Origin of the sequence: Treponema sp. OMZ 803 (assembly GCF_024181165.1) — a bacterium.
Taxonomy (GTDB): Bacteria; Spirochaetota; Spirochaetia; order Treponematales; family Treponemataceae; genus Treponema.
On sequence record NZ_CP051195.1, the window covers coordinates 1,038,086 to 1,095,756 of the forward strand.

The following is a 57,671-nucleotide window of genomic DNA, read 5'->3' on the forward strand; positions in this document are numbered from 1 at the left end:
TTCTCTCAGTGTTACGGTAGCGTTTGCAGATATTAGAAATGCCGTCTGCATTGTAAGACCGAACTACAGCGAAAAAACCATTGCTTTTATGGAAGATACGTCCGATCAACTGAAAACTGCTGGGTATTCGGATTTGGCTGATCTTTTTAAAGATGCAAAAGAAGGTGTTTTCGGGTCAGGCTTTTTTATTAAAGGTCAAAATAAAAAAGACTATGTGCTGACTAACTACCATGTTGCCGCTTATGCGACATCTCTTACGTTGGAAATTGAAAACACTAACGGTGAAACGACAAAAATCGAAAACTGTAAAGTTATTGCCGTTGATGAAGAATTGGATCTTGCCATTGCTGAAGTTCCAAGCGGTAAAGTTGATTCGTATTTGACGTTTGCATCAAAAACTCCCGTCGACGGAATTGATGTGTGGTCTGCCGGTTATCCGGGGTTGGCGGGAAAACCGATGTGGCAGCTCGGGAAAGGAACCGTGACAAATGCTCGCGCGCGGCTGCCCGATGATATCGATCCGAAAATATCTACCTTTATTCAGCATTCTGCCCCTATCGACTCCGGAAATTCCGGCGGTCCTCTTCTTGTAAAAGCGGCAAATGCTCCTTCGGGATATGAAATTATCGGTATTAACTCTGCAAAGGCTATTTTCAGACAGGCAACTAATTTTGCAATCCCTGCTTCCACAATAACTAACTTTATGGATGAAAGAGCTTTCGCCGGGAATAAAAAAATCGAACGCAATTTAACTGCCTCTTTGAATGTGTTTGCCGAAAGCTGTAAACATTTTAAAATCGATAAAGAGAGTGATAAAAATAAAGAGATTGTAAAGCGAATCCGGAAATTAGCCATTTATATTTCCGAAGATTATGCAATCCGAAACGGGCTTGATGTATACATGAAAGCGCTGCGAAAAGCGCCTAAACTTTTTAGGAATGAAATATTAGCCGCATCGATTTTTGGAAATCCGATAAACGGAATCAGAACAGCTCTTGCTTATGATATCTATACTACCATTGATCCGGAAGAAAATACCTATTTACCCGATACGGGGACGGATATCAACAGCTTGAAAAAGACGGACAACGGTTATGAATTTGTGTTGTATGATGAAGTTCAGAAGTCGAAATTCTTTACCGTTTGGAAAAAATCCTATAATTCATGGCAGATGGACGGTGCCAGTCTGAATGAATCTCCTCAAAGCGGCACGGCTTCGAAAGACCAAAATAAAAAGAGTGCAAAGAAAGATAAGAAAGCTGCAGGAAAATCTTCGATTTTTATCGAAGAAATCCCTACAACAATGAGAATACCTTTATCGTATATCGGTTTTAATAGAGATACCGGTTGGAAATCTGCTTTTTCTTTCGGTTTCTTTTACAGCTTTAAATATGTGGAAGTCGGCATATCGGCTATTATCGATAAACCTCGCGATGCTAATGCTCGTGGTGATAAGTCTTCATTCGGTTTCTCGGGAAAAGGTTCCTTCAACTTTGCATTTGGGCTCAGCCCTGAGCTGAAGGGGCAGATACCGATCAACATCAATAATGTCCTATACATTGCACCGCAAGCATTTGTCGGAGTGGGGCTATTTATCCCTCCGGTCGATACTTTTGTACACTATGGTGCCGGAGTGGAATTTGTACCGGTTAATTTTACAACGTTATCTTTCGGTGCTGATTTTATTGCACGAACGTATTTAAAGGGAACGAAAACGACAAATCTCGGAGTTCGTATAAACGCATCAATACGATTTTAATTATATTGGAAGGAGATAACAGAACATGAAAACAGAAATCATTAAGAAGGGCGCGGTGCTTATCTGTTTGTTAAGCGTAATGTCAGCGTTTACTTCGTGTATCTTATTCAGCAACCTGAAAATGGCGGCCGAGGAGGGTAAAGCGAGTGTAAACGGTAAACAGGTTACAGCAGAATCGCTGGGAGATCCGAAAACAGACTGTCTGGCTTATGGGTACGTGAACGTAAAGGGTGTACACATGTATGTGCAAATGGATTCTTCTCAGGAGGCGCTTTATGTAACGCCTTTATTGATGGGAAGCGGTTCTTTTTGCTTTCCCCCTCTTGCAAAGAATCTCAGTTTTCAACTTGTGCGGCTTCGCTATGATAACTGGTTTACAAACTCCATTACGTACTACACTCCCGGTTTAGGAAAACAAGGTGCTATTGCATTTACTACGCAAAAAGCGGGTTTGCAGTTTATAGGTGCTTATGATTTTATCGTTAAAGGGACGGCATTTAAAGGCTATTCGGCAACATTGTCTCCTTATCCCCGCAGCGAACAATCTGAATATGAACTGAAAACGTTAAGTAAGATGAAAGCACAATTTAAAAACACGGAATGGGAAACACTGATCGATAAAAGAATAGAGGAGATTCAAAATGAGAAAAAATAAATACGCTATTATCTCGTTTGTTATTGCCATTACCCTTTTTATTACCGGTATAGAACTCTTTGCCGCCGATAAAAAAACTCCGAAGGCTCCTACAAGGAATGAAGTCGTTATCGTATTTTCTTTAAAGATTCAACCGTTGCCTGATGTGGAATTTTTTGCAAACTATTCACATATGCGTTTTTCAAAACTGGACATAGGTCATTATTACAGCACAACGGATAAAATAGCCATCAGTGCTTCTAATGTCAGAATACCTTTGGCGGGAATGCCGGAAGAAGATGCACGGGATATCGATTTCGCTATGATAACCCTTCCTTTTGCTTATGGGAAACGATATATTAATCTTCATAGTCTGCGGTATCATTTTGCCGGTTCAGAAGTAATATTTGTGAATCTTCCGTTACAGGCAAAAATCGAAGTACCGTCCGATGTACAGTACGTATATATCGGTGATTTTACCTGCAAGTGCAGTAAGCCGTTTTATGATATAACCGATGTAAAACGAACTGATAATTTTGATGCCGCTGCAAGGGCTGTCAAGGAAGTATACGGTAAAGATGCCGAACTTGAACGGGTGCCGTTGATTTCTTTGAATCAGGAAGATTAACAAGGTTTTGTATGGAATTTGAAAAGATTATTCCCGCCTCAGATCTTGCAGTGGCGCAGTGCGGAAATGAATTACCGGTTAACGGCAGCGTACTCGCTGTCTTTGCAGAGCAAGCGTTTAAACGATTGTCCTTTACTTTTCCTCAAGAGCATTTGGAAAGTTTGCTGAATGTTGCGTGCGATCCCGCATCTTCGGAGAATGACCGGCTCGTTGCAGTAAAATTGCTGGAAAATGCCGTCATTGCGGCGAAAGGTACGCTGCCGCTCTGTCAGGATACGGGCGTTGCACAAGTTTTTGCATGGAAGGATTCCTCTGTGTATTCGGTCTTAAACGCTGTGAATCGAACAATGCCTTTCACTTCCGATACGGAAGCGCTTACGGCTGGTGTCGGGAAGGCGTATAAAGAGAATAATCTGCGGTTTTCTATCAACATTCCTTCTTCGCTTTTTGATGAAAAAAACTCGGCTACCAATTTACCGGCTCAAGTCGATGTATTCAGTACAAACGAAAGCGGCGAGCCTTCGTACCGTTTCTTGTTTTGCGCGAAAGGCGGTGGTTCCTCCAATAAAACGGATTTTACCTGCGCAACAAAGGCGCTGTTAAACCCGCAATCCTTTGAACGCTTTTTGCAAACGAAAATCGCCGCTCTTGGAACGGCTGCCTGTCCCCCGTACACGATTGCCGTTGTTATCGGCGGCTTAAGCCCCGAACAAAACTTACAGACGCTTAAGCTGGCAACGACCGGCTATTGGGATGCGGTAGAGGCGTTAAACGAAGCCGGCGGCGCTATTCGCTGGACGGATACGGTCGGCGGAGTGCGCCCCCTGCGGTGTAAGGATTGGGAAGAGCGGGTATTACAGATCGCAGCGGAAACAGGATTGGGCGCCCAGTTCGGCGGTTCCCACCTTGCGGCGCATGCCCGTGTGTTCCGATTGCCGCGGCACGGGGCAAGCTGCTTTGCCTCTATAGGCGTATCTTGTAATGCGCACCGGAACCTCGTCGGTTATATCAGCCGCGAAGGTGCTTTTTTACAAAAAAACGTTTCCGATCCGCGGCCGTTCTTTGAAAAAGCGACGGCATATACAGCCTGTAGCGATGCGCATCATAGAGAGCCGGTTAAAGTTGATCTCAGCTCCATCGAGGCCGCACGCGCCAAGCTTTCCGACTATCCGGTAGGACAGGCGTTCCTCTTTTCGGGAGAGATTTTAGTTGCGCGTGATGCGGCGCATGCCCGCTGGAAGGCTTTGCTGGAAAGCGGTAAGCCGCTGCCCGATTACACGCTGCACTATCCGATCCTGTATGCAGGGCCGGCGGAAACACCGAAAGGCGCCGTTATCGGCAGCTTCGGGCCGACAACTGCGAACCGTATGGATCCCTATGCAGACGATTTGATGAGCAGAGGTGCTGCGTTGATTACCATTGCCAAGGGGAATCGGTCTGAACTGTGGCGTACCGCGTGTAAAAAATACGGCGCCTTTTATCTCGGCACCATCGGAGGCGCTGCTGCGTTGATTGCGGAAAAGCATATTACCGCGCGTAAAGTCCTCGACTATCCCGATTTGGGAATGGAAGCCGTACAGCTGATTTCGGTGAAGGATTTGCCGGTATTCTTGATTACAGATGATAAAGGGAACGATTTTTACGCTTCCCTACAAAAGAGCCTTCGGTAGGAAATGCGCATCCGGCGAGAAAAGAGAGCGTTTTTCTAAATGGTCTAACACTCATGTGCCGTTTAGTAACCATGGTTCTTTTTACGAAAATTTATTGACCGCGAAAATAAAAACTTCTATCATGACAAACACTATACCGTAACGCGGTACAGTGTGGGAGGTGTTACCGATGACTACTGTAGTTTCAAAGCCGCCAAAGTCTATTTTTGTCTTGAATCTTTTCATATACAGCGGTGTTTTTATTTTTATTTTCTTATATGCATGGTATACAAGAGTAGTTCCCAGAGAGGCGCTCTTTAAAATTTTTATGGCGCCTTCTACATTGTTGGCCGCCTGTATTACAATTCTTTTTCCTATTGTTCTCTATAAAAGAACTATGAATATCGTTCTCAACTGGGAAACGGAAGAAGACGGCGTAAATAAGGCGAATAGAGCGCTGAATATATATTCAAAGCTCAGTATCGTGGTTCCGATTGTATTATCGACTGTAACTCCGGTTGTATCACTATTATGGGTAGGTATGAATTCTACCGCACAGTTTACTGCAGCAATTTTTGCATCGGCTGGATGCTTGTTTTTTATCGCACTCTTTTTTTATGTGATTTGGATTCAGGCGCTTGAACAATATGTAAAATTTTTACCGCTTGAAAGAGAACATATTGCTATGTCTTATACAACGCGCGGTATGCTTGTCGGTTTTTTCCTTTTTATGGGTATCATTTTTCTCTGTGTATCTCCGTTTTTAGCAAGCCTCTATAACGGTATGACGATCGTCGGTACGATAACGCATTCAATTATTCCGATATCGTTGGTGGTGTTGGTGGGTGCCCTTTTTGTCACTTATACGCTTTACAAAGGTATTAATAACGAGATCGAAACTATTGTGTCGTTTACCGATAAGTTAGCGGTTGGAGATTTTACTCCGAGTCACTTAGAATTACGGCGCCGTGATATTTTCGGGCTTTTGGGGACAAGATTGAACGTATTCCATAAAAATACAGTCTCTTTACTTGCCGGCGTAAAAAACAATACCCAAGCAATGAAAGACGCTATCGGAGTGCTTTCCGTGAACACGGCGCGAACAGCGGATTCGGCTCATCAAATAAATACCAATGCCGAAGGAGTGAAACAACAGACTATCGCACAGGCTACAAGTGTTATGGAAACATCCGCTGCAGTCGAAGAGATAATCAACACGATCAAACAACTGAATGCGAGTATTGAAGTACAAGTGGAAAGTGTCGCTCAGTCTTCATCATCGATAGAACAAATGGCAGCGAATATCGCTTCTATTACGCAAACGCTGGAAAAAACCGATGAGGCAATCAAACGGCTTGCCGATGCGACTGCCGACGGGAAAACAACAATAGTGAATTCCAATGCCGTAACAAAAAAGATAGCTGAGGAATCAGGCGGATTGATAGAGGCAAGCAATGTTATCCAAAATATTGCAAGTCAAACAAATCTCCTTGCAATGAACGCTGCAATCGAAGCTGCTCACGCAGGAGAAGCTGGCAAGGGATTCGCAGTTGTTGCAGACGAAATACGGAAGTTGGCGGAAGAATCTTCCGTACAAGGCAAAACTATCACGATGACATTGAAAATGCTCGGCTCCGAAATCGCGAGTTTATCTACGTCATCAAAAACCGTCGAAGAAAAATTTGCCAGTATTTTCGAACTTTCCGAGCATGTAAAAGCAATGAGCACCAATCTTATGAAAGCAATGGGTGAACAAGAAAACGGTAACCGAGAAATCTTGGGGGCAATCTCGAATATAAAAACAGTAACATCGGATGTCAAAAGCGGGTCGGAGCAAATGCTCAAAGATGGAACACACGTTACCGGCGAGATACGGAAACTTGACAACCTAACAAAAATCATCACCGATAATATGAACGCAATGGCGCACGAAGCTGTTCAGATAAATAATGCCGTACAGGAAGTAAATGCTATTACGCAGCAGAATAAAGACACAATCGAAAGCTTGTCTGCAGAAGTCGGTAAGTTTAAGGTATAAATTGGCGCTCGACCGACCGGAATTATTCGTGTAGAGAGTTTAGTTCCTTCTCACTAAATTCACCTTGAAGGAATCGGTCCCCTCTACACGAATTAACCGATTTTTTTGATCTATTTTATTTTTTAGCTTGTATCTTATCCTTTTCCTTTCGTACTTTTTGATCCAAAATATCCATCAATTTATTGACCCCTGCGTTAAAGTCATAATCTTCGGTGGAAACGTGTGCGGTTCCACCCTTAAAATTGACGGTACATTCGTAGGTGAACTTTTTGTCGAATTTTATCGTGCAGAGGACATCGACAATTAAATCTTCCGCATACTTAATCCGTTCAAATTTCTTGTGTACGAAGGTTTTTTGATCTTCGTCCAGTGTAAATTTTACCGCCTGTAAATTGATGTTCATACGAGACCTCCTATACGGTATCAGGTGTGTGAAGGTGCCGCAAAAGTAGCTGCCTTTTGAAGCCTCCTTCTTTCAGGTCATTCTAAAAAGGTTGATCACGTTTTTAGAAACCTTCTTTATTAAGTATACGTAATAAAATGCAAAAAGTCGAGGAGAATCCGCACACTTTCGCGGGAACTAATGGATAAGGGAAGGAAAATTCATAATTATGAATTATTTTTCCCTTGCACCTTTCCCTTTTTACTCCTATACTATTTCTATGCTGAGTTTCAGAACTGGATTACCACAGTATCCTCAATCTCTCCACAAAGCGCAAAACTCGCGTAAGGCACTTGACAGAGCGATGATGGGCATTACAATCACTCAGCAACTCAGCAACTCAGCAACTCAGCAACTCAGCAACTCAGCAACTCAGCAACTCAGCAACTCAGCAACTCAGCAACTCAGCAACTCAGGCGTAAAGTCTGTCTGCGCCCTGAAAAACGGGCAGCTTTTTTTTCATAACCATCTTTCTTTTTTCTCATTAGCGATGTTTCGGGGTATGTAATGTATTGCGATCAATGTGTTGAATAGCCCGTTTAAATTAAGCGGTAAGATACATTCGATTTATCAGATACGGGAAAGGGAAGAACAAACACTTTTGGATGAACTTTTAGAAATCCATTTTCTCGACTTAACAAAGCTGCAAAAAGATAATTTGACAAGTCTAGAAAAATGGCTTATGTTTATCAAAACAGACAGTAAAGAGGAGAGAGCCATGCTAGCACAAGGAAATCCGATGATGACCAAGGCATCCAAAGTGATGGATATATTTTATCTTGATGAGCAAGAACGGAAGCGGTATGAGGCAGCGTGGGAGTATGAAAGCGACCGGCTCTCGATGATAAGCGAGTCTGAGCAGAAAGGACTTGAGCGAGGTAAATCGCTTGGGTCCCGCCAAGCAAAGCTTGAAACGGCAAAGACAATGCTGACTATGCACTATCCGTTTGAGGATATTTGTAAGATTTCAGGACTTTCGCCGGAGGAAGTACGGTCGATTAGTAATTTGTAATGCAGGTATTAGGCAGGAAAACTGCGAAAAAGTAGCTGCCTTTTAAGGCCTGTCCAGCCTCTCTTTTTCTGCGTGGGAGTAAAAAAACAGCCCGGTGCGTTTACCCTGTCTTAACCCTACAAGACGATTCGGTCATTCTCCTGCCGCTTTACCTTGCCGTTTTTTTCCAGAACATTGAGCAGCGGGATGACATATTTGCGCGAAAGATTGGTCGCGGTACGGGCATCTGCAATGGTGATGACGTCCCCTGCTTTTTTCCCTTTTAAGATAGCGGCAATCGCTTTGTCGTATATCTCGCGGTGGTAGTGCAAAAAGTTTTCCAATACAACGAGTTTGCCGAGCTTTACCAAATCGCGGGCGTCTTTCCGCACCTGCGGCAGCTGGATTTTATCTATTTCGATACCGTCAAACCCTGCTTTAAGCGCCAACTGCAGCAGCTGCTGTGCCGTTTTCGACAAGGTATCTCCGCTGCCTGCCAGCTTATACACACTGCCTTCATTGACCAGTTTGTTTTCCGCACACAGTTTTTTCAGGATTTCCTGCCGCACCTTTACCGGCACAGCCGTATCGATTTCCTCTGCCGTAAAACCTGCCTGACTTTTCTTTGCGGTCTCTAAAATCTTTGCTTCCCATTCGGCGAGCTTTTTGGTAAAGATGAGCTGTTTGCCGTAGGCCGTAACGTCTTTTGCGTCAGCCGAAAGCTCCTTGGGCTCCGCACGCTCTTTTTCTATAAAACCGTTGATAAAAAAGCCGCAGCTTTTCCACGACGGTAATTCCCGTCCGGCATACACCGAAAAAAACTGTTTAAAGACGGCCGCGCGGTAGGAGTCAAATGCCGCAAGTATTCTACACGAGGCAAGAATGGAACTTCCGCCGTGCCTGATAAGGACGGCCGGTTGGTTCCATCGTCCGGCGATAGGTTCCTGCAAGGACACCCGCGCCAGCGTAGGATCGGTTTTGTTAAAGTGAATCGCGCCGATAGCATTGGTACTGCCGGTGGCAAGTTCCAGTTCGATATGATTTTTCATACCGGTGCCGGTTTCCTGTTTGTTAAAATATTCATCGACGCGGACGAGCAGTTCGGAGCCTTGCAGCACGGGACTTTCACCCATGCCTGCAAGCAGCATCCCGCGTTCTACCTTTTCCTTTTCGGATATTTTCAGGTTGAGTGCCGTCCGCATTCCCGATTCGGAAGAAGATACGTCGGCGTGGTGATTTTGAATGTTTTTAATCTTGCATTCGGTTCCGCCGGGATAGAGTGCAAGCTGATCGCCGACGGCAACGCTTTTACCGCGGAGCGTACCGGTTACCGTGATGCCGATTCCTTTCAGCGTAAAGGCGCGGTCGATATACAGGAACGGCTTATCCAACGGAGCGGTACGGACGGCGCTCAATAATTCCGTAATTTTTTTCTTGAGTTCGTCGATACCCGCGCCGGTATGTGCGGAAACAGCCACCGAGGGTAATTCCCGTCCGAGGATTTCGCGGCAATGTCGGTTTGCATCTTCCCGTATCAGCTCGATCATATCGGGATCGGCCAAGTCGGATTTGGTTATGACCAACAGGATGGAGTTGATATGCATCGCTTTAAGTACCCGCAGGTGATCCGACGACATCTGCATCCATCCGTCGTCTGCTGCGACAATCAGCATTGCTGCGTCAAGTCCCCACGTGCCTGCTACCATGTTACGGATAAACCGTTCGTGTCCGGGAACATCGACGATGCCGACCGTTCCGTGTACGGGATCTTCCAAGGCGGCAAAACCCAGCTCAATGGTCATACCCCGCTTCTTTTCTTCGGGGATGTGGCTGGTTTCCACTCCGGTTAAGCATTTTACCAATGCGGTTTTGCCGTGATCGACGTGTCCGGCGGTTCCTAAAATATATGCCATAGTCAACGTACCTCTATAATTTTTTAGAGATTTCCTGTAATTCTTGGATAATATAGATATCATCGGCAGGATTTACGGCGGCAAGGTGTAGCAGCAGCCTGTCCTCCGAAATAATAGCGATAATCGGAATGCTGCAAAACCGCAGCGCTGCCTTTACCGCTTCCGGTTTATGCGTGTGCAGCATAATTGCCCATGACGGGAAGGCTTCGTCGGGGGTGCTGCCGCCGCCGAGCGAGAAAGGGTAGGGGACAACACATGCGGTTCCGGACGGCAGTTTTCTCACAAGTTTTTCGCTCCGTTTTTTTATCACGGCAGGGTCAAGCAGCAACGCTTCGGCCGCGGCGCTCTTTCCGTTATTCAGGTAGTGCACGAGGGTCTCTTCCATTAGAGCGGCGACGGCGCGGCCTACCCGATAGGTGCGCATCAGCGGATGGCGGGCAATGAGGGCGATTAAATCTTTTTTGCCGGTAATCCATCCGCACTGCGGGCCGCCGAATACCTTATCCCCCGAAAAACAAACGAGGTCGGCGCCTTCTTTTAATAAGGCCGGTACGGTCGGCTCGTCTTGTAGGTTAAGCGAAACAACGCCTGACCCTTGATCCACCGCAAGAATAACCTCAGGCGGTAAGGCCTTGCGGATGGCGCTCAGGGAGGGTTGCTCCGTAAAGCCGCGGATTTTATAGTTTGAGGTATGCACCCATAGCACCATTGCCGTCTGTTCGGTAACGGCAGCGGTAATGTCTTCAAGGGTGGTGATGTTGGTAGTGCCGACTTCTACGAGCGTGCAGCCTGCCTCCCGCAGAATATCGGGGATGCGGAAGCCGCCGCCTATTTGCACCTGCTGGCCGCGCGCAACGATAACCTCTTTCCCGCTTGCAAGCGCTTTAAGTAACAGAAACACGGCGGCGGCGTTGTTGTTCAGCATCAGCGCCGCTTCCGCACGGACAAGCGTACTCATCGCTTCGACGGCAAAGGGGAACCGCTGTCCCCGTTTGCCGTCCTCCAAATCCATCTCGATAGCCGAGTATGATTGGGCGGCTTCCTTTGCCGCATCCCAAATACCGTGCGGAAGCGGGCTTCGTCCGAGGTTGGTGTGCAAGATAATGCCCGTCGCGTTGATAATCTTCGAAATCCGCTTCCGTATATGCTGTGTGCACCGCTGCCGGATGTCCGCTATACACGTATCAAAAGACGGAACGGCGGCTCCTTTTAAAGCCGCAGCCCGTATCTGCTTGATATGCTCCGATACGATAGAGGCTACAATCGGTCTGCCGAGCTTTTCGATGCAGTCGGAAAGATCATGATGTGACAGAAGTTTTTCGACTTGCGGTATCTGTGCCAGTGAACCGTGCATGGCGGTTACTCCTTTTTTTCGTTTGTGATGGTGAGCGCCGACACCCATTTTGTCCGTAGAATCAGGATGATTGCAATCAGTGCAGTCGCCATATTTGAAAAGAGGTTTCCCCAAAAGATTGCGTAGTATTGTAGGATGTGTTCCGTCGCCAGTACAAAGATGTAACGCAGCAGCCATATACGGAGCACACCGAGCACAAGCGGCATCTTCGTTTTGCCGAGTCCGATAAACGCACCCTGAATGGTCATACAAATACCGAAGCCGATAATCGAATAGGTGTAGATGTTGAGCGCATTGTTTGCAATACCGATAATTTCCGGCTCCCGCCTGAACAAGATAGTCAGATAAGGCGAAAGCGGAATCATAATCGAAATCATTATAATAGCGATGATGATACTGGTGATGCAGCCGAGAAGACAATCCCGCTTTGCCTTTTGCGGGTATCCTGCACCGATGTGCATACTGACCATCGTCGTAATTGCCGCGCTAAAAGCCGCAGGCAGGTTGAAGCACAGCGCATTGATATTGCTTGCGATTCCCTGTGCCGCGACCACAATAGCTCCGTATTTTTCAATCTCTTTATTGATAAGGAAAAAACCTAAGTACAAAAAGGAATAGTTGAACATTGCCGGAAAACCGACTTTCAGAACCTCTTTGATGATTTTTGAATCGAACTTGAAGTTTTTAACATCGAGTTTGTCCGGGCTGTTGTGGATGAATAATTCGTATACCATCCAGATTGTAATGCATACGTTTGCCAAAAGCGAGGCCAGTACGCAGCCGATAATTTCGAGCCGCAACATATAGAGAAAGAGAAAATTCCCGACAACCTTTAAGATAAAGAGAATAGTCATTCGGGTAAAAGCCGCTTCGGGTTTCCCGTTTGCGTTTTTGATACCGTTATACACGGCCTCTAAAAAGCTGAACGGTAAGACGATGCTGTACCACGAAATATATTGGCGGACATACGGAGCAATATCGCTCTGTAATCCCCGCGAAATCGTGATACTGATGATAAGGAGCAGCGGCGCACTGATGATTCCGAGCATGACCGCAAACAAAAATATTTGCGCAGCAACCCTTTTTCCTTCTGCGATTGCGCCTTTTCCATTCAGCTGACCGATAATTGCCATTGCGGCTACGCTTAACCCCTGCGACAGTCCTAACACCATCGAGATAATCGGCTGAGAAAAAGTTACCGCCCCCGTTACGGCATAACCGGTCAGGTTATTGATAAAAAGCCCGTCGGTAAACGGCATCATCGCCTGCACGGTATTCATCAGTAACGAGGGGAGAGAGAGGATAAGCAATGTCTTGACGGGGTTTGCGGTAAGGATGAGTTCGCGCCGCGCTTCCGTCGATTGCTTCAGGAATGTCTTCATACGGCAGAAAGCCTATATGCCGCTATTCCACGGAAATAACCGAAGCAGTCCGGCCATCGGCCATGTAAACGTGCTTGTGGTTTGTCGTATCGGGAATTTGCTTGCCATCTGTAAAGTAAGCGTAATACCAAACGCCATTCGGTAGCGGAAGGTATAATTCATATCGACCGGGCATCACTTCTTCTAAGTTGTACATAAAGGGATCCCAGTTATTGAACGTGCCCGCAAGGTATATCCGTTTGCCCGATTCTCCTTGATAGACAAAACGAGTTCTGCCGTTGTTTTCAACAGCGGTTTTGTATTCTTTTTGATACGGAATCTTTAAAACCGAAAGAGACATCCCGGCGGAATAGTCGAATATTTCATCGGGATTGAGCGGGTCTGTAGACCAGAGACCGTTAATAACCAGCCGATAGCGCAGCTCTCTCATTTCTTCAGGTATCTGCATGATATAGAAGAGGATTGATTTTTTAGTTTCGGTACTATCATCGCTTCGATACAAGCGCTGGAAAGAATGAATCGATTGAAAGTTTTCATGTTCAAAGGCGATACCGACATGGCGTGCGGATCCTGCTGCCGTAAAAATGATATATTTTCCGGTGATAAGCGGCGCATCCGTCCGTGCAATTGTTTCAACAAGTTCGCCGTAGGTGTATGTGTCGATGGCAGTTTGTTCCGCCGCCTGCGCCGCGATCAGTATGCACAAGAAAAAAAAGACTGCCGCGGCCTTTTGCCGCATTGCATTGCACATGATATCCTCCCGAATATTTTAACCGTATATATGGAAATGCCGATTACAATGACTGGAGTTAACCGGCTGTTATCTTTGGGCATCTCTAAAAACTCGGTTAGATTTTAGAGATGCCCGACGAGTTTTGTTTAAGTCTTTATTTCATAATGACTTAAACAAAACATCGCAAATAAGCTTAAGGAAAACCTCTCAAAACTGAAGTTTTTAGAGGTTCCCTTTTCTAATAATAACATACTTCTATTTAATAAGCATCGGAAAATAAACCGAAAACTTTAAATTTGGATCATTTTATCCTCAGGAACCTGTTCAAAGTAGGTATGCAGTACGCGCTCCATTTCTTCTTGGCTCTGTGCCCGCAGCAGTCGTGTTCTGCAATAGTGTGCAAACGAAAGATTGTCGCAATAAAACTGAAAGAACCGCTGCGCCCGTGTAAGGAAGAATTCCGGCGGCTGTTCGGTTTCAAGGTATTGCAAAAACGATAACGCCGTTTGTTCAAGGTCGATACGGTACAGTACGGAACTCGAATCGCCGGCGCGGGCTTCGTCCGTTTCGGCCGCATGGGTTACGCCTGATCTCGATTCGCTGCCGTGCTTGCGGCGTATTGCTTCAAAAACCCACGGCATTTGTACCGCAGCGCGCCCGATCATCCACCCCGCGCAAGGATAGTGCTGCGCGGCGGTTTGCAGTTTCTCTGCCGAATTGATGTCTCCGTTGCCGTATACCGGGATAGGCAAATCCTTTGCGAGCGCTGCCGTGTATTCGTGGAGAGCCGGACGCGCATAGCTTTGCCGCTGCAGGCGCGGGTGGATTGTGATAAGCTGCACGCCTTCATCAATCAGCATCGTACAAAAGCGTAAAAGATACGCATAATCGATAGTAGCGCCGAGCCTCAGCTTTACGCTCAGTCTAAACGACTTGCCTTGTTTCGTAGAATATGCCTCAAGCGCTTGTTTAACCGAGCGCACCGCCTCGGCTGTCGTGTTAAGTGGCTTGAGCATCCAAGCAACGCCCGCCCCTGTTCGTACAATCGGCGGAGCGGAACAGCCCATATTCAAGTCAACACCGATGCCGCCGTGCTGCAGTACAACCGGTATCGCCTGTGCGAATGCTTCCGCCTTAGGCGAAGTGAGCTGCCACACCAGCTTTTCCGGTACGGGATTTGCCCGCAAGTACCACTGCTCAAACGGCCCGCCTGCAAGCAGCGACGGCGCATGAATCATCTCGGTAAAATATTCGTCGGGATCGCCGAAAGTGTGGATAAGCATTCTCAATCCCGAATGGCTGATATTTGCCAGCGGCGCCAGTATGAGCTTCATCGCCGCTCACTGTAACAAAAACTCCGTGATTTTGCAATGATGCGCATTGCGACAACAGGGTAAACGCATCAGGCAAAGAATGTTTGATAGGTGAAACTCGTATCCCAATTATCAATTAAACTACACAGTACCAAAAGCCTTTTGAAAATAGCCTGTCCTGAAGTGTACACGGATGTACGCTTTTAATGATAGATGCCCCTACCTTCAGCGTTTTTGAAAATAGGCGATGCAGATGCTAGGAGCGTACAAAAAACACCCGCAGGCACGGTATAAAATGTACATCCCTGTACATTTTATACCTACGTGTTTGCAGGACAAACACGCTGCTGCGTGGAACCACCGCCGTCCTGGCGGTATTGATACGTTGAGCATTTATTTCAGAAGCGGCACGGATGCCGCTCGTATTAAACAGAAATAAGTTTGACGCTGGTCAAACTTGTGTTCAGCGAAGTACACGGATGTACTTCGCTGAACGAGCAACGCAGTAGATGCACCGTATATTTTCAAAAGTAAGGTCTTGACTTTATTTGTAATCTTAGATATAGTAGTACATCACTGTTACAAATGCGGCGGTGGTGGAATTGGTAGACACGTCAGCTTGAGGTGCTGATGCCGCGAGGTGTGCTGGTTCAAGTCCAGTTCGCCGCATGAAGGCTTCTTTTGGATTTCAAAAGAAGCCTTTTTTTATGCACGAGGAATATCAGTTTCCGGAATTTTGTTTTGAAGCTGTCGTTTTTGTGTCTTTTTCTGTAAAGCTGATCGAAGTCTTTGCCGCTCCTCCCGAAAAGATGATACGGCGCTTTGCTTTCGCGCTGCCGTATTCTCCCGGGCTTTTGGTAAGCTCATTACCGGCAATGGTGAGCGCCCCTCCGTTTTGGACGTAATCGATATGATATTCGGCCTCTTCCGAAGGGAAGGTTATGGCGGCGGTTGCATCGGTTACGGTGAAAGCGCAGGATTTTACAATTTGCGTTTTATCATAGGATAGCGATCCCCGCGCAAGATTGATTACGGCATTTTTAAAGACACATTCGGACGTTGTTACCGAGCCCATATTCAGCATTGCAAGAATATGTACCGCCTGAATTCCTTCGAGTCGGATATCCGCCCTGCTTATCCGTATGCTGCAATTTTCAAGCAACATCTTTTTCGGTATAAAGACATACAGCGTGCCCTGTGAAGGAGTCATTTGACGTATCCGCAGTGTTTTTTGCGTTTCTATGCAGGAAAGTTTTTTGCCTTCCGCAAGTTCAAATCGGTACGCGATGCGTTCTTCATCAAACGCTTCGGCAATCAAATGTACCTGAGAAAGCTCAATATCGAGGCCGTTGGTTTTCGGCCGCGCGTAGGTAAGCTCCTCGCCGAAAGCGGCTAATGCGGATAACAAGAATACAACTGCAAGCAAAATCTTTTTTTTCATCATCTCTCTATCATCATTATGAAGGGTTTTGTTCATTCCAGTAGTAAGTATCGGGGTACTGACGTTCGCCGAATACCGCCGTACCGATGCGCAGCATTGTCGAACCTTCTTCAATGGCGATTTCCAGGTCGCCCGACATCCCCATCGAAAGAATATCCATAGAAATATTGGGAAGTGCCAGTGCCGCAACGCGCTTTTGTACCTGTTTAAGGCAGCGGAAGCATGCCCGAACCTTGTCTTCTTCTCCGGAGAATAATCCGATGGTCATAAACCCGCGAATAGTGACGTGGGGCAGGGTAGCGATGGCTTTTACCAAAGATTCCGCTTCTTCCGGCACACAGCCAAACTTGCTCTCCTCCGCCGAAGTGTTTACCTGTACTAAAATGTCGAGGTTACGGCCTTCCTGTGCAAGCCGCTGTTCCAATTTTTGCGCCGTATCGAGGTTATCGATTGATTGGATACATTGCGCATACTGGATCACCTCTTTAATCTTATTCGATTGCAAATGCCCGATAAAATGCGCCGCATGCGGCACTGCGGATAGCGCCTCGTATTTATCGCGCAGCTCCTGTACCTTGTTTTCGCCGATTAAAGTGCAGCCGCAGGCAAAAGCCTGTAGAATCCGCTCCGGCTCGACGGTTTTAGTTGCAAGCAGCAGCTGAACTTCTTTGGGATTGCGCCCGGCTCTTTTACAGGCAGCCTTAATCCGTTCCTTAATATGCAGGATGTTTTTTTGAATAATGTGTTCCATAAAAATGTGTTGTGATGCTCCTGATGCCCTAAAGGCAACCTGTCCGACACGCCAGTTATCGAACAGATCCAGTATATAATCCCTTTGGTATTTATGCAAGGATTGCAGGAAATCTGTCTGTTTGATGTTAACATTTGATGCTAACAAAACCCTTGACTATTTTCAGGTTCACGTATAATATTGTATATCTTTTTGTAATGTAATTTATGAATATGGAGGTTACCTTATGGCAGTGCCAAGAGCTAAAACATCAAAAGCACGCACACGCCGCCGCCGAGGAATCAATATGCGGTTAAATGCGCCTCATCTTGTGGAGTGTGCAAATTGTGGAAATTTAATTTTATCTCACCACGTATGTTCCAAATGCGGTTTCTATCGCGGACATCAAGTTGTTGATCCCGATACATTAAATTAAGAGAGGTTTTTCTTTATGGACGAATTGTTTGCTCAAATTCAAAAGCTGATTGCAGAAAAATTGGAAATCGATGCAGATAAAATTACACTCGATTCTTCTTTCCGACAAGATCTCGGCGCAGATAGCCTTGATACCTATGAACTGGTATATGCAATCGAAGAGGAGATGGGAATCAAGATACCCGACGGGAAAGTAAGTGAATTCGAAACCGTGAGGGATGCGTACGATTTTATTAAATCTCAGTCGAAATAATCCGGCAAAGGATGTGGTTCTTGTTTCCTTTTAAACATGGTTTAGAAAAACAGCGGAAGCAAGAACTGCTTGCTTTTCAAAAAAAAGCAGGATGCAAATTTAAAAATATTAGTTTACTGGATATAGCCTTCCATCATCGCTCGTTCTCTAATGAACATAGCGATTCTCCTATTAATAATGAGCGGCTTGAATTTTTGGGCGATTCCGTACTTGGTATGATTGTTGCAACGGAGCTGTATCTTGCTCATCCCGATAAACCTGAAGGGGATCTTGCAAAAATTAAAGCTGCGGTCGTTTCCGAAGACTCTCTTTTTCCTATTGCACTGAATCTCAATATCGATACATATCTAATGCTGGGGCATGGTGAAGAAGTGTCGGGCGGAAGAAAAAAGAAAGCCCTGCTCGCCGATGCGGTGGAAGCTCTTATCGGTGCACTCTATTTAGATTCGGGCTTCAAGGTCGCTCAACAGTTTGTATTGAAAATTATTGAACCGCAGCTGCAGTTGGTGGAACAAAATAAACATCGATATAGAGATTATAAATCTTTGCTTCAAGAGTATGTGCAAAAAAAGTACCGAATTATCCCTAAATATGTGCTGGTAGAGACATCCGGACCGGATCACGATAGGGTTTTTCAAGTAAAGGTTGTCATCAAAGAGAGGGAATATAATCCTGCTTTAGGAAAAAGTAAAAAAGAAGCGGAACAGGCGGCTGCAGAGGTTGCCTGGAAAGCCTTGTGCCTGTAAATAAGGAGGAAAAATATGTTTTCGTTTGTAAAAAAAGATTCTGAAGCCGGAAAGGATACAGTAGTACCTATAACAAGTGGTATCGTACTCCAGATAAAAGAAGTAGAAGCTTTGATGTCCGCTGCAGAAGATATCGCGTTAAATATCAGAAGCAGGATAACCGGTGCATCACAAGTGCTTTTTAAAAACCTCAAACAAGAACATCAATTTGAAGCGTTCACCGATAGTATCCATTCAATCCTGGATTCCATTATGTCGATTCAGGAGCAGTTGCAAGAAGTGCATAGCTGTACTACTGCGCTGGAAGATACGGCTGGAAAAGCAAGTTCTTCGGTAGAACAAATAACCGATTCGGTAAATCGCGTTGCAAACATCGTTACCGATAGAATTTCGGTTACTTCTCAGTTAACGGATGCCGTCGCAAAAGGCTCATTAAAGGTAAAAGACTTATTTGCGGTTATCGACAGCCTTAATCAAAACATTGATGCGGTTAAAGATATTATCGGATCGATAAATGATGTCAGCGCTCAGACGAACCTACTTGCGATGAACGCTGCCATAGAGTCGGCACATGCAGGGAAGGCTGGTCTCGGATTTGCAGTTGTTGCCGGTGAAATTAGAAAGCTTTCTGAAGCGACGGCGCTCAATGCTGCCGATGCTTCTAAGACCCTCAAAAATATGGTCGAAGCACTTGAGGTCGCACGGGATACCGCCGACGAAACGCGTACTGCGATGACGCTTATCGGTAATTCGGTAAATGAGACGACTGCGTCTTTTGTAGAAATTTCTTCCGAAATGAATATGCTTGCGGGAACGAGCACATCGGTACGCGACGCTGTTATGCTGGTGCCGGAGTCTGCGGCAGACTTGAATAATCGTGCGGATACCGCTATTGAATATATCAATAAAATAGCTGATCAAGCGGATAAAGGGAAAAATATGTTGTTTACTTTGCAGACAACTGCGAATGAAGTAAGCGATTTAATGAGTAGTGCCCTGTTTAATATGAACAATATTATTGATAGTACCGTTGTGGTCGATGCTGCAGTAGAAAAAGGTATTGATCTGGTAAACGGAAAGACAGTAGCGGATGAGTATGCTATGCCATTTGCGCGTATTGTATTGAAACATCTCGGTTGGGTTACTAAGGTGCGTGCCTTGATCGATGGGCGGCTTGATGTAAACACAATAGAATTGGGTGATCATAAAAAATGTGATTTAGGGCGATGGATTGAAAAAGAAGCTCCGCTGTATGAAGGTTTAATGCAGCATCCCGAGTTTAAAAAGCTTATGGTACAGCATGAGCAGCTCCATAACGAGACGAAAGCCATTGTCGGCCAGCTTAAAACGTCATCGAGAACTGAATTGGAAGCTTCTTATTCAAAATTGTTGGATTATTCCGCATCGGTTATCGAAAGTTTGAGTATATTGCGTCAATTTATCGAAAGCAAAAACCATACGAAAAAATAATCAAAACTTAGACCAAGGGTGCTGTCCAAAAATTGCGGTTTTTGAACAGGCCCGCCGCTAATATCTTCGCAAGATGTGCCGGTTTTATAGTTCGGCAAGCGGAATAGTGTACACACTGGAGCAATTCCGGCAGACAATCTCAAGCGGGTCGTCTGCGGTCTCTTTTAAGTTTTCCAGTTCCGCTTGCGGCAATTTCCGCATCGCTTCTAGATAGTACTCCTTTGAGCATGGACAATCAAAGGTAATGTTCCGTGCTGCAACCGCTTGAGGGTTAAACTCCCGCAGTAGACCGAAGATGATATCTTCGCAGTTGCCGCCTTCAGCAAACCAATCACCGAGCGGGGGACAGGCGGTAAAAGCCCGTTCCATATTGGTGACGGCATCTTCAATTTCTTCTTCCGTTTTCGATTGCCTGCCTCGGCGTGTTCCCCCTGCTGCGGGCATCCGCTGGATAAAAAAGCCGCCGGCACCGACGACTCTACCGATACTGTCAAACCTGATACTTGTATTAAAAGCGGTATAGAGCTGTTCCGATTGCTGAAAATACCATGCAAGGTCTTTTGCAATATTCCGATACTTGATTTCGACGATGCTTCGCTGCGGCTCCCGCCCCGCTGCATGATCCGCTTCCGGAAAACGGGTAACGGAGAGTGTACCGTTACCGAAGAACGGAGCAAGATCCCAACTTTCAAGCGGGGCATCAATCGGGATGGGGTTTTGCAAAAGGTAGCCGCGCACAAAGCCCCGTGAATCTGCCTCTACGGAAAAACCGGTTGCGGGGCCGTCCGTTTCATAGCGCAGTTGGAGCGTTTCGCGTCCTTTCATCGTTTGAATCATCAGTGCGGCACAGAGGCCTGCCTGCCCGAGGACAAGGGTTTCGAGGATTCCAAGCCGGTGCTGTGCGCGTATTCGGTTTACGAACCGCGTACCGTGGAAAAGTCCTCCGCGGAAAAGGCCGTCGTCGGCAGTAAAGATATGGAGTTCATCTTTTTCAAGTTTATCAAGGTGCTGTTGCAGCGCCGTATCTTCAATAGGTGCGTATATCATATTCGTATGTTAATAAAATGAACTATTAAAAACAAGGGGCGGCAGGGTAAACGCATCAGGCCGTTTTTTACCGACCCCGCAGAAAAAGTGATACTATTCGACCAGAGTTGAACCTCTGCGCGGTTCAAATGGTCTCACAGTCTCAATTTTTCCGCGGTTTTTATCTACTCTACCTGATGCGTTTACCCGCCTGTTGAAAAAACATGCGAAATTTTAAGCAAAAATTTCGCATGGAAGGAAGGCAACCGCTAAAATATTTTTAATGCGGTTGCCCTGCATTATGCGCCCTTTCGATTCTGCCGATCGGGATGTTCGCCGTATGGTGCATTTGCCAACAGGAGCTTGAGGCGGTTGAGCTGGTTTACCTCGCTTGCTCCGGGGTCAAAGTCGATGGCGGATATTTGCGCATCAGGGTATCGGCGGCGCAGTTCCTTAATCATCCCTTTGCCGGTAACGTGATTGGGGAGACAGGCAAACGGCTGTAGACAGGCGATACTGACAACCCCTGACTTAATAAGTTCAACCATTTCGGCGGTTAGGAACCAACCCTCGCCGGCAACGTTACCTAAGTCCAAAACCCCGTGAACGCCTTTTGCAAGATTGTAAATCGATTCGGGCGCGGTAAAGCGGCGACTTTTATTCAGAGCTTTTTTCATTCCGCTGCGGTACCGCTCGATATACCAGATCATTGCGTGGTACTTAAACCGGTTAAAGGCGTTCGATTCCAGTGATGTTTCATAGTAGAGGCCGTCGAACAAGGAATAGAAAAAGAAGTCCATCAAGTCGGGCATAACGCATTCGGCGCCTTCCCGCTCAATGGTACCGACAATATCGTTGTTGGCTGTCGGATGAAATTTTACCAAAATTTCACCGACTACGCCGATGCGGGGTTTTTCCATTTGAATAAGCGGCAGCGTATCAAAATCATGGACAATATCGCGTACTATGTTACGATAACTCCGTCCTGTCATGTGTTTCAATTCGGCTTTTATTCGGTCTGCGTAGCGGCGGTAGAGTGCATTTGCCGCACCTTTTTCCTGCTCGTAGGGGCGGGTGCGGTACAGCACGCGCATCAGCAAATCGCCGAGGCAGAGCGCCTTTAGTGCGCGGTCTGCTAAACCGAACGTCGGCTTAAAGCCGGAATTCTTTTCAATCTGCTGCGCGCTTAACCCGATTACAGGGATATACCCCAAGCCGGCATCCTCTAACGCTCGCCTGATAAAACCGATGTAGTTTGTTGCACGGCACCCGCCCCCTGTTTGCGTGATGATGAGCGCCGTCGCATTGAGGTCGTATTTACCCGACTGCAGCGCTGCAATCATCTGCCCTGCAACGATAATCGCCGGATAGCAGGCATCGTTGTTCACATACCGTAATCCGCAGTCGATTGCCTGAGGGTCGGTATCGGGCAATATGACGAGATTAAAGCCGGAGTGCCGGAAGGCTGCTTCCAATAAGTCAAAATGGATGGGAGCCATCTGCGGCGCGAGAACGGTATACCGCTTACTCATCTCTTCGGTAAATTCAACTCGTTTAAAGCCGCGATATCCCGGCGCTTTGACGGGCGCTCCCTTGCTGCGCTCGCGGATAGCGGCGAGTAAGCTGCGGATACGGATACGTACGGCGCCGAGGTTTGAACCTTCATCGATTTTAAGCAAGGTATACATTTTTCCCTGCGCTTCGGTAATTTCCTGCACTTGGTCGGCGGTTACCGCATCCAGACCGCAGCCGAAGCTGGTCAGCTGAATAAGTGCGAGGTTATCTTGCCGTGCGGCAAATTCGGCGGCGCGGTATAGCCGGTTGTGATACACCCATTGGTCTACAACCCGAAGCGGCCGAGGAAGTTTGCCTAAATGCGCAACGGAATCCTCCGTCAATACGGCAAGTCCTAAGCCTGTCAGCAATTCGGGAATTCCATGGTTGATTTCCGGGTCAAGATGATACGGACGCCCTGCAAGCACAACGCCGATGAGTCCCTGTTCTTTCATACGCCGAAGCGCCGCCTCGCCTTGGAACTGGGTCTCTTTTTTTACCGCCTCTGCTTCTGCTCTTGCCTTCCGTACTGCTGCACGGATTTCAGCAAGCGGTATATTCCAGTATTTATTGAGTTCTTCGTGGAGCCGCTCTCCGAGGCGTTTGTCATTATAGAGCGGTAAAAACGGATTGAGAAAACGGATATGCTCGTCCTGCCTCAGCGCGTCGATGTTGTTTTTGAGGACTTCGGGATAGCTCGTTACGACGGGGCAGTTAAAATGGTTGTTCGCTTTCGGGTCTTCCTTCGTTTCATACGGGATACAGGGATAGAAAATCGTTGTAACGCCCGCTTTTAAGAGCGCTTCGATATGCCCGTGAGAAATTTTGCCGGGATAACACACCGATTCCGACGGGATAGATTCCAATCCCAATTCATAGAGTTTGCGGGAAGAGCGGGGCGACAATTTTACCGAAAATTTCAGTTCAGTTAAAAGCGTAAACCAGAACGGATAGTTTTCGTAGAGGTTGAGCACACGCGGAATCCCGATAACACCTCGTGCGGCTTCGGCTTCCGGCAGCGACTTATACGAAAACATACGTTTATACTTCCAATCGAAGAGATTGGGAATACCGTTATCCTGTTTCTTCTTGCCGGTCTTGAGGAGTGATTCTTTTGACTGCGCATTTGCCGCTTCCGCAATCTCGGCGCCGCGTTCGCAGCGGTTTCCCGTAATAAAGATGCGGGTACCTGCCGCGGGTGTATTAAACCGGTTGACGGTTAAAAGGCAGTTGTTGGCGCATTTACCGCAGCGGGAAAGCTCCAGCTTAACGGTGAGTGCATCAAGCCCTTCTGCCGGTAAGATATTCGACCGGATATGTGCATCCGCTCCTTGGTTTTTCCATTGGTCGCGGGCGAGGAGTGCAGCGCCGAAGGCTCCCATCAGGCCGCTGATGTCGGGGCGCACCGCTTCTTTGCCGGTAATCAGCTCGAAGGCGCGCAGCACCGCATCGTTGTGAAAAGTACCGCCCTGCACAATCACTTTTTCGCCGATAGCGGCAGTATTTCTCAGTTTGATAACTTTAAAGAGGGCGTTTTTAATCACCGAATATGAAAGCCCCGCTGAAATGTCGCCGACGGAGGCTCCTTCTTTTTGTGCCTGTTTAACGCGGCTATTCATAAAGACCGTACAACGGCTGCCGAGATCGATCGGTTTGGGGGCGAGGAGAGCTCGTGCGGAAAAATCTTTAACCGCCATACCGAGCGAGCGGGCAAAGTTATCCAAAAAACTGCCGCAGCCTGAAGAACATGCCTCGTTCAGTTGAATGGAGCTGATACAGTTATTCTTCATGCGGATACATTTCATATCCTGCCCGCCGATGTCGAGCAAAAATTCGACGCCGGGAAGGAAGAATTCGGCTGCGCGGTGGTGCGCGATGGTTTCCACTTCTCCTGCGTCCACGCCGAAAGCCGCTTGAAAGAGCCCTTCACCGTAGCCGGTAGATAAAGAGCGGGCAATATGTGCAGCACTCGGGATCTGTTTATAGAGGGATTGCAGCATGGTTACCGCAAGATTGACCGGATTGCCTGCATTCGATTCGTAAAACTGCCAGAGGATTCTTCCCTCTTGGTCGATGAGTACGGCCTTTGTTGTGGTGGAACCGGCGTCCATACCGAGGAACACCGGGCCGGAAGCGGTTTCAAGCGGAGCGGTTTCCGCCCGTTCCCGTCCATGCCGTTCGCGGAAAGCCGCAAGCGCCGCTTCGTTTTCAAAGAGGGGCGGAAGCCGCTGCACTTCCTGCATTTCCGCATCGGCAAGGGAGCCGAGCTTATCCCGCAGTATTTCCACGGTCAAGGCTGCGGGATTGGTAAATACCGTTGTATCGGTGATTTCCGGCATCGGACTCGGCTGAGTACGGAAGCCCGTTCGCAGCAGTTGTGTCTGCGTTGGCGCCGTACAGGCAATATTCGCTGTTTCCGCGCCGTTGTTGACAGTCCGGTGGGATGATGCTCTCAGCGATTGATTGGAACCGGCGCTGAGCGCTGCACCGAGTGCAACAAAGAGTTCCGATTTTTCCGGCACGATGATTTCGTCATCCGTAAGGTGCAGGGTTTCGATAAACCGCTGCCGTAGTTGGTCAAGAAAGTGTAAGGGGCCGCCTAAAAAGGCGCAGCGTCCGCGGATGGGCTTTCCGCATGCAAGGCCGGAGATCGTCTGGCTGACAACCGCCTGAAAGATACTCGCGGCAATATCTTCCCGCCGCGCTCCTTCGTTGATGAGGGGCTGTACGTCGGTCTTTGCAAAGACCCCGCAGCGGGCGGCGATGGGATAAATCGTTGTCGCATTTTTGGCAAGCTCATTTAACCCCGTCGCATCGGTTTCGAGGAGCGCCGCCATTTGGTCGATAAAGGCGCCCGTACCGCCCGCACAGGTGCCGTTCATACGCTGCTCAACCGAACGGCCGAAGTAGGTTATCTTAGCATCTTCGCCGCCCAACTCGATAGCAACATCGGTTTGCGGAATCTTTGCCTGTACGGCGACGGCCGCGGCGACAACCTCCTGCACGAAAGGCACGGAGAGCCACTTTGAAACAGCCAAACCGCCGGATCCGGTTACCCGCACTTGTAACTGAGCGCGGCTGCCGTACATCTTTGCCACCTCATCCAAGGCTTCCGTTACCACCAGAATAATTGTCTTGCGGATATCGGCGCGGTGCCGTTCATATCTGCTATATACGATGGAATTATCAGCGGAAAGAATCACCGTTTTTACGGTTGTCGATCCGACATCAATTCCCATGCGAAGTGTATCGGTCAAAATCATGTGAATTATAGTGCCACATTGCACAAAAAATGACAAGGAGATTGCCTGCTTGAGGTAAAACTCATTGTTGTTAAAAAAATGCCGATACTGAGAAAGTAGAATGGGAGGATCTCTATGCTTAAAAATACCGCATTTCATGACAATCTCTATCAGCTTGCAAAAATAGTCAGTATTACCACCGAAGGACTTTCGCTTGAACTGTCGGAGACTATGTTTTTGGATAAAACAGTCGCTGACATATCTTTCATATCCGATGCATTGGAGTCGTTATTTACCGAAATACAGAATCTTTCGCACTTACCTGAATATCTCCCGATTATGCAGAGCCTCTATTCGTGTGAGACAGATTATATATTGCTTTTAAAAGCATTTGCCGCTAAAACAATCGAAAAACAGATTACTTTGCCTGTTTCTTGCCCCGATCTGAGTGCGTATTATAAGCTGCATAGCGATATGAAAAACCGAATAGAGAAACGGATCCAAGAAAGCGATAAAAATCTCGATGCGTATCAGATTGTCTCTCAAAACGAGCTGAGCCAACTCCTTTGTATTTAATCGAACCGGTATGCGCATAACAGGTGGAACGCTGAAAAATCGACAAGTTCAATGCCCTAAAGGTATTATCAGACCGGCAATGGATAGGATGCGGGAATCCCTTTTTGCGATTTTAGGTGATTTGGAAGGAAAGTCTTTTTTAGATCTTTTTACCGGATCCGGTATGTGCGGACTTGAAGCCTATTCGCGGGGAGCGTACCCAGTCGTTTTGGTGGAAAAAGACAAGGATAAATTCCCTATTTTGTTAAAAAATGCGGCACTGGCGGATAAAAAGCTTGAGTGTAAATGTATGCCGGTGGAACTTTATCTCCAGCGCTCTAAAAATATCTTTGATATTATCTATCTTGATCCTCCGTTTCCGTATCAGTTCCATTATGATCTATTACATACAATCGCAGAAAAGCCGATTCTTGCCGCGGGAGGGCTTGCGCTGATACACCGTCCTAAAGAAAAAGAGCTGCCGGATCAAATTTTATCGTTAACTCGCATCGATCAACGCGCTTATGGGCGTTCGATAGTGGATTTTTATCGAAAGGCAACCTCCTTTTGAAATATACGATGCATCTCCTTCGTTGCTGCGAAAAAATTAATCCTCAACGTATCAAAGATACGCCTCCGGTTAATTTTTTCTCGCGCCTCGGATCTACACCGTCTATTTCAAAAGGCTTACGGAAAGGTTTTATAGTATATGCCGCTTCTGAAAATACTCAACGTATCAGAACGGACAGGGATGTCCGTGGTTCCAAGCAGCAGTAAGTTTTTCGTTAGAAAAACTTATCGTTGACCAGTGTACACGGACGCACACTGGTCAACAGCGCCACGGATGGCGGTGTTTACATGCAGTAACAAGTTTGCTTGCAAACTTGTAGCCCACAAATGTGCAAGGATGTACATTTGTGGGCGAGGATGGCGGTATTTCGTTGATTTGCCTAATGCGGTTGTCTTTCTTCTAAAACAAAAGGCACGAAATTTTCAGAAAATTTCGTGCGAAATGATGGCAATCGTATCGGATATTTTCGATACGATTGCCTAAACGCCGTATGTCGGCTTTGTGTATTTATCTTCTTTCCCGTGCGAAATGGATGCCGGAGACATCAAGCTGCGGCACACCTTCCGGTAAGGAAATATCCGTCGCATTCATAGAATCGGCGATGGCTTGAGCCATGGAGTCGAGTTCATAGCCCTTATCGGGGCTCATCGTCGAAGCAATGGTGATACGTTCATTGATAATTTCCATATCATCCATATTCTTTTCAATGAATTCCTGAATGAGGTCACCCGACCGTACCGCCCATGAACCGTTTTCCACAATAGCAATCTTTCTATTCTGCAAGTTCAAAAGCCGCATGTGATCCAAGAATTCATGGATCGGCGGGAAAATGTTCAGATTGTATGTCGGCGAGCAGATCACGATGTGGCTGAACTTGAATGCCTCGGAGATAAGATACGACACATGGGTACTCGACGCATCGTACACCGACACATTCGTAATGCCTTTTTCAACAATCTTTGAAGCAAGTGCAAAGGCCGCCGATTCGGTATTGCCGTAAATGGAGCCGTACACCAGTAACACGCCTTTTTCTTCCGGCGTATACGTCGCCCAGTGCAGGTATTTATCGAGGATGTAGGGGAAGTTGTCCGCCTCCCATACCAAACCGTGCAGTGCACAGATGTATTTAATCTTAGGGAGCAGGTCGAGCTTGAGTACCTTTCCGACAAGATGCATAACTTCGGGGCCGTATTTGCCGACGATATTCGTCAGATAGCGCCGTGCTTCATCAATCCAGTCGCGCGGGTAGTTTACTTCTTTTGCAAAGAGCTTTCCGTCAAGCGCAATAAACGAACCGAATGCATCTGCAGAGAACAATACCCCATTGGTTACATCAAGCGTAACCATAACCTCAGGCCAGTGCACCATCGGCGCTTCAACAAAGGCGATAGTGTGATCTTCAAAGGTGCGGGTGTCTCCTTCTTTGACGGTGTCTGTTTTGTAATCGTCAGGATTATAGGCGAACTGACGCATCAGCATAAAGCCTTTTTCCGTAGAGATAATCGTCGGCGCCCATTTGTCCAGCACAGTGGTAACGGAGGAGGAGTGATCGCACTCCATGTGGTTTACAACCAAGTAGTCAACCTTATCGCGTCCGTACTTTCCCAGCAAATAGGTGATATTTTCCATCAGCTGCGGGCAGGATGTCCATTCCGCCGTATCAAAAAGAATGGTACTCTTCTTATCAAACAGAAGATAGGCGTTATAGCTCACTCCGAGGGGTATCGGATGCATATTTTCAAATAGTGTTAAGCGGTGATCGTGTCCACCGACCCACCATACATCTTTTGTAATTTCACGTACATTGTACATAGTAAACTCCTATAAAAACTTTTGCAGGATGTTTGAACATCCGAAATAGTACTTGGCTATTAGTTGTTGCGGAACGTCAGCTTAATAAAGCGATCTTTTGCTTCACCGCAATCGGGACAGGTAAATTCGGGATCGAGATGCTCGAACAAAGTCTCCGGCGGGATATCCGCATCCTTATTTCCTTCTTCCGGTACATACTTATAGCCGCAGCCCAGACAGACATACTGCGGTCCGATCCGGGACGGACGGGGAACAGGAGCTTTTTTAATTTTCGGATAGGGGAAGGTCAGTTCTTCTTTTGAAAGCGCGTTTAACTCTTCAATTAAGAGCGGAACAACTTCTTCCAAATCGCCGACAATACCGTAGTCGCAGTGTGAAAAAATCGGCGCTTTCTTGTTCTTGTTGATGGCGATAATGCGGGAAGCATCCTTAATGCCTTTTAGGTGCTGAATAGCTCCGGAAATACCGATGGCAAAATATAAGTTCCCTTTAAACTTTTGGCCGGACATACCGACATAGCGCTGTACCGGAACGTACTTCAAGGTTTCCGCTGCGGGGCGGGAAGAACCGATTGATGCCCCTGCTGCCTTTGCCAAATCTTCAATGAGATGCCACGTTTCTTTGTCCTTTACTCCGCGGCCGCCTGAAACACCGATCGGCGCCATCGCCATCAGTGAATTGATATCCACATCTTTGTAGAACTTAAAGCGTTCAACTTCAACCAACTGTTGAATTACCTTGTGGACTTTTTCTTTCATCGTATCGCCGTCGGGGAAGATACGTTTGCGCATGCCGGTAATACCGATTCTCGGATCACCTTTTAATCGAGCTACTGCCATTTCATACTCCTATAAAAACTTTATCATTTCGTGCGTGGAACGCGCACATATCATCTGCAAGTTTGCGCAAAGCAAACTTGCCCGTGTTTTTCAGCCGCGCCATTTTAGCGGCTGAAAATAAACCTTCTTTAAAATGCAACAGTCGAACAAAATATCAATTTTGGAGACTGTTGCATTCGTGCGCGGAACGCGCACATATCATCTGCAAGTTTGCACAAAGCAAACTTGACGTGTTTTTCAGCCGCGTCATTTTAGCGGCTGAAAATAAACCTTCTTTAAAATTGTGTGTTGTTATTTTACCGGTTTGCTTTACCGAGTTTTCCCAATATCTTCGACGCAATAACGAGCCGCTGGATTTCGTTGGTACCTTCATAGATGGTGGTAATCTTGGCATCGCGGTACATCTTTTCTACCGGAATCCCTTTGATAAAGCCTGAACCGCCGTGGATTTGGAGTGCATTATTTACCACTTCAAGCGCGATATCCGATGCATACATCTTTGCCATTGCGGAATCGAGGCCGTAGTCCTCGTGGTTTTCTTTCTTTTCCGCAGCTTTGTAGATGAGGAGACGAGCTGCTTCGATCTTTGTCAGCATATCGGCCAACTTAAAGCCTAAATTCTGCTGGGCTCCGATCGGTTTACCGAACTGTTCGCGGGTGCGTGCATATTTTACCGCTTCTTCATACGCGCCCTGTGCGATACCGAGCGCCTGCGCCGCAATACCGATACGGCCGCCGTCGAGGGTCTTCATAGCGATTTTGAATCCTTCACCTTCCTTGCCGAGCAAGCGGTCATGCGGGATCGTTACTTCGTTGAAGATGAGCTCCGCAGTTGCGGAAGTACGGATACCGAGCTTGTCGTAGTGTTCGCCGAACTCAAAGCCTTCATCTCCTTTTTCTACGATAAAGGCGCTAATACCTTTGGTACCGGGAACGTCGGGATTCGCTGCAAATACAACATAGGTGTCAGCCTTAGGCGCATTTGTAATGAATATCTTTGAACCGTTCAGAATATAATTGGTTCCGTCATCGATATATTCGGTTTCGGTGCCGCCGGCGTCGCTGCCTGCATTGGGTTCTGTCAAACCGAATGCACCGATTTTTTCGCCCTTCGCAAGGGGAATCAAATATTTCTGCTTTTGCGCTTCCGTACCGAACTCCGCGATCGGATATGCGCCTAACGACGTATGAGCTGAACAGATTACGCCGATACCGCCGTCCACGCGGGAAAGTTCTTCAACAACAATCGCATAGCTGATAACATCGAGTCCTGCTCCGCCGTAGTCCTTTGAATAGGGAACTCCAAGCCATCCGTGAGCAGCCATTTGCTTTACCTGATCTTCCATCCACGCCTCTTCAACCGGGCCGCGGTCTTTTTCGAGCACGATCGGTTTTACTTCTTTTTCCGCCCATTCACGAACTTGCTTTCGCAAGGTTTCGTGTGCTTCTGTCGTTTTGAATAACATAATACCTCCTGATTAGGGGCAAACGCATCAGATACTTTCTGAATAACCAAGCAGAATAATAGGTCGGTCAACCAGAGTTGAACCTCTCCGCGGTTTAAATGGTCTCCCAACCTATTATTCTGCGATTTGCTTCTACACTATCTGGTGCGTTTGCCCCTTTTTTACAATAAAGTGCATGAAATTTGTGAAAACTTTATGCAATGCATTATGAAGTTGCACTTCATTCTTATTTTAAAGCAGGTATAAAAGATTTGTCAAGTAAAAATTAAGAATTGTTCTTATTTTTTAAATCCTCGGTGTTATTCGTGCGCTTTAATTCTCCGATGATCTGCGCTGTGGTTGGTGATTTAAAAATATCGGATGGGGCAATTTTTTGGTGTTTGTTGATATGAACTACGAGTATAGGTTTTGGTTTTTTCTATGTTCGCGGGCATTTACGATGTACTCACCTCCTGTTTGTTCCAGTTCTTCAGAGAAGGTCGCTCGAAAGCGATCGTAAACGGTACGAACTTGTTGACAGATATGGTATGTGCCTTCTAAGATTGAAAGAAATAGAAGAATTATAATCCGGCAGCACACAGAAATGCGGGAAAGGATTCGGGTAATATGATGGAAATGGAATTTTACAAAATTATTTTTGAAGAAGTGCTTCGCCTCTCGGACGACGGCTTTATCGTGGTGGATAAGCATGCAATCGTCACGGACATCAACGATCGCTACAGCGCCTTTTTAGGAAAACCTAAGGAGGAAATCATCGGCAGGCCGATCACAGACGTGATTCCCAACAGCAAGATGGCGGATATCATGCGGAACGAGTACAGGGAGGAGCTGGCCATGCACAAATATATACCGGGCTATGTGCGGGATGCAACCAACGACTTTGTACTGGTAAGCCGTACTTATGTGAAAGATTCGGCGGGCGACACGATCGGCGGTGTAGCGCAGGTCCATTTCCGTGAGCAGGCGATACAATCTGCAAGACGGATGCTCAAAGAGTATAACGAACTTGAATTCCTGCGCGAGCAGTATAAGCAGTTCAATGGATTCCAGTTGGGATTCAAAGACATCATCGGCAAAAGTGCTGCGATTCAAAGTAAGAAGCGGGAGGCAATGCGGGCGTCTAAAACAAACTTCTCTGTGCTGATCACTGGAGAAAGCGGCACCGGAAAAGAAGTGTTTGCAAAAGCGATCCACTACGCCAGCCGTCGTTGCCGTCGGCCGTTTGTAAGCGTAAACTGTGCAGCCATACCAGGGGAGCTTTTGGAAGCCGAGCTATTCGGCTATGAGGAGGGGTCGTTCACAGGGGCTAAGAAAGGCGGCCGCAAGGGCAAGTTCATCCAAGCAGACGGCGGAACCATCTTTCTGGATGAAATAGGGGATATGCCGCTCGTGATGCAAGCGAAAATATTGCGTGTCCTACAGGAACGCGAAGTGGACATGGTGGGAGGAACAAAACCTATCCCAGTGGATATTCGCGTGATTTCGGCAACAAGGAAAAATTTGGAGAACATGATCCGCGAGGGAACATTCCGCGAGGATTTATACTACCGGTTGAATGTAATCAATATTCATTTGCCGCCGCTGCGAGAGAGAACCGAGGACATCCCCTGTCTGGTTCAATATTATATGGACAAACTGAACAGAGAATACAAGCGGAATGTGAGAATATCCAAGAAGGTGATCGAAGCCTTCTACCGCCACAGTTGGAACGGAAATGTGCGAGAGCTTGATAATGTCATCAAAGGGGCTTATGCCGTTTGCGATGATTTGGAAATCCTTCCTTCCGATCTTCCGACTAAATTTGAGTTCAAAGATGAAAATGAACCAGAGAAAAAGATACCCCAGACAGCGCCTCCACCGGAACGGACAGGAAAGCCAAGAGAGGGAACGCTGGAAGCTGTTCGTATTGCAGGATCTATGAAGGAATTTTTGAAAAGTCAGGAAAAGGAAATGATCTTAGCCGCCTATGAAAAATTTCATACCGTGCGCAAAGCCTCGGCCTATCTAGGCATGAGTATGCCAACCTATGTCAGAAAGAGGCGGGAATATTTGAGCGAAGAGGAAATGACTGTCTAGGCATCTTTAGCAAGAAAAGAATCAATACCCCCGCACGAATAGATCGCTCCATTTTTAAAGCGCTTCAAATTTGATTGCTTTAAAAATGGAGCGTTTTTTTTGTTTTGCACATCTTTTACACCTTTATCAAAAAAAATAACAGGGATTATTCATTGAAATGCACGATTTTCAAGCTCCGGCAAAGAAAAGAAGTTGGTATAACAATTGCTATCTATAATTTAATAGCGAGTCACGGGCGCAAAGTATCCGGAGCTTGCGGAAATCCGTGACGCAGGACATGTCTGGCAAAATCAATGCCGCCCGGCCAGGCGGCATCAAAACGGAGCGTAGAAAATGAAGTTTACAGAAGCGGCAAAAACAACAGAGTTTGTGAAAGCGGAACTGGAGGGAAAGCTCGCGGTACTGACAATGAACAGGCCAAAGGCTTTGAATGCACTGAATGACCAGACGCTTGACGAGTTGGAGAGGCTGTTTACAGCGATCGAAAAAGACCGTGAGGTACTTGGCGTCATCCTAACTGGCGAAGGGCGTGCCTTTGTTGCAGGTGCGGATATCTCGCAGATGTCCGGCTATGGCGTGGAAGAAGGTCGTCTTTACTCAGATAGAGCGCAGAAGCTTTTCAACAAAATCGAGATTTTGGAAAAGCCGGTAATCGCAGCGGTGAACGGGTTTGCACTGGGCGGAGGCTGCGAGTTGGCTATGAGCTGCGATATTCGCATCGCTTCCGAGCAAGCGATTTTCGGGCAACCGGAAGCCAATTTGGGACTTATGCCCTGTTTTGGCGGAACTCAGCGTCTTCCCCGACTGGTTGGTACTGGCATTGCCAAGGAACTTATCTACACCTGTCGCCAGGTGAAGGCGCAGGAGGCAAAGGAAATCGGTCTTGTCAACAAAGTAGTGCCAGCCGAATCTCTGCTGGGGGAGGCAAAGACCATGATGGCGATGATCCTTTCCAAATCTCCCATTGCGATCGGCTATTGTAAGGCGGCCATCAACCGCGGGGCAGATACAGACCTTCGTAATGGCCTTGAAATCGAAAAAGAATGTTGGACGATCGTGTTTGGTACCAAGGATAAGGAGGAAGGTATCAGTGCCTTCTTGGAAAAACGCATGCCCCAGTTCCCAAATCAATACTGAGAGAACAAAATGATTTCGTCCTTTCGGGCGAATGAAAAAGGAGATCTTATATGAACGCAATAAATATATTGGGGATAGTGGGGATTATAGCGGCATTTATTTTGCTAACGATTCTCATCATGAAAGGCCTCAACATTTTTCTGACTGTATTTATCTGTACTCTTGTGGTTGCAGTTACAACACGTATGCCTATTTATGGAGCCTTCAAAACAAATTTTATGGTTGGTTTTAGTAGCTTTTTCCAGAATTATTTCCTGTTGTTCTTAACAGGCACGCTACTGGCGAAGGCCATGGATATTACCGGTGCCGCCAAGTCGATCGCAAAAGCGATCATTAAGCTCATGGGCGTCGATTTGGCTTTTGTATCTGTGCCCCTTGCATGCGGTGTGTTGGCATACGGCGGTGTTACCGCCCATGTGTGCGCTTTCTGTGTGTTTTCGATTGCGCTGCAGGTGTTTCGGGCGGCGGATATTCCTCGAAGGATAATTCCCGGTGCCCTCTGCTTTGGATGCTCTACCTTCGCTATGATCTCGCCAGGTGCCGTACAAATCCACAACGCAGTACCTGCCAATAACTTGGGCACACCGTACACGGCAGGGTTTGTGAACGGCTGGATTTCATGTTTATTCATGCTGGTTATGGGGCTTATCTGGTTGAGCATGTACATCAAAAAGGCAAAGGCAAACGGTGAGCACTTTGCCCCCATTGCAGGAGATGATATCTCCGATGATCCCAATGAGAGACTGCCCGCCCCTCTTCTCGCTTTGCTTCCCCTCATCGTTACCATCATACTTGTGAATATTAAAAACGGAAAGGGGGCTGCGTTGATTCCGGTGGAAGTTGCGGTATTGGCTGGAACCGTTTTTGCAGTTGTAGTGATGTACCCGTTTGTAAAAAAAGGAAGCCTCGGCAAAACTTTTACGGATGGTGTTCAGATGTGCTTAGTCTCAGTAACAGCCACCAGCGCGGTGGTGGGCTTTGGTTATGTCGTTTCCCATTCGGCTCAGTTCTCGCTTATTACAAACGCTATGATCAACGTCCCCGGTCCGAAATTGCTGTCACTCTTTATAGGAACGACAGTTATTGCGGGCGTCTGCGGAAGCGCTTCCGGTGGCTTGGGCATTGCGGTACCGATTCTTGGGCCGGTTTACACGAAGTTGGGGCTTTCTGCCGCGTCGGTTCACCGCGTGATGGCCTTGTCCTCCTCGGCGCTGGATTCTCTGCCGCACAACGGCTATATCGTCACTGTAACAAACGGTCTATGCCGCGAAACGCACAAGGCTTCTTACGGACTTACCTTCCGACTGACGGTGGTCGTTCCGTTTCTTGGCTCGCTGCTCGGCGTGCTGCTGTTTACGCTATTCCCCAATCTGCCGTAACCTAAAAGGGGAAAATATTCAAGTGCCGGCTGTAAGCCGGCCACATCGAAAGGAGAAAAATCATGTTTAAACCATTGACGGGTATAAAAGTTATCGATCTGACCTATTTCATTGCAGGACCCGGTGCTGCCAAGATTCTTGCGGACTGGGGCGCTGACGTTATCAAAGTAGAGCCGGTGTTCGGCGATCCGGGGCGCACAACGGGTAAGCCTATGTGCATGCCTACTGAGGACGATTGCAATATCCTTTATAACATCTACAACGCGAATAAGAGAGGACTTTCCTTGAACCTAAAGGCAGAGGATGGAAAAGCTGTTTTGGAAAAAATTCTGGAAACGGCGGACGTCTTTGTAACCAGCTACAGAACGGGTGCACTTAAACGTCTTGGACTGGATTACGAGGCTATGCACGCCAGGTATCCGCATATCGTATGGGGGCAAATCAACGGCTATGGAGATTTCGGTCCCATCAAGGATAACCCCGGTTTTGATACGGTTGCTTTCTGGGCTAGAAGCGGAGCCATGATGGATCTTGTCGAGAAAGGAACTTCTCCGGTTAATCCGCTGATCGGCTTTGGCGACGCTACAACATCCTGCTCTCTAGCGGCCGGTATCTGCGGTGCGCTGTACAATAAAGTAAAGACCGGCGAGGGCTGTAAGGTCATGGTGTCACTGTTCGGACAGGCGATCTGGAGCGGGAGCGCAGGCGTTGCATCGACGCAGTATGGCGACAGCTACCCCAAAACCCGACATATCCCCGGAACCCCCGTTATGAACACCTACAAGAGCTCAGACGACATTTGGTTCTACATGAGCATTCTGGAGCCGGATCGGTACAATCCTTTGCTTCTCAAAGGGCTGGGCAGGGAGGAATTGATCGCGGATCCCGCCTATGGAACGGCCGCCTGCAAGGAAAATGCAAGGAATATGACAAAGATGCTCTCGGAGGCGTTTACCGAATACACTTATGCCGAGATCGATAAAATGCTGACGGATGAGGACATCGCGCATGAAAAAGTACAGGGCTTCCATGATATTGCTACCGATCCGCAGGCAGTCGCAAACCTGTTTGTTGCGCCGGTGAAAGAGTGGAACGGCACGGAAACTCAAATGGCTATGACCCCTGTTCGCTTTACACAAGTTGAACCAAAAACCGTACAGGATATTGCACCAACTGTGGAACGCACTGCGCCTAAGGTGGGAATGCATTCCGTGGAGATTCTAAAAGAATATGGCTATACGCAGGCTCAGATCGATGCTCTTTTGGCATCGGGCGCAGTAGCTGTGAATATCCAGAAAAAGTAAGGAGGATAAATATGTATAATTTTGAACTGACAGACTACCAGAAAGAGATTCGGCGGCGTGCCGAAACATTTGCGCAGAAGGAACTGCTTCCCGGTGTGATCGAGCGAGATAAAACGGAAACGTACGATATGAGTATTGTAAAAAAACTGGGGGAGGCAGGGCTGATCGGCCTGCAATTTGATCCCAAGTACGGCGGTCACGGTAACGATTACCTTGCGTTTCTAATCGTGGTAGAAGAATTGTGTAAGGTGGATTCGGCCTTCGGCATTTCCTATGCAATCTCATCTACTTTTACAACGGGCATCGACTCCTTCGGCAACGAAGAACAAAAGATGCATTGTATGCCGCGTCTCTTTGCCGGAGATGCAATCGGCTGCTTTGCACTGACGGAGCCGGACGCAGGTTCCGATGCGGGTTCTGCTAAAACGCAAGCGATTCGTGATGGAGATAACTTTATTTTGAACGGCAAAAAGCACTATATTACCAATAGTGCCGTTGCCGACTACTGTATGCTGATTGCAAACACAGATCTTTCTAAGGGCTCAAAGGGTTTGACTGCCTTCCTAGTAGACATGAAGAATACGCCAGGTATTAGCATCGGACATATTGAAAGTAAGTGTGGTATCCGTTCGGCCAAGGTTGCGGAGATCAACATTGAAAACGCAGTGATTCCTGCAAGCCGCATGATCGGCACGGAGGGGAAGGGATTCCGCTATGCACTAAGCGCGCTCAATGCCGGCAGGCTCGGTGTAGCAGCGCAGGGGCTAGGCATTGCGCAGAGCTCCTTTGATATCTGCAAAGATTACATGAAGGAGCGCATGCAGTTTGGTAAACCAATCTATAAGAACCAGTATCTGGCTTTTAAGATGGCCGAACTGCAAACGGAGATCGATATGTGTCGTCTTTTGCTTTATAAGGGAGCATGGGAACAGCAGCAGGGAATGGATTTCTCCATATCGGCCTGTAAAGCAAAGCTTGCCTGCTCAAATCTGGCCATGAAGGTCACCACGGAGTGTATCCAAAATATGGGCGGGGCCGGATATATGCGCGAAAATCATGTAGAACGAATGTTCCGCGATGCGAAGATAACCCAGGTCTACGAAGGAACGAATGAGATACAAAGGCTGATCATCAGCGGCGCTATCTTTGGCTGATCGTAGTAGTAGTACGGTAATACCAACCGTACAAAGCGCAGGGCTGACGGTTTTTCACCCCAGCCTTGCGGGAAATCCGCATACAGCCGCCGTTGTGCTGGCTGCCGGCAGGGGGCTGAAAACCACCGCCTGTTTTGAAAAAATGCTTACTCTGGCAGACGCTTTGCAGGGACAGGTGGTGGGCACCAGAGGGGCGGTGGATATGGGCTGGATTCCCGCCTCTAGGGAGGTCGGGCTCAGCGGCCTCCGCCTTGCGCCGCGGATCTATTTTGCGCTTGGTGTTTCGGGAGCCAATTTCCACACAATCGGAATGTATCGCTCTAAGCTGATCGTTGCCGTGAACATTGAGGAGAATGCCCGGATTTTTTATATGGCGGATTACTGTATTTGTGCAGAGGCGGAAACGATTTTAGATGGACTATTGGCAGCTTTGCCCGGTAGGACGTTTCAAGGGACGGACAAGATCGAAACCTTTCTCTTGACGCAGCTGCAAGCCTACCCGTTCCGGTATAATCCAGTGCGTAAAAACGAATGACGTGTCGTATCCATGCAAGGAAAATCAACAACCCCGACGCTTGCGTCGGGGTTGTTGATTTAAAAATATCGGATATATCGGTTTTTTTGATGTATTTTGATATGAACTAAGAGTATAAGTTTTGGCTTTTTCTATATTCGCGGGCATTGACGATGTCGTCGAGAATCGCATCCTGCTGTTTCAGCCCCTCAGCTTTCCATTCGACTTCTTTCCGTTCCCGCAGCTTCGTTACGATGAGCCGCTCCTGATGTGCTTTGATATAGATTTTCCGCATTTTTTCGATGACGAGTTCCGCCTCTACCAGCGCTTTTTCCTGTTTTTCCCGGTCGATACGGAGCCGTTCCAAGTAGTTTTCGTGCAAGGTGAGCTCAGCAGGGGTTTTAAGGCTTACCCCGAGCGATCGACGAGTTTTTATTTCTTCCTGTGCGATTTCGGTAAGGCGCAACACAATCGCTTCGCGGGCGGCAACGGCACGTCCGAGGTTGGTTTCCGCTTCTTTTTCGCGGAAGGTTCGGATATCCAAGAGCTTTTGAAGCGAAAACTGAAATTTCTTCATAGGGGATTATTCTTCCGCGTAATCTTCAGGCGGCTTTTCAATTTCGGCTTTGTACAGGTCGGCGGCTTCCGACGGCATCAGGTATTTTTTTGCCGCACCTGCCCCCGCTTGGAAGCTTTCTTCATTTGGTATGTCGATGTGGGTAATGGCGCTGAGTTGTTCCAGCGTTTTTTCGATGGGCGCGGGATCGTTTACCTCTTGCTGTAAAAAGGTTTCGATTTTATCATGGTGTGCAATCGCCTCGTCGATGGCAGGATTACTGCCTTTTTGGTATGCGCCGACCTGAATCATATCTTCGGCATCGGCATAGACTGCCATCAATTTACGCATATACTGTGCTGCTTTTTTACTGCATTCTCCTGAAACGCGATTTGCCAAACGGGAAATACTGCCGAGTACGTCGATGGCAGGGTAGTGCCCGCGCTGTGCTAGTTTTCGGTTAAGTACAATGTGCCCGTCCAAAATACCGCGTACCGCATCGGAAATCGGCTCGTCCATGTCGTCGCCGTCAACGAGTACGGTATAAAACCCGGTAATCGAACCTTTTGCAGAAGTTCCGCTCCGCTCGAGCAGTTTAGGCAGCACCTCAAAAACGCTCGGAGTGTAGCCGCGGGTTGCCGGTGGTTCCCCAATTGCGAGGCTGATTTCGCGCTGCGCCTTGGCAAAGCGGGTAACCGAATCGAAAAGGAGCATCACATCCTTTCCTTGGTCACGGAAATACTCGGCGATTGCCGTTGCCGTATATGCGCCGCGGATACGGGCGAGCGGGCTGGTATCCGATGTAGCGGTTACTACAACCGAATGCTTTAAACCTTCCGGCCCGAGGTCGTGTTCCAAGAAATCGTTTACCTCGCGGCCGCGTTCGCCGATAAGCGCAATGACGTTGACGTCGGCGCTCGTGTTTCGCGCAATCATGCCCATCAAGGTTGATTTACCGATACCCGAACCGGCAAAGATACCGATACGCTGCCCTCTGCCGACGGCAAGGAGCGCGTCGATAGCGCGGATACCGGTTACGATTCGTTCTTTAATGGGACGCCGTTCCAGTGGGTCAGGTGGCGAAGCAAGGATAGGGTAGTGAAGGGGAGAGTAGGGTTCCTGTTTGCCGTCCGCCGCCCTTCCGAGTGAATCAACGACACGGCCGAGCAGTACCGAACCGACTGGTACGGAAAGCATCGTTCCGCTCGCGATAACATCACAGCCGATTTCCACTCCCTGTATATCTTCGTAGGCCATCAACTGTACGGTTGAACCGTTTAAACCGATAACCTCGGCGATGATACTCTCTGTGTTATCTTTCAGATTGATTCTGCATAATTCCCCGACGGAGGCTTGCGGGCCGCGACTTTCGATAAGGAGCCCCTGCACCCGGCTAACAACACCGGTGCGCTTAATGGGTTCCGTTTCGGAAACTGCGTCAAGGTATTTATCAAAAGGCGACGTCATAAGCTACTTTCGATTTGAAGATCCGTCGGAGGAAGCCGCCCGCGTCCGTATCGGAGATATTTCGAGGATGCGTTGTTCAAGTTCATGCAGCTGGGAGGCGATACGTGCATCTACCGAACCGAAGTCGGTTTCGATAATACAACCGCCCGCATCGACCGATAGGTCTTCCACAACGGTGATGTTTTTGATATTCTCTGCCGCTGCCAAGAAGTCCTTGGTATGCTCGCTCGTTAAGCCGACATCGGCGAGGTTTACCCGTATAATGACATCGGCGCGTCCCTTTACCTTACGTAGCGCATGGATAATATTCGATGTTACGACATTCCGCTGATTTTCGGAGATTACTTTTACAATCTTGCGGGTCATCAACAGCACGAGGTCAACAATCTGCTGTTCCGTCTGCGCTAAAATCTCCTCGCGTTTATCCATCGTACGTTCGATCATCGTATGGAGACGTTCTATCAAACGGGTTACTTCGACTTTTCCTTCTTTGAATCCCGCTTCCCGTCCGGCATCGAAACCTTCGGTAAAAGCTTTTTTCTGCGTAGCCGCTTCGGTTTGTTCGGCCTTGTCGACAATGTCTGCGGCTTTTTTTTCCGCTTCGCTGACGAGTTCTTGTGCTTGATCGCGAGCTTTTTGCGCATCAATCTGAGACACGTCCATCTGTCGCTTTGCTTCTTCAAAAGCGGTTTTCTTTGCGTTTTCGATAATTTCATCGGCTTCGCGGTGAGCGTCGGCTATGAGCTGCTCTTTTTCAATTTCCCACTGACGTTTAAATTCTTCCGCTTCGTTTTTGAGATCTTCAAGTGTCGGCCCCTCGGGAACCGGAACGGCTTCTACCACCTCGGTAGTAGTTTCCGGTTCAAAGGTTTTCTCTAAGGTGAGTACCATGTCTCCGCTGAGTTTTTTAACTTCAAAATCGTGAAAAATATTTTTAGCCACTTTCAGAATCTCCTTTTGCCGATTTGATTATGCTGTTTTGGTTAGACAATCATCTCGTCTTCGTCGGAACGTGCAATAACAATATCGCCGTTGTCCTCCAAGTGCCGGATAATCGAAACAATCTTCTGCTGCGCTTCTTCGACGTCCTTCAAACGAGTCGGCCCCATGTATTCCATTTCTTCTTTTAACATGCTTGCCGCACGTTTGGACATATTTCTGAATATCTTATCCTGTACTTCGGTATCGACAATCTTAAGCGCTTTTGCAAGCTCTTCACTGTTAACCTCACGCAGCACCTTCTGAATGGAACGGTCGTCGAGCATAACAATATCTTCGAACACGAACATTCGCTTCTTGATCTCTTCCGCCAGGTCGGGGTCTTGATCTTCAAGCGATTCGATAATCGACTTTTCGGAAGACCGGTCGACAAGGTTGAGGATTTCAACGATGCTTTCGACACCGCCCGCTGCCGTATAATCTTCGCTGGAGAGGGTAGAAAGCTTCTTTTCGAGTACCCGTTCAACCTCGCGCAAAACATCGGGCGAGGTTCTATCCATCGTTGCGATACGGCGGGCTACGTCGCTCTGAATTTCATCGGGCAGGTTTTGCAAAATGACTGATGCTTTCTGCGGTTCCAGATACGCAAGGATCAGCGCAATGGTTTGCGGATGTTCCTGCTGGATAAAGTTTAAAAGATGCGCCGGATCGGTACGCCGGATAAAGTCGAAGGGACGTACTTGTAGCGAGCTGGTGAGCCTATTGATGACCTCAATTGCCTTTTGGCTCCCTAAAGATTTCTCCAATAATCCGCGCGCATAGTCGATACCGCCGGTCGTAATGAAGTTTTGAGCTGCCATGAGCTCTTGGAACTCTTGTAATACCGCTTCTTTCAGCTCGGATTCAACCGTTTCGGTACGGGCGATTTCGAACACGAGTTTTTCGATTTCGTCCTCGCGCATCTGTTCCATGATTTTGGCGGAGATTTCTTCTCCGACTGCAACCAAGAAAATCGCCGCTTTTTGACGTCCGTTCAGTGATTTTATATCTTTCTGCTTTTTACTGTTTGCTGCATTCGTTTTTTCTTTTGCGGGTGATACTGCCATACTATTCCTCCATCAACCATGTGCGTAGCAGCAATGCAACATCTTCAGGATGCTCACGCGCATTGTTTATCACATTTTCCAACAGTTCGCGCCGTTTCATCTCTTCTACGGACATTGAAACTTCCATACCGGCCTGTTCAGCCTCCCACAGTGCTTTTTCGCGTTCAAGCTGATGCTGCCGCAAAAGCTCTTCTTCACGGAGCCGCTTTCTACGTTCAATTTCGCGGCTGACAATACGGTAGATAATAAAGACGAGTAACAGGAATGCCAAGCCTGCTAGGCTGATCAGCAATATCCATCGCCGTTGAACGGCTCTAAAATAAGCTTCATCTTCTTTTTCAAATTCTGCCATGCGGTCGAATTGAATATTGAGGACGCTTACCGAATCGTTCCGGAGTGCATTGTATCCGATTGCGTTTTGTACCGCTTGTGTCGCTTTCTGCAATTCTTCATCTGAAATTGGGATATACTCACGCTCAATCTGTCCGTCTTTAATGATGAGATTGCCGTTTGCATCTTTCTTTTTACGCCATTGCCCGTCGATATTGACCGATACGGTACGGCGTCCCATTTCAGGACTGACAATCTCGGATGTTCTCCGACTACCGATTTCTTCATTTGTCTTTACAATCGACTGCGTAGACAAACCTGTTAAATTGCTGGTATCCCGATATGAAGGAGCTGTTTGTCCTTCCACACCGGCGGGGCCTTCGGGATTAAAGCCTGTCCCCTGATAGGTTGTTGTTGCCGTTTCCGAAGAGCGGGTTACCGAAGCGCGAACCTCGGATTCATCGTATGGGGTTTCAGGATTGTCCGGTTTCAGCTGGAAGGGCAGGAATTCTACCGTTTCTGCGGTCTTTTCCGACATATCCATATCGATTTTAATGCTGAGGTCCCTGACACGATCGATTCCATACGTCTGCTTTAAGAGATTGAGTATTTTTGCCTCATACTTCATTTCCAGTTGTGAGATAATCTTCTGCTGCTTCTCTATAATGGATAAGCGATCAAAGTCTTTCATGCCGCCAAAATCGTTGAGGATATTCCCGTTGTTATCGGCTATGGAAATATTCTCATCTTTTAAGTCCGAAACGGCATATTTAAGCAGCTTTTGAATGCCTTCAATTTTTTTGCGGTTTGTGCTGATGTCGCTGCCCGGCTTAGGATACAGTATAACGCTGGCAGTCGCAGGCACTTCTTCACCTTTCAGAACGGTTTCTGTTTGAGCAGGGTTGATAACAACATTTACATCATCGATGTCATCCAATGCTTTAATGTGTTTGCGGATTTCTTCGGTGATGGCGCGCCGCTTATCGATATTGCGTTCAAAGTCCGTCCGTGTCCAGCGCTCTACATCGAACAGTGCCCACGGGTCGGTATTTTGCGGAATAAGGTCTTCACGCAAGAGAATGGCACGCATCCGGCGGGCGGTTTGCTCGTCGTTTACTGAAATAACACCCGATTGCGAAACGGTCGCTTTTACATTCTCTTCGTTGAGCCTGAGAATAATGCGTTCCCTCACCGTTGCATCCGTTACCGGAGTATCGATGAGCGGTACGAGCGATGGTTTAGCCGACCATGAAGTAAGCAAGACGATAATGACAATCGCTGCAACGACGACAGCTGCCAATATCCCTTTTTGAATAGGCGTCCACTTACTCCACAGTGTTTTGATTTGCGTTATTGTCTTTTTAAACCATTCGTTCATGTGTCCTCCCCCTTACTGAACGAACCTGCTACAATAGACCTGTTCGATAACTCTGTTGTCGAACAGGTCGACGAGTTTTAAATCGCGCAAATAGCACGATTTAAAACATCGCATTCCAAGGAACCTGTTCTGAAACTGAAGTTTCCGAACACGTTTAGTAATTATAACAGCTCCATTATCTGGTTATGGTAATATCATTCCAACTTTTTACGACGCGGTCGATCAGCGTCTGTGCAATTTTCAGCGACATGCCGGCTTCCGCCATTGCGATGGTAATATCGTGTACATCTACGGATTCCGGATCGACAATCATTTGTTGTCCGAGTTCCGCAGTCCGCTGCTGTTTTGCATTTACTTCGTCAAAGGCCTTGAGCAGGGTTTGCTCAAAACTCATGGCTTTTTTATTTACTGCCGTGTCAACTAAATCCGTATCCGAAACCATGCGGCTGCGGAAGTTATCGACGGCGATCGGCGTTATTGCCGGATTTTTCATAATAGCCGGAATCTTATACAAGGTTGCCGTATTGGTAATAGTCATAGGTGCCCCTTATCTCGCTAGCGTCCGATCTCGAGCGCACGCTGAAACATTTCTTTTGAACCCTGAACAACTGCCGCATTCGCTTCATACGAGCGGGAGGCGGAGATCAGGTCAACCATTTCCGTTACGATATTCACATTCGGATATTCCACGTAACCCGCTTTCGGCCCAGAAAGTATTGCATGGGGATGGTCGGGTTCATAGGAAAGCCGCGGTTCGGAGTTATCTTTTTCGATACCGGTTACACGAACCCCCGTTCCGACACCTCTATCCATATCGGAAGAAACAAAGGGAAGCCGCCAATCGATGCCGTCGTTTTTCTGCGCAAGAACGACGCGGCTGCGGCGGAAATAGCCGCCTTCCTGTGAACTGGTAGTGGAAGCATTGGCGATATTATCGGAAATAACATCTGTCCGTAACCGTTCGGCGCTCATGCCGGTCGCCGCTATGTTTATACTGCTGAAGATACCCATTTACTGCTCCTTATTTCAATACCGACTGTACTTGGCTGTACTGAAAACCGGTCATCTGACTCAACAGTTGATACTGCATCTGAATCTTGAGGATATTCATCGCTTCTTCTTCAGCATCTACGTTGTTGCCGTTCGCCTTTGCCGTTGTCATGTAATCCAATACACGCCGCGGAGAAACCGAACGATAGTCGATAACGCCGTCCGACTTAATATGACGGGGATCGGTTACCGCTAACTGAAACTGACCTGCAGCCCGTTTTTCGGAATCGAGCGCATGTTTTAACTCCGTTTCAAAATTGACCGATGTCCGCTTGAAATCCGGTATCTCCGAGTTTGCAAGGTTATTTGCCGACACGGTATAGCGAAGGGCGTTTACATCAAGCGCACGGTGTAAAAGATCAACTGTCTTTTGAAAACTGTTTATGTGCATCTCAACTCCTCTTTATTTCTATTAAGCTATTCGTATACTCATATATCGGCATTATAAAAATTCCCTTGAGAAACGTTACAGGATATAACGGGATAAATCTTGATCCTGTACGATGTCCTTCAACCGTTCGTCGACGTATGCGCGGTCTATTTCGATGGTTTTTTCGTTCATATCGCTTGCGTTAAACGAAATATCCTCCAGCAACATTTCCATAATCGTGTGGAGGCGGCGGGCACCGATGTTTTCCATCGTCGAGTTGACTTCCGCTGCGAGATTGCTCATGCGGTCGATTGCTTCATCCTTAAAGATGATGGTCAGCCCTTCGGTTTCGAGCAGCGCTTTGTACTGTTTGGTTAATGCGTTCTTAGGTTCAAGCAGAATCCGCTTAAAGTCTTCCACATGGAGTGATTCCAGTTCCACCCGCAGCGGGAAGCGTCCCTGAAATTCGGGAATAAGGTCGCTCGGTTTTGAAATGCTGAAAGCCCCCGCCGCGATGAACAGGATGTGACGGGTATCGACGACGCCGAACTTCGTGTTGACTTTGGAGCCTTCTACGATTGGAAGGATGTCGCGCTGTACGCCTTCACGGGATACGTCGATGCCGCTGCTCCGCTCGCTTTTGGAAGCAACTTTATCGATTTCGTCGATAAAAATGATGCCCATCTGTTCAACTCGCTCTTTTGCTTCTTCTACAATCTTGTCGTGATCGACGAGCTTATCGAGCTGATCGTTCATAATGATCATACGGGCTTCTTTTACGCTGGTCGTTTTACGCTTGTTCTTACCGGCGCCCATCAGCATACTGCTGATATTCGACATCGCGCTTTCGAGGTCTTCCATGCTGGAACCGCCGGCAAAGATTTCAAAACTCGGCATACCGGACTGCTGCACGGAAACTTCTACCATTTTATCTTCAAATTTGCCGTCTCGCAGCATCTTGCGGAACTTTTCCCTCGTTTCATGCATATCGTCTTCAGCTTGATTGCCGTCTTCTGCCGAATTGACTTCCACTCGAATTTCCCTGCTGTTTTCATCCTCTGCATCATGTTCCGATCCGGCGATTAAAAGCGGCTTAGGGCTTTCTTTCCGGTTTCGCTTCTTTTTGTTGGAGCCCGGCAGTAAAAGGTCGAGGAGAATTTCCTCCGTGTTTTTTTCCGCTTGTGCTTTCAGCGTTTCCTGCATCTCGCTTTTTACCATAGAATAGCCGACAGCCATCAGGTCACGGATCATCGATTCAACGTCGCGGCCGACATAGCCGACTTCGGTGTACTTTGTCGCCTCTACTTTAAGGAACGGCGCTCCTGAAAGTTTTGCAAGGCGTCGGGCAATTTCGGTTTTACCCACACCGGTCGGCCCGATCATCAGAATATTCTTAGGCGCTATTTCTTCGCGGATTTCTTCGCTCAATTTGAGCCGCCGTGTCCTATTCCGCAGGGCGACGGCGACGGCCTTCTTTGCCTTTGTCTGCCCGATAATATATTTGTCAAGCTCCGCCACAATGTGCGGAGGGGTGAGTTCATCCAAGTTGATTGTCATAATCGTATTTTCCTCTCGTTATCAAATTTCTTCTATATGTACGTTTTCGTTGGTGTATACGCAAATCTGTCCGGCGATATTTAAGCTCTTTTCAGCAATTTCGCGGGCTGATAAGTCCGTGTTGCGGAGTAAGGCGAGTGCTGCGGCATACGCATAATTGCCGCCTGATCCGATAGCGAGTACATCTTCCTGCGGTTCAATGACATCTCCGTTTCCGGAAATCAGCAAAATAGTCTTTGCATCCGCAACCAACAGCAGCGCTTCAAGATTTTTCAGCATTTTATTGGTGCGCCACTCTTTGGCAAGCTCAACCGCAGCGCGGGTAATGTCGCCGCCGTATTCCTTGAGCCGCCCTTCAAACTTTTCGAGCAGTGTAAAGGCATCTGCCGTTGCACCGGCAAAACCGGTCATCACTTTGCCGTCGTAAATCTTGCGGACCTTGCGGGCATTGCCTTTCATCACCGTTTGCCCCATCGTAACCTGCCCGTCACCTGCCATCGCAACCTTTCCGTTGCGTCTGACGGCAATAACGGTTGTACTCCGCACCTTCGTGTTTCCCATGTATAACCTCATTAGCAATATTAAAATACATTGATATCGCTTTCCATTATACCATACTATACTTCTTTTGAAAATATACGGCATATCTGCATTCAGGGGAAACGCATCAGGCCGTTTTTTTAACACCCCCGCGGAAAAATTGAGACTATTCGACCAGAACTGCCAAGGATGGCAGTGGTTTCATATAGTAGCGATGTTTTGGTACAACCAAAACTCGCCTTCAACTGATGTACATGGATGTACAACAGTTGAAGATGGTTCAAATGGTCTCACAGTCTCAATTTTTCCGCGATTTTTATCTATTTTACCTGATGCGTTTCCCCCTCTGCTGGAAAAATGTGCGAAATTTTGCTTAAAATTTCGCACAGAAGGAAGGCAACCGCTGCAAATATTTTATAATGCGGTTGCCCTGTATCTGCATTTGCTCTTTTCAAAAGTGCTGGGCTGGATACGGCGCAGTCGATGTGCTGCATTGCTAAAAGGTTGATTTTATAGCCTATGCGATGTATTATGATTACCGTCAGTTTACATACGGTACATCAAACCGAGAGGAGTTATATATGAATATTTCACCTGAACTTTTAAAAAAGTTTGAAAGTGACTATCGTGCAGACCCGTCGAATGCAGTTATTGCAGGGGCTGTTGCCAAGAGCGGTATCGAGGACGCATCGTTTAACTATGATGTCCGCCGCCGTCACAATTTTTGTTTTTCTCACGAAACCGAGCGCGGAGAAATTACCAATCAAAAAAAAAGCGGACGCTGTTGGATGTTTGCTTCGCTAAATGCCGCCCGTGTAGAAATAATGAAAAAGCTCAACTTGGAAACCTTCGAGCTTTCCCAGAACTACACGCTGTTTTGGGATAAACTTGAAAAATCCAATTACTTTTTTGAAAGCATTTTGGAAACCCTTGACGAACCGCTCGAAGGGCGGCTGATGGCTCACCTGCTCGATGCGCCTATTCAGGATGGCGGACAGTGGGATATGTTCTCCGGTATTCTGCAAAAATACGGCGCCGTGCCTAAGGATGTGATGCCCGAAACCTTCCATTCTTCCGATACGCGCTTCTTTGTTGCCGAATTAACCCATCGCCTTCGCAAATATGCGCAGCTGTTGCGGGACGGGCATAAGGCAGGAAAGTCTATCAAAGAGCTTCGCGCAGACAAGGAAATCTATCTCTCGCATGTATACAGCTTTTTGGTTAAGGCGCTCGGCGAACCGCCGCGCGTATTCGACTTTGAATGCCGCGATAAGGATAAGAAGTTTCACAAAGCAGAGCAGATTACCCCGCAGCAGTTCTTTAAGGAATATGTCGGCTGGGATTTAAACAATAAAATCAGTTTAATCAATGCGCCGACGGCAGATAAGCCTTATGGCAGAGCCTACACGGTAAAGTTTCTCGGTACCGTGAAAGAAGCGGAACCCATTCATTACATCAATGTACCGATCGAAGCGCTCAAAACGGCGGCTATTGAATCGATTAAAGCCGGTAAACCCGTCTGGTTCGGCTGCGATATGGGGCCGTATATCTGCCGCCCCGAAGGTATTATGGATACCGAAGTCTATCTCTATGATAAAACACTCGGCGAACTGCCTGAGTTCACCAAAGCGGAACGGCTCGATTACGGCGACAGCCTTCTTACCCACGCAATGGTGTTGACCGGCGTCGATCTGGATAAATCAGGGAAGCCGATTAAATGGCAGGTAGAAAATTCGTGGGGCGACGAATCAGGCAAAAAGGGAATGTTCTCGATGTCCGATGCGTGGTTCGATGAGTATACCTATCAGATTATGGTAGAAAAGACCTTTGTTGAACAAAAATGGCTCGACGCCTTAAAACAGCCGCTCGTACAGCTTGAGCCGTGGGATCCGATGGGGGCGCTGGCACGGATATAGGAAAACGGGTTATCAACTCGGATTTTTATTACAGGGAACGGGGATGTCCCGAAAGTAACAACTTTTGGGACATCCCCGCTTCCCTTAGATTACGGCTCGTGATCAAGAAGAATAAATCATGAACATAGAATCATATACCAAATAGTATCACTATAAAAAATAATTTATCCTAACACTGTGAATAAGTATTGCTTTTCCATTACTTTTATATTACATTATAAATATGGAGGTTGATATGAAAACAGCAGTAGTTCAAACAAGAGTTGATGCAGCTCTAAAAAATGATGCAGATGCATTTTTTGAGTCTATTGGAATGGATACAACTACGGCAATACGTATATTCTTGAAACAGACCTTAATTCAGCATAAAATTCCGTTTGAAATTATTCAAGACAATTCTTTTTATTCTGAAAAAAATATGAAAGTATTGGAACATTCGAAAAAGCAAATGGAAAATGGGCAGCATTCAATACATGAACTTGTTGAGGTATAAAAGTGCATAAGGATTTTTCAGATGATGCATGGTCAGATTATACATATTGGATACTGCAAGACAAAAAAACGTTAAAGAAAATTAATCAACTGCTTACTGATATTGAACGAAACGGCAATAGCGGCATAGGACATCCTGAACCATTAAAAGAAAATTTAAGCGGCTATTGGTCACGGACAATAGACGAAAAAAATAGACTTGTCTATAAAATAGAGGATGGACTCATAAAAATTATTCAATGCAAAAATCATTATGATGATAAATAGAACAGCCTCATTTATTTTGCGGGACTGCTAAAAAACAGCCTGATGCGTGAGACAGGCGGAGAGATGCTGTAACAGCTTTTCTCTGCCTGTTTTTTTTGTAGCAGAGGTTACGATTATTTTATCCTTGCTGCATTCAAAAAAGGACGCAAGGGCAAGGAGCTGCGTTGCCTGTTCGTTTTTACTGAGCTTATCGGCTTTGGTTGCCGTCAAGACAGCGGGTATGTTGTGCTCCCGGAAAAACTGCAAGGTTTGCAGTTCTATTTCAGCAGGATCCCGCCGGATATCCATCAATAAAAATACCGTTTTAAGTGTGGAGCGGGTTGTGCAGTAATCATATAGCATAGCGTCAATCCGCTTCCGTTCCGCTTGGGATACTTGCGCAAAGCCGTAGCCGGGTAAGTCGGCAACGCAAAACGATTCAGCATTCGGCTGCTTGTTTGCCGGGGCATTCACCGCAAAAAAATTGATTTCTCGCGTCATGCCCGGCTTTGAGCCTGTTTTTACGAGGTCCTTTCTATTAAGGAGCATGTTTATCAGCGAAGACTTTCCCGCATTGGAGCGTCCGAAAAAAGCAAACTCGGGAATGCCCGTCTGCGGGAAGTGCTTACTGTTAATTGCCCCTTTGATAAACTCGGCGGATACGATCTTGAGCATACCGGTTGTGATAATTCCCTCAGCCTATAGTCCGAAAAAGCGGGCGTAGGCGGCGAGTTCGGGCGGCATATCGTGCGATAAGACTTTTTTAGCAAGCACCTTACCGAGCTGGACACCTTCCTGATCGAAACTGTTGACATTCCAGATAAAACCTTGGAACATTACCTTGTTTTCGTAATGAGCAAGCAGCGCGCCGAGCGCTTCCGGCGTAAGCGCCTTTCCGTAGATAAGGCTTGAAGGCCGCCCTCCGGCAAAGCTCTTATTCGCATTATCATCCTGTTTACCGAGCGCAAAGGCCGTTATCTGCGCGACGACATTGGCAAGCAGCTTTTGCTGACTGGTAGAGCCTTCTACGGTAATGTCTTTGCCGTATTGACTTTCTTCAAAGCCGATAAACTGGAGCGGCACAATATCGGTGCCTTGGTGCAGCAGCTGATAGAACGAGTGCTGCCCGTTGGTTCCCGGTTCCCCAAAGATAACCGGCCCTGTTTTATAGTGAATCGGTTCGCCGAAGCGGTTCACCGACTTTCCGTTTGATTCCATATCCAGCTGCTGCAGATGAGCCGGAAAGCGGGAAAGCGCTTGGCTGTAGGGTAGAATCGCAGTGCTGCCGTAGCCGAGAATATTCCGTTCATAGACACCGATCAGCGCATCCATGAGGGCGGCATTTTTGGTATAGTTCGGATCGAGGGCTTGCTTGTCCGCTGCGGTGGCTCCGGCGAGAAGGGCCTCAAAGGTATCTGCTCCGAATGCCAACGAAAGCACCGCACCTCCGCATACAGAGGTAGAAGAGTACCGCCCGCCGATAAAGTCATCCATATAGAAGGATGCAAGGTATGAAGGATTGTTGGCAAGCGGACTGCTTTCGCTCGTTACGGCAACCATTTGCTTTGCAGGGTTTAGTCCCGCCTCCTGCAAAAATTGCCCGACGAAGCGCTCATTGGTGAGCGTTTCGAGCGTGGTACCGCTCTTTGAAACCAAGATAAACAGCGTCGTTGATAAGTCAAGGGCGGAAAGTACTGCCGCCGTATCGTCAGGGTCTACATTCGATATAAAGTGAGCGCGGAGTTTGAGCTTGTTATGCCGCTCCCCCCATGCTTTTAGCGCAAGGTACAACGCGCGCGGGCCGAGATCCGAACCGCCGATACCGATCTGTACAACATCGGTGAAAGGCTTACCGGACGGAGCGGTAATGGAACCGTTTCTGATAGCTTCGGAAAACTCACGGACTTTCTTCTGTTGTTCCAAATAAAAGGTACGCATATTTTTGCCGTTGTAGATAACATCGTCGCCAAGCTGTCCGCGTGTCAGATGATGCAGAACTTTCCGGTGTTCTCCCGTATTGACTTCTTCGCCTTCAAGCAGCTGTTGATATTTTAGTATCAGCTGCTGTTCGTCTGCGAGTTTTTGAAGTAAAGGCAATAGCGTATCGTCAACCTGTTTAGCCGCGTAATTGTAGTGCATACCGGCAGCCATCGGTATGGAGTATCGCTCGATTCGGTTTGCTCCGCTCTCTCCTTTCAGGCACTGTCTTAGATCAGGTATTTGTGCTTCCTGTAAATCTCGAAACAGGGAACATTCGTCTAAATTTTTCCACATAATCGTCTCCTTTGCAGCCGTGGCCTACAGATGGAAGCTCTTAAAAACTATCGCTTTTCAGGTGTTTTTCCTTTTCACAATGAATAAGCGTAAAAAATAATATTCCCACCAGTAAAAGCCCGATAAGCGTTACCAGCGCCATAAGCCCTTGCAAAATGATGGCAAGCGTTACGAATATATCTATAATAATCTGTAAAATCATCACAGTAACCAATGCGCCTCGCGGCGAATAGCCGATGAGCATCAGCTTATGATGGAGATGCATTCTGTCTCCTTCCCGTATCGGTTTTTTATCCCGTAGCCGCCGCCAAATTGCGGCGATCATATCGAAAATAGGCAGCATCATAAAAATAATTGCGAAAGGAATCGCTACGGTTTCGGATCCGGCATTGTTTGGCACGAGTGGAAGTACTGCAAGCACAAAGCCGAGAAACTGAGAGCCGGCATCGCCCATAAATACCTTTGCATGAGGGCGAGAAAGATTAAAAAATAAAAAGCCTATAAGCGTAGCAGCCAATATAATGCAGGTGTAAGTCATAGAAAAATGAGGCGGCAAATCTTTAAAAAATAAAACGATATAGCTGATTAGCAATGAAACACTCAAACAGCCTACTTGGCCATCGATACCGTCCATTAAGTTTACGGCATTGGTAACCCCTGCAATCCAGAGCACCGTTATCGGATATGCAAAAATGCCAAAGGAAATGAAAAGACCAATGGGGGCAAAGCTGATACGGGTAAAGCGGAAACCCGCATAGGCAACGATACATCCTGCAATTAATTGAACAATAAGTTTATAGATAGCCCGCCAATTTTTTAGATCGTCCCATAGTCCCATAAAAAAGATTAAGCAGCCCCCGATGATAATGGCCGTGAATTGGCGGGTTATAACGATACTGCCCGGAAATTTGAAGTAGATGATAAAAATGCTCAATACAAAGGCGGAAAAGAAACCGATACCGCCTAGACGGGGAATTTTCCCCGAATGAATTTTTCTACCGCCGACATCATCGTATAGGTTGTGCCGTTTTGCAAAAAGGATTACGAGGTACACAAAGAAGGCTGATATGGCGCAGGGAATTAGCATTGCAAATATAATAAGCTGCATATTAGTCAGTTGCATTAAAACCTCAACGGAAACATTAACTTTTTTACCTGTATCCAGAGATACTGCAAATCATGAGATACGCAAAACTCTGTGCGGGATATGATAGCCGATTAAGCCGCAAGATACAAGTATCATGGCTTAACCGACTTTTACATTTTGTTATAGCGATGGATAGGCGCCTTCCCAGACGATTTTTTTGTACATGTCGGGATCGGTATCACCTTCCGTAGAAAAGCACAATATTTTTGAGTTCTTGTCGAGCTTTAACGCTGCGCGTAAATCCTTCATATCGTCGTGCTGCATAATTGTAGATAACAGGCCGAAGGGGACGGCGCCCGATTCTCCTGAGGTAACCGGCGAATCTCCTTTAATGGGAGCAGCGAGCATACGCATACCGCGGGCAGAAACCCAATCGGGCGCGGAGACAAAGCAGCTAGTATTATTCTTGAGAATATCCCAAGAAATGGTGTTTGGTTCGCCGCATGCGAGTCCTGCCATAATGGTTTTCAAGTCTCCTGTGACAAAATGCGGTTTACCGTCTGCCGCCGTTGCCGACCGATACAAGCAGTCCGCAGCGCGAGCTTCCACTACGACGGTAATGGGGCAATTGTCGGGGAAAAGGTTTTTAAAATAGCCCTGTATAGCTCCTGCAAGCGAACCGACCCCCGCCTGTACAAAGATATGGGTTGGCCGGTCTACGCCTGCCGCTTTGAGTTGTTCTGCGGCTTCAAGTGCCATGGTGCCATAGCCCTGCATAATCCATGCGGGGATTTCTTCGTATCCTTCCCATGCAGTGTCCTGTACCATAACACCGTGTTCCGTTTTTGCGGCAAGCGCGGCAGCCATACGTACGCATTCATCGTAGTTGACGTTTTCTATAGTAACCTTTGCGCCTTCTTTTGCGATATTATCGAAGCGGGTTTTAGTAGAGCCTTTGGGCATCAGCACGACCGATTTTTGACCGAGTTTATTTGCAGCCCAGGCCACGCCTCGTCCGTGATTTCCGTCGGTTGCGGTAAAAAACGTAGCCTGCCCGAATTCTTTCCGCAGTTTTTCGCCGGTTAATACATCGTAGGGGAGTTCCGAAACATCTTTTTTAAGCTGCTTTGCAATATACTTTGCCATCGCAAAGGAACCTCCGAGTACTTTAAAAGCATTTAAACCGAATCGCCATGATTCGTCTTTGATAAATACCGACCCGACGCCGAGCATATCCGCCATATTTTTTAATAGAACGAGCGGTGTTGGTGCATACTGCGGGAAGCTTTTATGGAACGCATGTGCCTTATTGATTTCGTCTAAAGCCATTACCGCGAGCTGTTTGTTGTCTGTTTTCGGAAGCTTATTTTCCGCCCAAAGAATCTTGTCCATACGTAACTCCTTTCAATCGAGAATGGGGATGGCGAACGAGTAATCGCCTTTTAAGACCTCTCCAATTCTTATACAAAAAAAATTTGTTAGAATCAAAATATTTATGAGCTAATCATAGCATAGATACAAGATATGTCAAGTTCAGGCAGGGCAAGCGCATCAGGCTGTTTTTTAGCAGCCCCGCATAATCATTGAGGCTGTTCAACCAGAGTTGAACCTCTTCGCGGTTCAAATGGTCTCACAACCTCAATGATTATGCGCCTTTTATCTACTCTACCTGATGCGTTTGCCCTGATGGCTGTGGTCTAAAGCTCTTTGAGGCGGTGCCGAAACTATAAATAGATGCCGTCTGCTGCAAGCGAATAATTTTATGGAGATCGGCACACTGCATCGTTTTTCGTTATAGTGGAGGGTAATGTATGAAATTGTATTCGATTAAAAGTAATCCGGGTGATGTATCCTATTTTTCAATTCTGAACGAAACGGACAAAGGATATTTTATCCGCATCTGCCATGATAAAGAAGGATATGAGAAAATCAGCGAAGAATTTCTTGATAATGATATGTTTGCACTCTGCCTGCGTACCGGATATATCAGCGAGGTTCCCGCCGAAGCTCACGGAGTCGCTTAATCGATTAACAATGCTGCACCTCTCTAAACACCGAAGCTTTTAGAGGGGGACGGGTATACACGGCGGAGACGCCGAAATTCTTATCTTTTTCTCTTGTCATTTGTATAAAAATAGTACATAGTAGGCCGTAATACGGCTATTTTATCAGCATCATTGTCAAAAAAACGGGTAAAAGAGAGGAGCGTGTATGCGTAAACTTTGTACTATTCTAACAGGAATATTTTTAACTCTTTTATTTACAAACTGTCAGCCGTTTAAAGACAATATAGAAGACTATTTAAGTTATTGGTCGGCGGAGGTGATCGCTACGGACTACCGCATCAATCCGTCGTATTCAACGAATGCTGCCGGTGCATTGTGTGTACCGTCCATTGCTGCTAATGGATCCGATACCGATGTAACGGTTACGGTTAAACTGCACAATCCTAAAAACTTTAACCTCAAGACGCCGTCCTCCTCCACCGATGCAGGAAAGGTTATCCGCTTTCCCGGGCTTTCGCCGCAGCCGGAGTACGGCAATGCAAACGACTATATCTTAACGCAAACGGCACTCGATACGCTTACCCTCACGTATAAAAGCAGCTTTTTAAAAAAGTATGAATGGGGCACCGGAGATATCAGTCCCGAAATTACCTTTCTCACTGCCGATAACGACAGAGTATTCCGTCAGAAGTTCCGCCTAAACCTCAAGGCTGACACTGCCCCTGCTTTGGAGTACAAAGGTATCGGGAAAACACTGGTAGACGGCGAACGGTACTATGTGCTCATATTCCAAGCGAAGGGCATGGATGCTATGATAGGTACGGAGTATGTACACAGAGACATTAAAAAGCTGCACATTACAAAAGAAGGCGGAGCAAGCGCTGTTTACACCATTCAAAATATTAATTTTAGCTCCCAAACATTCAGCTGGAGCCTCGGTGATCCGTTTTTAAATACTGCAGATGACTTAGTGATTGGTGACTATGTGGGCTCCAAGCCTCCCTTTCCGGCGGCTACGGATAAATGGCTTATATACTATAAAACGGATATCGAAATATCTCCTTCGTCCGCGGCAAAAACATACACCGCACAGCCCAGTGATGCGGCGGGGCTTCGTTCAAACGAGGTTGAATGCAGTACCGTTAAAAGGAAAGTCGGATTTATAGACCTTGTCGTAACAAATCCATCCTCGTATATCCACCAATCCGGAGAAACCGGCGAACAGACTCATCCGTATAGCATAAGATGTGATGAAAACGGTGCAATACTCCAAGCAACATGCAATACGCCGCCCGGCGTTACTATTTCGTACACGGTTTACGACATAACAAGCAGTACGGCGGTACAAACAAGCAAGGGGTCGGGTGCTTCGCCGCGTACGGGGATACGGCTTATCGCGCCCGGCACTGTTGGGCATACAAAGCAGTATAAAGTTGTTCTTAAAGCAACGGCACCGGGATTTACCGAAGACACCCGTGATGTGTACTACACACTGATCCGTGCAGGAGACGTAACTATAGATGCTAGTACACTCAATGCGAATGAAAAATGGAAAAAACTGAGAGAGGCTGTTGAAAACGCTACCGCAGGCGACATTATCACTATAAATGGAGAAATTAAGGCAACGTCTGTCGGCTCAGGTCCAGATGCAAACTGGGGCAAAATTACCATCAATAAAGACCTCACGATACGGGGCAAAAGCGGCAAGTATACCGACATTCTGAACGCAGATACGGCTACAACCGGCAAAATACACCGTATTTTCGCCGTGCAAAGCGGTGCAACGCTTACCCTAAGCGGCTTGACGCTCAAAGGCG

Annotated in this window: 51 protein-coding genes and 1 tRNA gene (2 of these 52 running past the window's edge); 25 read left to right on the forward strand and 27 right to left on the reverse strand. The window is 47.2% G+C overall.

The window, feature by feature from the left end:
* The 5 genes from ABH09_RS04815 to ABH09_RS04835 form a co-directional block, all read left to right on the forward strand.
* Window positions 1–1,759: the 3' portion of a S1C family serine protease gene (locus ABH09_RS04815; RefSeq protein ID WP_253715423.1), read on the forward strand. It extends 29 nt beyond the left edge of the window; only the last 1,759 of its 1,788 coding nucleotides appear in the window; its start codon lies beyond the left edge, outside the window; the stop codon is at window positions 1,757–1,759.
* Window positions 1,760–1,784: 25 nt separating this feature from the next.
* Window positions 1,785–2,414, forward strand: a complete 630-nt coding sequence (locus ABH09_RS04820; protein ID WP_162663025.1) for a hypothetical protein — start codon at window positions 1,785–1,787, stop codon at window positions 2,412–2,414.
* Window positions 2,401–3,021 carry a hypothetical protein gene (locus ABH09_RS04825; protein WP_162663027.1) on the forward strand — a complete coding sequence of 207 codons (621 nt, stop codon included), beginning with the start codon at window positions 2,401–2,403 and terminating at the stop codon, window positions 3,019–3,021. Before ABH09_RS04820 ends, ABH09_RS04825 begins: the two co-directional genes overlap by 14 nt.
* Window positions 3,022–3,032: 11 nt before the next feature.
* A complete protein-coding gene (locus ABH09_RS04830; protein ID WP_253715424.1) occupies window positions 3,033–4,691 on the forward strand; it encodes a FumA C-terminus/TtdB family hydratase beta subunit in 1,659 nt (552 codons plus the stop codon).
* Between the two features lie 169 nt (window positions 4,692–4,860).
* Window positions 4,861–6,708: a methyl-accepting chemotaxis protein gene (locus ABH09_RS04835; RefSeq protein ID WP_253715425.1), complete on the forward strand. Its 1,848-nt coding sequence runs from the start codon at window positions 4,861–4,863 to the stop codon at window positions 6,706–6,708.
* A gap of 115 nt (window positions 6,709–6,823) precedes the next feature.
* Here the strand turns inward: ABH09_RS04835 and ABH09_RS04840 are convergent, their stop codons facing one another.
* Window positions 6,824–7,111: an HPF/RaiA family ribosome-associated protein gene (locus ABH09_RS04840; RefSeq protein ID WP_016522159.1), complete on the reverse strand. Its 288-nt coding sequence runs from the start codon at window positions 7,109–7,111 to the stop codon at window positions 6,824–6,826.
* Window positions 7,112–7,319: 208 nt separating this feature from the next.
* Here ABH09_RS04840 and ABH09_RS04845 point away from each other — a divergent pair, with 208 nt between their 5' ends.
* On the forward strand, window positions 7,320–7,658 hold the full coding sequence (locus ABH09_RS04845; RefSeq protein ID WP_253715426.1) for a hypothetical protein: 339 nt from the start codon (window positions 7,320–7,322) through the stop codon (window positions 7,656–7,658).
* Window positions 7,659–7,673: 15 nt separating this feature from the next.
* Window positions 7,674–8,162 (forward strand): Rpn family recombination-promoting nuclease/putative transposase, encoded by a 489-nt coding sequence (locus ABH09_RS04850; RefSeq protein WP_253715427.1) that lies wholly within the window; start codon window positions 7,674–7,676, stop codon window positions 8,160–8,162.
* Window positions 8,163–8,278: 116 nt separating this feature from the next.
* Here ABH09_RS04850 and selB read toward each other — a convergent pair whose 3' ends face one another.
* The 5 genes from selB to ABH09_RS04875 form a co-directional block, all read right to left on the reverse strand.
* Window positions 8,279–10,054 (reverse strand): selenocysteine-specific translation elongation factor, encoded by a 1,776-nt coding sequence (gene selB / locus ABH09_RS04855; RefSeq protein ID WP_253715428.1) that lies wholly within the window; start codon window positions 10,052–10,054, stop codon window positions 8,279–8,281.
* 13 nt (window positions 10,055–10,067) lie between these two features.
* Window positions 10,068–11,408 carry an L-seryl-tRNA(Sec) selenium transferase gene (gene selA / locus ABH09_RS04860; protein WP_253715429.1) on the reverse strand — a complete coding sequence of 447 codons (1,341 nt, stop codon included), beginning with the start codon at window positions 11,406–11,408 and terminating at the stop codon, window positions 10,068–10,070.
* Between the two features lie 5 nt (window positions 11,409–11,413).
* Window positions 11,414–12,790 (reverse strand): MATE family efflux transporter, encoded by a 1,377-nt coding sequence (locus ABH09_RS04865; protein ID WP_253715430.1) that lies wholly within the window; start codon window positions 12,788–12,790, stop codon window positions 11,414–11,416.
* 22 nt (window positions 12,791–12,812) lie between these two features.
* A complete protein-coding gene (locus tag ABH09_RS04870; protein ID WP_253715431.1) occupies window positions 12,813–13,541 on the reverse strand; it encodes a glycogen-binding domain-containing protein in 729 nt (242 codons plus the stop codon).
* A gap of 272 nt (window positions 13,542–13,813) precedes the next feature.
* On the reverse strand, window positions 13,814–14,857 hold the full coding sequence (locus tag ABH09_RS04875) for a tRNA-dihydrouridine synthase family protein (RefSeq protein WP_253715432.1): 1,044 nt from the start codon (window positions 14,855–14,857) through the stop codon (window positions 13,814–13,816).
* 566 nt (window positions 14,858–15,423) lie between these two features.
* Between ABH09_RS04875 and ABH09_RS04880 the strand changes: the two genes are divergently transcribed.
* A tRNA-Leu gene (locus ABH09_RS04880) sits at window positions 15,424–15,505 on the forward strand.
* A 52-nt stretch (window positions 15,506–15,557) separates the two neighbouring features.
* Here the strand turns inward: ABH09_RS04880 and ABH09_RS04885 are convergent.
* Both ABH09_RS04885 and ABH09_RS04890 read right to left on the reverse strand, forming a co-directional pair.
* Entirely contained in the window at window positions 15,558–16,280 is a 723-nt protein-coding gene (locus tag ABH09_RS04885; RefSeq protein ID WP_253715433.1) for a hypothetical protein, read from the reverse strand.
* A gap of 13 nt (window positions 16,281–16,293) precedes the next feature.
* A complete protein-coding gene (locus ABH09_RS04890) occupies window positions 16,294–17,028 on the reverse strand; it encodes a YggS family pyridoxal phosphate-dependent enzyme (protein WP_253715434.1) in 735 nt (244 codons plus the stop codon).
* Window positions 17,029–17,254: 226 nt separating this feature from the next.
* Between ABH09_RS04890 and rpmF the strand changes: the two genes are divergently transcribed.
* From rpmF to ABH09_RS04910, 4 genes are read left to right on the forward strand one after another with little or no spacing between them, the layout of a single operon-like run.
* On the forward strand, window positions 17,255–17,443 hold the full coding sequence (gene rpmF, locus ABH09_RS04895; RefSeq protein WP_016522149.1) for a 50S ribosomal protein L32: 189 nt from the start codon (window positions 17,255–17,257) through the stop codon (window positions 17,441–17,443).
* Window positions 17,444–17,458: 15 nt separating this feature from the next.
* Entirely contained in the window at window positions 17,459–17,695 is a 237-nt protein-coding gene (gene acpP, locus ABH09_RS04900; RefSeq protein ID WP_006189366.1) for an acyl carrier protein, read from the forward strand.
* A 20-nt stretch (window positions 17,696–17,715) separates the two neighbouring features.
* Window positions 17,716–18,441, forward strand: coding sequence for a ribonuclease III (gene rnc, locus ABH09_RS04905; protein WP_162663219.1), 726 nt, complete (start codon window positions 17,716–17,718; stop codon window positions 18,439–18,441).
* Window positions 18,442–18,456: 15 nt separating this feature from the next.
* Window positions 18,457–19,911, forward strand: a complete 1,455-nt coding sequence (locus ABH09_RS04910; protein WP_253715435.1) for a methyl-accepting chemotaxis protein — start codon at window positions 18,457–18,459, stop codon at window positions 19,909–19,911.
* Between the two features lie 84 nt (window positions 19,912–19,995).
* On the opposite strand, the gene ABH09_RS04915 is transcribed toward ABH09_RS04910, so the two are convergent.
* Window positions 19,996–20,958: an Hsp33 family molecular chaperone HslO gene (locus tag ABH09_RS04915; RefSeq protein WP_162663220.1), complete on the reverse strand. Its 963-nt coding sequence runs from the start codon at window positions 20,956–20,958 to the stop codon at window positions 19,996–19,998.
* A 278-nt stretch (window positions 20,959–21,236) separates the two neighbouring features.
* Window positions 21,237–25,754 (reverse strand): 2-hydroxyacyl-CoA dehydratase, encoded by a 4,518-nt coding sequence (locus ABH09_RS04920; protein ID WP_253715436.1) that lies wholly within the window; start codon window positions 25,752–25,754, stop codon window positions 21,237–21,239.
* Between the two features lie 114 nt (window positions 25,755–25,868).
* Here ABH09_RS04920 and ABH09_RS04925 point away from each other — a divergent pair, with 114 nt between their 5' ends.
* Both ABH09_RS04925 and rsmD read left to right on the forward strand, forming a co-directional pair.
* A complete protein-coding gene (locus tag ABH09_RS04925; protein ID WP_162663222.1) occupies window positions 25,869–26,309 on the forward strand; it encodes a hypothetical protein in 441 nt (146 codons plus the stop codon).
* A gap of 10 nt (window positions 26,310–26,319) precedes the next feature.
* Window positions 26,320–26,859: a 16S rRNA (guanine(966)-N(2))-methyltransferase RsmD gene (rsmD, locus tag ABH09_RS04930; protein ID WP_162663224.1), complete on the forward strand. Its 540-nt coding sequence runs from the start codon at window positions 26,320–26,322 to the stop codon at window positions 26,857–26,859.
* A gap of 507 nt (window positions 26,860–27,366) precedes the next feature.
* Here rsmD and ABH09_RS04935 read toward each other — a convergent pair.
* From ABH09_RS04935 to ABH09_RS04945, 3 genes are all read right to left on the reverse strand, one after another.
* Window positions 27,367–28,671 (reverse strand): FprA family A-type flavoprotein, encoded by a 1,305-nt coding sequence (locus tag ABH09_RS04935; RefSeq protein WP_253715437.1) that lies wholly within the window; start codon window positions 28,669–28,671, stop codon window positions 27,367–27,369.
* Window positions 28,672–28,730: 59 nt separating this feature from the next.
* On the reverse strand, window positions 28,731–29,510 hold the full coding sequence (locus tag ABH09_RS04940) for an FAD-binding protein (protein WP_253715438.1): 780 nt from the start codon (window positions 29,508–29,510) through the stop codon (window positions 28,731–28,733).
* 296 nt (window positions 29,511–29,806) lie between these two features.
* A complete protein-coding gene (locus ABH09_RS04945; RefSeq protein WP_253715439.1) occupies window positions 29,807–30,976 on the reverse strand; it encodes an acyl-CoA dehydrogenase family protein in 1,170 nt (389 codons plus the stop codon).
* Between the two features lie 606 nt (window positions 30,977–31,582).
* Between ABH09_RS04945 and ABH09_RS04950 the strand changes: the two genes are divergently transcribed.
* The 6 genes from ABH09_RS04950 (at window position 31,583) to ABH09_RS04975 (ending at window position 38,561) form a co-directional block, all read left to right on the forward strand.
* Window positions 31,583–33,052 (forward strand): sigma-54 interaction domain-containing protein, encoded by a 1,470-nt coding sequence (locus ABH09_RS04950; protein WP_253715440.1) that lies wholly within the window; start codon window positions 31,583–31,585, stop codon window positions 33,050–33,052.
* A 333-nt stretch (window positions 33,053–33,385) separates the two neighbouring features.
* Entirely contained in the window at window positions 33,386–34,189 is an 804-nt protein-coding gene (locus ABH09_RS04955; RefSeq protein WP_253715441.1) for an enoyl-CoA hydratase-related protein, read from the forward strand.
* 50 nt (window positions 34,190–34,239) lie between these two features.
* Window positions 34,240–35,568, forward strand: a complete 1,329-nt coding sequence (locus ABH09_RS04960) for a GntP family permease (RefSeq protein WP_253715442.1) — start codon at window positions 34,240–34,242, stop codon at window positions 35,566–35,568.
* A 62-nt stretch (window positions 35,569–35,630) separates the two neighbouring features.
* Entirely contained in the window at window positions 35,631–36,872 is a 1,242-nt protein-coding gene (locus ABH09_RS04965; protein WP_253715443.1) for a CaiB/BaiF CoA transferase family protein, read from the forward strand.
* Window positions 36,873–36,883: 11 nt separating this feature from the next.
* Window positions 36,884–38,026 (forward strand): acyl-CoA dehydrogenase family protein, encoded by a 1,143-nt coding sequence (locus tag ABH09_RS04970; protein WP_162663239.1) that lies wholly within the window; start codon window positions 36,884–36,886, stop codon window positions 38,024–38,026.
* Window positions 38,019–38,561, forward strand: coding sequence for an electron transfer flavoprotein subunit alpha/FixB family protein (locus ABH09_RS04975; protein WP_253715444.1), 543 nt, complete (start codon window positions 38,019–38,021; stop codon window positions 38,559–38,561). Before ABH09_RS04970 ends, ABH09_RS04975 begins: the two co-directional genes overlap by 8 nt.
* A gap of 106 nt (window positions 38,562–38,667) precedes the next feature.
* On the opposite strand, the gene fliJ is transcribed toward ABH09_RS04975, so the two are convergent.
* From fliJ to hslV, 10 genes are all read right to left on the reverse strand, one after another.
* Window positions 38,668–39,117: a flagellar export protein FliJ gene (gene fliJ, locus ABH09_RS04980; protein ID WP_253715445.1), complete on the reverse strand. Its 450-nt coding sequence runs from the start codon at window positions 39,115–39,117 to the stop codon at window positions 38,668–38,670.
* Window positions 39,118–39,123: 6 nt separating this feature from the next.
* Window positions 39,124–40,563, reverse strand: coding sequence for a flagellar protein export ATPase FliI (gene fliI / locus ABH09_RS04985; RefSeq protein WP_253715446.1), 1,440 nt, complete (start codon window positions 40,561–40,563; stop codon window positions 39,124–39,126).
* A 3-nt stretch (window positions 40,564–40,566) separates the two neighbouring features.
* Window positions 40,567–41,505, reverse strand: a complete 939-nt coding sequence (gene fliH / locus ABH09_RS04990) for a flagellar assembly protein FliH (RefSeq protein WP_162663247.1) — start codon at window positions 41,503–41,505, stop codon at window positions 40,567–40,569.
* Between the two features lie 41 nt (window positions 41,506–41,546).
* Entirely contained in the window at window positions 41,547–42,608 is a 1,062-nt protein-coding gene (gene fliG / locus ABH09_RS04995) for a flagellar motor switch protein FliG (RefSeq protein ID WP_253715447.1), read from the reverse strand.
* A gap of 1 nt (window position 42,609) precedes the next feature.
* Window positions 42,610–44,316, reverse strand: a complete 1,707-nt coding sequence (gene fliF, locus ABH09_RS05000; protein WP_253715448.1) for a flagellar basal-body MS-ring/collar protein FliF — start codon at window positions 44,314–44,316, stop codon at window positions 42,610–42,612.
* Window positions 44,317–44,491: 175 nt separating this feature from the next.
* On the reverse strand, window positions 44,492–44,854 hold the full coding sequence (gene fliE, locus ABH09_RS05005) for a flagellar hook-basal body complex protein FliE (protein ID WP_162663253.1): 363 nt from the start codon (window positions 44,852–44,854) through the stop codon (window positions 44,492–44,494).
* A gap of 17 nt (window positions 44,855–44,871) precedes the next feature.
* Entirely contained in the window at window positions 44,872–45,327 is a 456-nt protein-coding gene (flgC, locus tag ABH09_RS05010) for a flagellar basal body rod protein FlgC (protein ID WP_016524168.1), read from the reverse strand.
* A 10-nt stretch (window positions 45,328–45,337) separates the two neighbouring features.
* Window positions 45,338–45,757 carry a flagellar basal body rod protein FlgB gene (flgB, locus tag ABH09_RS05015; RefSeq protein ID WP_162663255.1) on the reverse strand — a complete coding sequence of 140 codons (420 nt, stop codon included), beginning with the start codon at window positions 45,755–45,757 and terminating at the stop codon, window positions 45,338–45,340.
* Window positions 45,758–45,832: 75 nt separating this feature from the next.
* Window positions 45,833–47,293, reverse strand: coding sequence for an ATP-dependent protease ATPase subunit HslU (gene hslU / locus ABH09_RS05020; protein ID WP_253715449.1), 1,461 nt, complete (start codon window positions 47,291–47,293; stop codon window positions 45,833–45,835).
* A 21-nt stretch (window positions 47,294–47,314) separates the two neighbouring features.
* Window positions 47,315–47,854 carry an ATP-dependent protease subunit HslV gene (hslV, locus tag ABH09_RS05025; RefSeq protein ID WP_253715450.1) on the reverse strand — a complete coding sequence of 180 codons (540 nt, stop codon included), beginning with the start codon at window positions 47,852–47,854 and terminating at the stop codon, window positions 47,315–47,317.
* A gap of 560 nt (window positions 47,855–48,414) precedes the next feature.
* On the opposite strand from hslV, the gene ABH09_RS05030 reads away from it, so the two are divergent.
* From ABH09_RS05030 to ABH09_RS05040, 3 genes are all read left to right on the forward strand, one after another.
* The gene (locus ABH09_RS05030) at window positions 48,415–49,749 is read left to right on the forward strand and encodes a C1 family peptidase (RefSeq protein WP_253715451.1); all 1,335 of its coding nucleotides are present in this window, start codon (window positions 48,415–48,417) and stop codon (window positions 49,747–49,749) included.
* Between the two features lie 235 nt (window positions 49,750–49,984).
* Entirely contained in the window at window positions 49,985–50,242 is a 258-nt protein-coding gene (locus tag ABH09_RS05035) for a type II toxin-antitoxin system RelB/DinJ family antitoxin (protein WP_253715452.1), read from the forward strand.
* Between the two features lie 2 nt (window positions 50,243–50,244).
* A complete protein-coding gene (locus tag ABH09_RS05040; protein WP_253715453.1) occupies window positions 50,245–50,508 on the forward strand; it encodes a Txe/YoeB family addiction module toxin in 264 nt (87 codons plus the stop codon).
* A 27-nt stretch (window positions 50,509–50,535) separates the two neighbouring features.
* Here the strand turns inward: ABH09_RS05040 and yihA are convergent, their stop codons facing one another.
* The 4 genes from yihA to dpaL form a co-directional block, all read right to left on the reverse strand.
* Window positions 50,536–51,162, reverse strand: a complete 627-nt coding sequence (yihA, locus tag ABH09_RS05045; RefSeq protein WP_253715454.1) for a ribosome biogenesis GTP-binding protein YihA/YsxC — start codon at window positions 51,160–51,162, stop codon at window positions 50,536–50,538.
* A gap of 24 nt (window positions 51,163–51,186) precedes the next feature.
* Complete coding sequence (locus tag ABH09_RS05050) at window positions 51,187–52,761, reverse strand: glucose-6-phosphate isomerase (protein WP_371922125.1); 1,575 nt, start codon at window positions 52,759–52,761, stop codon at window positions 51,187–51,189.
* A 40-nt stretch (window positions 52,762–52,801) separates the two neighbouring features.
* Entirely contained in the window at window positions 52,802–53,884 is a 1,083-nt protein-coding gene (locus tag ABH09_RS05055; protein WP_253715455.1) for an MraY family glycosyltransferase, read from the reverse strand.
* Between the two features lie 144 nt (window positions 53,885–54,028).
* A complete protein-coding gene (gene dpaL / locus ABH09_RS05060; protein WP_253715456.1) occupies window positions 54,029–55,240 on the reverse strand; it encodes a diaminopropionate ammonia-lyase in 1,212 nt (403 codons plus the stop codon).
* Window positions 55,241–55,659: 419 nt separating this feature from the next.
* On the opposite strand from dpaL, the gene ABH09_RS05065 reads away from it, so the two are divergent.
* A complete protein-coding gene (locus tag ABH09_RS05065) occupies window positions 55,660–55,872 on the forward strand; it encodes a hypothetical protein (protein ID WP_044015951.1) in 213 nt (70 codons plus the stop codon).
* A 187-nt stretch (window positions 55,873–56,059) separates the two neighbouring features.
* Window positions 56,060–57,671 carry the 5' end (the start) of a leucine-rich repeat protein gene (locus tag ABH09_RS05070; RefSeq protein ID WP_253715457.1) on the forward strand. The gene runs 1,649 nt beyond the window's last position, so 1,612 of the gene's 3,261 nt are visible here — the first part of the coding sequence; it begins with the start codon at window positions 56,060–56,062; its stop codon lies off the right edge, out of view.

What these genes read in the sequence shown, in the direction of transcription:
- ABH09_RS04820 (WP_162663025.1), top strand. Translation starts at nt 1,785, where the DNA reads ATGAAAACAGAAATCATTAAGAAGGGCGCGGTGCTTATCTGTTTGTTA.
- ABH09_RS04825 (WP_162663027.1), top strand. Translation starts at nt 2,401, where the DNA reads ATGAGAAAAAATAAATACGCTATTATCTCGTTTGTTATTGCCATTACC.
- ABH09_RS04830 (WP_253715424.1), top strand. Translation starts at nt 3,033, where the DNA reads ATGGAATTTGAAAAGATTATTCCCGCCTCAGATCTTGCAGTGGCGCAG.
- ABH09_RS04835 (WP_253715425.1), top strand. Translation starts at nt 4,861, where the DNA reads ATGACTACTGTAGTTTCAAAGCCGCCAAAGTCTATTTTTGTCTTGAAT.
- ABH09_RS04840 (WP_016522159.1), bottom strand. Translation starts at nt 7,111, where the DNA reads ATGAACATCAATTTACAGGCGGTAAAATTTACACTGGACGAAGATCAA.
- ABH09_RS04845 (WP_253715426.1), top strand. Translation starts at nt 7,320, where the DNA reads ATGAATTATTTTTCCCTTGCACCTTTCCCTTTTTACTCCTATACTATT.
- selB (WP_253715428.1), bottom strand. Translation starts at nt 10,054, where the DNA reads ATGGCATATATTTTAGGAACCGCCGGACACGTCGATCACGGCAAAACC.
- selA (WP_253715429.1), bottom strand. Translation starts at nt 11,408, where the DNA reads ATGCACGGTTCACTGGCACAGATACCGCAAGTCGAAAAACTTCTGTCA.
- ABH09_RS04865 (WP_253715430.1), bottom strand. Translation starts at nt 12,790, where the DNA reads ATGAAGACATTCCTGAAGCAATCGACGGAAGCGCGGCGCGAACTCATC.
- ABH09_RS04870 (WP_253715431.1), bottom strand. Translation starts at nt 13,541, where the DNA reads ATGTGCAATGCAATGCGGCAAAAGGCCGCGGCAGTCTTTTTTTTCTTG.
- ABH09_RS04875 (WP_253715432.1), bottom strand. Translation starts at nt 14,857, where the DNA reads ATGAAGCTCATACTGGCGCCGCTGGCAAATATCAGCCATTCGGGATTG.
- ABH09_RS04885 (WP_253715433.1), bottom strand. Translation starts at nt 16,280, where the DNA reads ATGATGAAAAAAAAGATTTTGCTTGCAGTTGTATTCTTGTTATCCGCA.
- ABH09_RS04890 (WP_253715434.1), bottom strand. Translation starts at nt 17,028, where the DNA reads ATGGAACACATTATTCAAAAAAACATCCTGCATATTAAGGAACGGATT.
- rpmF (WP_016522149.1), top strand. Translation starts at nt 17,255, where the DNA reads ATGGCAGTGCCAAGAGCTAAAACATCAAAAGCACGCACACGCCGCCGC.
- acpP (WP_006189366.1), top strand. Translation starts at nt 17,459, where the DNA reads ATGGACGAATTGTTTGCTCAAATTCAAAAGCTGATTGCAGAAAAATTG.
- ABH09_RS04910 (WP_253715435.1), top strand. Translation starts at nt 18,457, where the DNA reads ATGTTTTCGTTTGTAAAAAAAGATTCTGAAGCCGGAAAGGATACAGTA.
- ABH09_RS04915 (WP_162663220.1), bottom strand. Translation starts at nt 20,958, where the DNA reads ATGATATACGCACCTATTGAAGATACGGCGCTGCAACAGCACCTTGAT.
- ABH09_RS04920 (WP_253715436.1), bottom strand. Translation starts at nt 25,754, where the DNA reads ATGATTTTGACCGATACACTTCGCATGGGAATTGATGTCGGATCGACA.
- ABH09_RS04925 (WP_162663222.1), top strand. Translation starts at nt 25,869, where the DNA reads ATGCTTAAAAATACCGCATTTCATGACAATCTCTATCAGCTTGCAAAA.
- rsmD (WP_162663224.1), top strand. Translation starts at nt 26,320, where the DNA reads ATGCGCATAACAGGTGGAACGCTGAAAAATCGACAAGTTCAATGCCCT.
- ABH09_RS04935 (WP_253715437.1), bottom strand. Translation starts at nt 28,671, where the DNA reads ATGTACAATGTACGTGAAATTACAAAAGATGTATGGTGGGTCGGTGGA.
- ABH09_RS04940 (WP_253715438.1), bottom strand. Translation starts at nt 29,510, where the DNA reads ATGGCAGTAGCTCGATTAAAAGGTGATCCGAGAATCGGTATTACCGGC.
- ABH09_RS04945 (WP_253715439.1), bottom strand. Translation starts at nt 30,976, where the DNA reads ATGTTATTCAAAACGACAGAAGCACACGAAACCTTGCGAAAGCAAGTT.
- ABH09_RS04950 (WP_253715440.1), top strand. Translation starts at nt 31,583, where the DNA reads ATGATGGAAATGGAATTTTACAAAATTATTTTTGAAGAAGTGCTTCGC.
- ABH09_RS04955 (WP_253715441.1), top strand. Translation starts at nt 33,386, where the DNA reads ATGAAGTTTACAGAAGCGGCAAAAACAACAGAGTTTGTGAAAGCGGAA.
- ABH09_RS04960 (WP_253715442.1), top strand. Translation starts at nt 34,240, where the DNA reads ATGAACGCAATAAATATATTGGGGATAGTGGGGATTATAGCGGCATTT.
- ABH09_RS04965 (WP_253715443.1), top strand. Translation starts at nt 35,631, where the DNA reads ATGTTTAAACCATTGACGGGTATAAAAGTTATCGATCTGACCTATTTC.
- ABH09_RS04970 (WP_162663239.1), top strand. Translation starts at nt 36,884, where the DNA reads ATGTATAATTTTGAACTGACAGACTACCAGAAAGAGATTCGGCGGCGT.
- fliJ (WP_253715445.1), bottom strand. Translation starts at nt 39,117, where the DNA reads ATGAAGAAATTTCAGTTTTCGCTTCAAAAGCTCTTGGATATCCGAACC.
- fliI (WP_253715446.1), bottom strand. Translation starts at nt 40,563, where the DNA reads ATGACGTCGCCTTTTGATAAATACCTTGACGCAGTTTCCGAAACGGAA.
- fliG (WP_253715447.1), bottom strand. Translation starts at nt 42,608, where the DNA reads ATGGCAGTATCACCCGCAAAAGAAAAAACGAATGCAGCAAACAGTAAA.
- fliF (WP_253715448.1), bottom strand. Translation starts at nt 44,316, where the DNA reads ATGAACGAATGGTTTAAAAAGACAATAACGCAAATCAAAACACTGTGG.
- fliE (WP_162663253.1), bottom strand. Translation starts at nt 44,854, where the DNA reads ATGACTATTACCAATACGGCAACCTTGTATAAGATTCCGGCTATTATG.
- flgC (WP_016524168.1), bottom strand. Translation starts at nt 45,327, where the DNA reads ATGGGTATCTTCAGCAGTATAAACATAGCGGCGACCGGCATGAGCGCC.
- flgB (WP_162663255.1), bottom strand. Translation starts at nt 45,757, where the DNA reads ATGCACATAAACAGTTTTCAAAAGACAGTTGATCTTTTACACCGTGCG.
- hslU (WP_253715449.1), bottom strand. Translation starts at nt 47,293, where the DNA reads ATGACAATCAACTTGGATGAACTCACCCCTCCGCACATTGTGGCGGAG.
- hslV (WP_253715450.1), bottom strand. Translation starts at nt 47,854, where the DNA reads ATGGGAAACACGAAGGTGCGGAGTACAACCGTTATTGCCGTCAGACGC.
- ABH09_RS05030 (WP_253715451.1), top strand. Translation starts at nt 48,415, where the DNA reads ATGAATATTTCACCTGAACTTTTAAAAAAGTTTGAAAGTGACTATCGT.
- ABH09_RS05035 (WP_253715452.1), top strand. Translation starts at nt 49,985, where the DNA reads ATGAAAACAGCAGTAGTTCAAACAAGAGTTGATGCAGCTCTAAAAAAT.
- yihA (WP_253715454.1), bottom strand. Translation starts at nt 51,162, where the DNA reads ATGCTCAAGATCGTATCCGCCGAGTTTATCAAAGGGGCAATTAACAGT.
- ABH09_RS05050 (WP_371922125.1), bottom strand. Translation starts at nt 52,761, where the DNA reads ATGTGGAAAAATTTAGACGAATGTTCCCTGTTTCGAGATTTACAGGAA.
- ABH09_RS05055 (WP_253715455.1), bottom strand. Translation starts at nt 53,884, where the DNA reads ATGCAACTGACTAATATGCAGCTTATTATATTTGCAATGCTAATTCCC.
- dpaL (WP_253715456.1), bottom strand. Translation starts at nt 55,240, where the DNA reads ATGGACAAGATTCTTTGGGCGGAAAATAAGCTTCCGAAAACAGACAAC.
- ABH09_RS05065 (WP_044015951.1), top strand. Translation starts at nt 55,660, where the DNA reads ATGAAATTGTATTCGATTAAAAGTAATCCGGGTGATGTATCCTATTTT.